This window comes from Epilithonimonas sp. (assembly GCF_056329745.1).
The window spans coordinates 1-57,671 of the sequence record NZ_JBWEYV010000012.1 but is presented as its reverse complement, the minus strand read 5'-3'; the positions used below and the strand labels follow the sequence as shown (position 1 = coordinate 57,671).

The following is a 57,671-nucleotide window of genomic DNA, read 5'->3' as shown; positions in this document are numbered from 1 at the left end:
CCGAATTTTTTGGTAAGCCCTGAAATTTTTAAAGACATCGGTTATATTTATAAATGATAAGTGATGAATGCTAATTGATCTACAAAAATATGAAAATTACAACATCTTTTTAATTGTAAATTACGCAAAGACGGTCTGTACTGATTGCAAGCACTTTATCTTCCTTAGAAATTCGATCAGTTAATATGGGAAAACTTCAATCATTTGAAAAACGGAGATTATAGGACAAATGTTTCGATCTGGCGAAGCGCGCCCCGGCAAAGGTGGAGCTCCTTTTGCGAGAGGCTATGCCGAGCAAAAGAGCGGGAACCGGAGACGGAAATGGCGCCCCAATAAAATCTAAAATAATTTTTTCTGTAACAAAAAAAGAAGATTTGAACAATAATATTTTGACCAATAAAAACTGTAAAAACCCAATTTTTATACAGCTAAAAATTTTTGTAAATTTGCATCTTTATGGGACAAATCCTCGCCATCGATTACGGAAAAGCAAGAACAGGCATCGCCGTTACAGATGATCTGCAAATTATCGCCAGCGGACTGACCACCGTGGAAACGCCAAAACTTATGGATTTCCTCAAGCAGTACTTTTCCGAAAATCAGGTGGATGAGATTGTCATTGGGCTTCCAACAGACCTCAAAGGTAATATGTCTGAAATCGAAACAGAAATTCAGAAGTTTATTGCGGGGTTCGAAAGGGATTTTCCCCATAAAAAAGTTAACCGCCTGGATGAGCGTTTTACCTCCAAAATGGCATCTTTTTTTATCAGCCAAAGTGGTAAAAACAAGAAACAACGCCAGGAAAAAGGGCTGATTGACAAAGTAAGTGCAACCATATTATTGCAAAATTTTTTAGAGCAAAAGAGATGATTTTACCCATTAGAGCATTCGGAGATTCCGTTTTAAGAAAGCATACCCACGACATCGACCAAGATTACCCGGAGTTACAAAAGTTAATAGACAACATGTTTGAAACCATGCATGGCGCCAATGGTATTGGCCTTGCAGCGCCGCAAATTGGCCTGGACATTAGGCTTTTCGTGATTGATGTGACCCCTTTAGCTGATGATGAGGATTATGAAGATATTGCCGAGGAACTTAAAACCTTCAAAAAAGTGTTTATCAATGCCAAAATACTGGAAGAATCTGGTGAAGAATGGAAATTTAACGAAGGTTGCCTAAGTATCCCTGAGGTTAGGGAAGATGTGAAAAGGAAAGCCAACATCAAAATCGAATATTATGATGAAAATTTTGTAAAACATGTGGATGATTTTTCTGACATCCGAGCCAGGGTAATCCAGCACGAGTATGACCATATCGAAGGGATCCTGTTTACCGATCACCTGAGTAATCTTAAGAAAAAAATAGTGAAAGGCAAACTTCAGAAAATTGCCAATGGCGATGTGCATGTTAATTACAAAATGAGATTTCCAAAATAATCTGTTGCAAACTATAAGAATCTGAAGCAAAAAGTATATTTTTGACCTCCAATAATTATAAAATCGATTAAAGAAAATATTATAAAAATGCAGTTAGAAAAAATCATTTCAATTTCCGGAAAACCAGGACTTTTCAAATTGGTTTCTCAACTTAAAAACGGATTCATTGTAGAAGACATTACCAGCAAGAAAAAGGCAAGTATCTCCAACTCCAGCCAGGTAAGCCTTCTTGATAATATCGCGATGTTTACTTTTGACAAAGAAGTACCTTTGTTTGAAGTTTTTGAAAATATTGCCAAAAAACACGATTACAAACCAACAATTAGCCACAAATCCCCAAGTGAGGAACTGAAAGCCTTTATGGCAGAATCACTTCCAAACTATGATGTGGAGCGTGTGTACGAGTCTGATATCAAAAAACTGGCGCAGTGGTACAACTTGCTACAGAAAGCGGGCTACATTACACCGGAAAGCTTTGTAAAGCCGGAAGCGGCAGCAGAAGAAACGGTGGAAGAAGCCAAAGTAGTGGAAGAAAAAGCGGAGAAAAAACCGGCTGCTAAAAAAACTCCTGCAAAGAAAGCGGCTGAAAAATCTGACGAAACCAAAGTTGAAAAGCCGGCTGCTAAAAAACCAGCTGCCAAAAAAGCAACTAAAAAAGAAGATTAATAATTAATCTTTTAAAATATGTAACTCTCTCAGAAATGTTTATTTTTGAGAGAGTTTTTTGTTTATGCGAGTCATTTCATTAGTTCCTTCGATTACTGAAACACTGTTTGATTTGGGTTTAACGCCCAATGAGATTGTTGGGCGGACAAAATTCTGTATTCATCCAAAAGATTACGTCATGAACGTTGATATTGTTGGAGGAACGAAAAACATCAACATCGATAAAATAAAATCCCTGAAACCTAACCTCATCATTGCCAATAAAGAGGAAAACGTTAAAGAACAGGTAGAAGAACTGATGAAAGATTTCAAAGTCATCATCACCAACATCGAAACGCTGGAAGATAATTATTATCTCATCAAACAATTGGGAAAGATCATCGGGAATGAAGATAGAGCTCAGCTTTTCAATCTCAAAACTCATGAAGCTTTTGATTTCCCTAAGCCTGATCAGAGGTTAAAAGTAGCTTATCTGATTTGGAAAAACCCTTATATGACAGTTGGTGTCGACACTTTTATTTCAAGGATTTTACAGGAACTCGGGTTTGAAAACCTTTTCAAAAACAAAAAAAGATACCCGGAAATTCAGTTGGAAGAATTAAAAGAAGCAGATTTGATTCTCTTATCCTCAGAACCTTTTCCATTTAAAGAACAACATATTCAAGAAATCCAGGAAGTTTGTAAAAATCAAAAAATAATAATTGTGGACGGCGAAGCTTTTTCCTGGTATGGGACACATCTGGCGAAGTGTGGAAATTACTATCGGGAGCTTAGAAACAAAATTTAAAAACCAATCATAGTGATTGGTTTTTTTATTATTTTTTGACACCTAACTTGCTCCAATTGTGCAAAATATAAACCACAATAATTCCTAATATGCCAGCTGATATAGAAAATATAAACTTGGTATTATCCTCATCAAAAAAACCTGAATTCCAATCGATTGCATATATATTAATACCAATTACAACAATAAAAAGGATAAGAAAAATTTTATAAAATGTCTTCATTACTTATGATTAAAAGTGAACGTAATTTTGAAATAGCTGTGCAAAGTTAGCTGTAAATAATTTAATAGAAATGGCCAACAAGATAATTCCGAAAACTTTCTGCAGAACCTGAAGAGATCCCTCTCCCATTTTTTTCTCTATCCACGGTGCCAGACGAAGTACCAAGTAGACCAAAATGGTATTGAGAATGATGCCACATATAATATTAATATCATGATATTCCGCCCTTAATGACAGCGTTGTAGTTAAAGTACCTGCGCCTGCAATAAGTGGAAATGCAATAGGAACAATGCTTGCAGCTTGAGTTTTGTTTCCTTTATGAATTTCGATGCCCAAAATCATTTCAATTGCGATGATGAAAATCACAAATGCTCCCGCTATGGCAAATGAATTGACATCCACTCCAATTAACTTAAGAATCTTGTCCCCAATAAACAAAAAAGAGATCATCAATAAACCAGCTACTATTGCTGCTTTTTCGGATTCAATACGCCCAAATTTTTGCCTTAATGAGACAATTACCGGAACCGATCCCAAAATATCAATAACAGCAAACAAAACCATAAATGCTGTTACTGTTTCTTTTATCGAGAAGTTTTCCAGAAATTCCATAGTTGTATTTTAAAGATTTCGCAAAACTATAAAATATTATTGACAAATTATCAAAGAACATCAAAGATTTCCCTGACTTCATCTAAAATATACTTTTGCTTTTCTTTAGAAGAAAAAGGTGCATATTTCTCTATATCAATCAGGCTTTGCAAATCAACATAGCGATTGTAAATATCAAGGTGGTTGGATCTCAGAAACTCTTCAAAATCCAAAGAAAAATGATCATGGCAATAGAGATTCGCCTCCGCCTTTAAATCTTCTAAAGCATAGAAAAACTTATCTGCGTCCGACTTATCAATCATTTTCTCTAGATAAACGTAATAGGCATTAACATCGGGCTTGTTATTTTTCCTAAGCAGCGCTTCGGTTTCAGCAATATTGACAATTGGTTTTTGAGACGTTTTACTTTTCTTATGTTCAGTTTTGCTTTTGCTGTATCGCCTGTATAAAACCATAAAAATGAGAGATATTACCACTACTATCAAAAGATTACCAACAATCCCCATCCAGTTAAAGCCTTTGTTTTTTTCGATCTTCAAACTATTGGTATTGATAACAGGCGAATTAACCGTCTCCAAAACATTGTTGGTATAATCATTAACTCTTTCCAAAGCAGTCCTAGAGTTTGCGATATCCTGCGCATTGACAGTTGCAAGCGTAAGTAAACCAGAACCAAGATCAACATATTTTTCGGTTTGTGGATCAAAATAGGAGAAATCCTCAGTTTCTACTTTTACGCCACCTCGCTTCTTAGGAATGACAATATACCGGGCTTCAATCTCGCCTTGTATGCCCTCTGGCGTTGCGATAGAATTATTAACAATCTTGGGTGGATAAATGTCATATTGTTGAGAAGGAATTATTTTTGGTAAAATTGCAGGAGACATATTACCTTGACCTTCAAGTTTTACAGCAATGTTAAAAGCCTTGTTAACTTCGAAATTCTCTTTCCCTTTATCCAGCAATTCTACGCTTAATCTATATTTGCCCACTGCATTTTTATAGCTTTTGGGTGCTCCTGCAGGCAATTTTTTAACATTAATTTTGACCTTATTAGAAACCAAAGTATTGCTATTATTAACAATAGGAACCTCCGCAGCTGGCATATCCACATAACCGGTAACTTTGGGAACCATTACAAACATTGCTACAATCTGAGAAGAAAAATCATTCTCCGAAGTTTCTATAGATTCATCAAAATCTGCCACGGACCTAATAGCAAAATTCTTGGAAGCCTCAAACCTGGCAGGCTCCAAATGCCTAAAACCTGAAAGATTTTTGGAAAAAGCTTTGATAACAGCCACAACAGGTTCGTTCTTGTAGACATCACGGTCCGACACCTGCATATTGAGATACATATTTCTTGTAGGGTGAGTTTTTGCCAGCGGTTTCTTCTCTGCATCCTTCACCACAATATCTATAGGCTCAGTCTTGTATATTTTACCATTTACTCTTACAAGAACAGAACCTATCTTGATATTCCCAGTCTGTTTGGGATCCAACGAAATTTCGCAAATCATTTGATTAATCCTGATTTTCTTTACCGGGTCTATCAAAGTATTTTGTTCTGAGGCGTAATCGAAATTAAATTTTGAGAAATCGGGAAGTTGGAGCGGGCTCTCCTGTACGAGGTCTTCACCCATGATTTCCAGCACTACGGTAAAAACCAAAGGGGAATTAACCCGAGCCTCTTTGCTGCTGATTTTTGAATACAGATTAACCTGAGCAAAAGAAATCACAGATGCCAAAAGGGATAATATGTATAAATTTTTCTTTATCATTTACCAATCCTTTTCGTTGCTTTGCGGCATCGAATTGGCGTTTTTGTTTAATATTTTTCTAGCAGTTTCTTTCTCCCTGTTTTCTATATCGCGCAAGATGGCTTTTTCTGCTTCTTCGGGGATTTTGTTTTCCTGCTTTTTAGGATTATTGGGTTTCCCTTGGCTTTCTCCTTTTTGCTGGTCACCCTGCCCGTTTTGTTGATTTTTGTTCTGGTCGCCTTTGCCGTCTTGGTCTTTATTCTTTTGATCTTTACCTTCGCCTTTGCCCTTATCTTTCTGTTGCTTTTGTTGCTGCTTTTTCTCTTTATCTTTCAGCATGGCAATCTCAAAATTTTTTCTAGTCGCCTCGTTGTAAGGATCCTGCTTTAGCGATTGTTTATAAAAATCTGCGGCTTTATCCGGATGATTGGTTTGCATGGCTACATTTCCCAAGTTGTGCAGCGCGGCCGCTTTCTCGTATTTACTCTTGGTATATTGCGTGGCTTTCTGATATTCGGCAGTAGCTTCTTCGTATTTTTTGCTTTTATAGAGGGCATTTCCAAGATTGTAGTGGGCTGTATAGCCTGATTTTTTTTCAGCAATTGCCTCCAGATATTTAGCAGATGCCGAATTGTATTCTTTAGCATCAAAACTTCTGTTACCTTCGTAAACAAGAGCATTATAACTTTTCTGCGCAAAAAGATATGGTGATGATAAAAATACAACGGAGCAAACCAGAATAAACCTCAATTCCATTAATGCAAAATTATCCGTTTTATTGTTAATATCAACACATTAAAAGTTAAAATTCGGTTAAAAATACATTATGAAATCCCCGATCAATGCGTTGTTTTGTAGATAAATATCTATCGGACATAAAAAAGTAAACCACCAGTTATCCTGATGGTTTAATTATGATCTATTAATTAGCTTGCAAACCAATTTGTATCTGTCATTTCAAAATACCTTTACCAGTCCTTTTTCTTTAGAATAAGATAACTACCTCCAATGAAAAATGCTGACCAAACGATACACGCAATCACGCTTTCTACAGGGTAATGAAACTTAAACTGCATCCCAAACATTTGTGCCATCTTGGTTCTTACCAGCGGATTCGGGATAAGGTTAGACATGCTGCCAAGTGGCAGATAATCTGATAAATAAATATGATTGGCAGATTCCAAAGCCTGTTTTTTGGGATCAATATTTTTGATAAACATGAACTTTTCTACGCCGGATAAAATCCCTTCCAAAAACCAAAACATAAAAAATCCAAGAAATACAAAAATGGATTTCCTGAAAAGTATGGATAAAAACATGAGGAACGTAAAGAATGTAAATAACTTCAAAAAGTAATTGAAAATAAAATAAATCTCTTTGAAAACCAAATCAGCCTCCTGCGTGGATGAATAACTTTTACCCAAAATCAATGCAATCACAAATACCAAAACAGTGGAGAATCCTGTAAAAACCAATATGGTAAGCAGTTTTGACATGATAAATTCTTCCCTGCTTAGGCCGTCTATAATATTCTGTTTAAACATCCGATTGCTAAACTCCTGACAGATAGAAAATACGATGATACAACCCAGAAATATCTTGAGAAGGCCAACAATGTATGTTGTGAAATTCCAGATGCCAGGAAAATCATACATGCCCTGCTCCTTCAGGTTAACATTAAGACCTGCCAAATCAAAATTGACAAGACCAACGAATAAGAGCAAAATAAGAACTATAAAATACAGCGCTGCAAATATCCGGAACGGATTATAATTGAAGTTTTTGAGATATTCTAATTTTAATAATCGTATCATGCGTTAGTTTGTTTTACAAGTTCCAAAAATTGACTCTCAAGGCTATCCCGTTTTTTCTGAAGCTGAGAAAGCACAATCCCTTTTTCAAACAGAATCCTGTTGAGATCCGTAGCAGAGATATCTTCCGCTATCTGAGCAATCAGCAGGTTATTTTTTTCTGTAACCGAAGAAAATAGCCCCAATGCTTCCAATGCTGTTTTAAGTTCAGAAAGATTATCCGACTTCAGCTCAAAAAAGCCTTTGGTATTGCTCATCCCATCAACCGTGCCGGAATAGATCGCCGTGCCGTGTTTTAATACAATAACATGGGAGCAGATTTTCTCGATCTCATCCAACAGGTGGCTGGCAATAATGATGGTAGTGCCGGATTTTGCAATGCTGCTGATGATCTCGCGGATCTGGATAATCCCTTCCGGATCCAAGCCATTTGTAGGCTCATCCAAAATCAAAACCTCGGGATTGGCAAGCAATGCAGAGGCGATAGCAAGGCGCTGCTTCATCCCAAGAGAATAGGTTTTGAAAGCATCTTGCTTACGGGATAAAAGATTAACCACAGCCAGCACTTCATCAATTCGGCTTTCTGCAACGCCCTTGATTTCCGCTACAATTCTCAGGTTTTTTTCCGCACTCAGGTAAGGGTAAAAATTGGGCTGTTCTATAATGGCACCTATTTTTTTGAGCGTATCGGTATCGGTACCCTCTTTCCCGAACCATTTCCACGATCCCGAAGTGGGATTAATAGTAGACAGCAGCATCCCAAATGTGGTGGACTTTCCGCTGCCGTTTGGCCCCAAAAGGCCGTAAACATTGCCTTTCTCCACATCAAAAGAGATATGGTTAACGGCGATCTGCTTAAATTTTTTGGTCAAATCCCTGACCTCCAGAATTTTTTCCATCTGATTATTTTATACAATAGTCTGCACTATCGGTTATTAGTTACATAACGATCTCGAAAAACGTAATAAGTAGATAAAAGAAAATAGATAAAAGACTTACAGCTAGACTGTTGATAAGCTGACAATATATCATTAAATCTTTTTCATTACTTCATTAGAATTTAATTAAAGAAATCCGGGATTTTGTCTGCTTGGGTTATGCGGTTCACCATCATCGATCTTTCTAGAAACTGCCATCGCTGCAACAAGGTCATTCAGCATGCTGCTTGCGGCAGTTGGCGTATTAGGAAGCAATACCAGGTTGGACCTGTTGTTAGCACCAATCGATTGCAACGTATCATAATGCTGTGTTACTACAATAAGGGCAGAGGCCTCATGCGGTTCTATCTGCACACTGTTTAGCATCTTTACAGATTCCTCCAGACCCTTTGCGATTTCTCGCCTTTGGTCTGCAATACCTTGCCCTTGTAATTTTTTGGACTCAGCCTCGGCTTTTGCAACCGCTACTATCCTTATGCGCTGTGCTTCGGATTCGTATTCTGCAGCAGTTTTCTCACGCTCAGCGGCGTTAATCCTGTTCATGGCATGTTTTACCTGCTCATCGGGATCTATATCCGTTACCAAAGCTTTGATAATATCATAACCATAGCTCTGCATCGCATCCTGAAGCTCGCCTTTTACAGCAATGGCAATATCGTCTTTTTTGACAAAGACATCATCCAGCTTCAGCTTTGGAACTTCTGCCCTTACTACATCGAAAACGTAGGAAGTAATCTGATCCTGAGGGTTCTCCAAACGGTAATAAGCATCGCCCACCTGAGTCCTGATAACCTGATATTGGACGGAAACTTTCATTTTGATAAAAACATTATCCAGCGTTTTGGTATCAATCATCACATCCAGCTGCTGGATACGGAGATTCATGCGTTTGGCGATCTGGTCTATAAAAGGAATTTTCAGCTGTAAACCGGCATGCCTGACGGAATGAAACTTACCCAAACGCTCAACCAATGCCGCGGTCTCTTGCTTGACTGTAAAAAATGATGCGAAAAGGACGATCAGTCCAAAAAATACGATAACTCCAATGAAATACATAAACTATTATTTTGCTTAAAGATATTTGTTTTTCCTAAGAACTGCAAGGAAATTTTGTCACATCATTAATATTTATCTCTATATTTCAAATGGTATAAAAAGACTAAATTTGAAAAAGCATTTTTTATGATCCGATATTGTTCATTTCTTCTACTTATCGTATTTTCTTGTACCACTCAGCATCTTTCTCAACCAGAATTTTCCGGCTATAAAAACCATAACCAAATCACTGTTAAAAAAGTGAATAATTTTCGTTTTTTGGGTGGAATAAAAAATACCAACGGCAAAATTTTACGCGACAGCCTGATCTACAGAAGCGGAAATCTCCACAATCTAAAGTTAGGATCTTTTAATAAGTTTGAACAATTAGGTTTTAAAAAAGTGATTGACTTGCGGACGAAACAAGAAATTGCCAAAGAACCGGATCATTTGCCTTCTGAGATTGATTATGAAAATTTCTCCGCCTTCGAAGATAAAAACGATGAAATGGCCAATGCCAAAAAACTGGCATTAAAAGGGAAAATTAATGAAAATGATGCGGATGCCAGGATGTTAAAATTTTACAAAGATTATGTTTCGGAAAACCCGCACATCATAAAAAGTATTATTACAGAAGTCCTGAACGCTGACAGCCCAATACTCTACCACTGCACCGCGGGAAAAGACAGAACTGGGATTATCACTGCTTTGATTCTCAAGATACTTAAATTTGATGATAAAATAATTTTTGAAGAATACCTGCAATCCAATAATCTCCGACAGCCCATTATTGAAAAAAGGCTAAAACTAGCCAACACATTTCATTTTATATATCCGAAACTGGACATTGCCGTGGTTGAAAAAACCAGCTGGGTAGAACGTAAATACCTTGAAGTTGCGTTTGAAGAAGTTAACGAAAAGTATGGATCAATGGATCGTTATATTCACGATATTTTGGGGATTAATGAATCCCAGCGCAATTATTACATCCAAAAATTTCTGAAATAATCAGTCTGCCAACGACCGTAAAATGACTTTCCCGGAAACAGATTGCGTGAAAATCAGGTAATGCTTTCCGCCATCGTTGAGTTTATATTTCTTCTTGATTTCCTCTGGCTTCAGAGGGTAATTTTTGGATATAATATTATACTTCTCAGCTTTTTTAAGTGACTTTGCCTCTATTTTTTCGACTCTCAAAACCCTTCCCGGGAAATGCTCAATTTCCTTCTCTGAAGTATAAAAATGGCTATTGGGATGAATTTTTTTCAGGTCAAAATGACGGGCAATACTGTTAAAACCTCCCGATTTCAAAACGGCATTATTCGGAATATACAGGTAATCCAGCACATCTGAAAATTCCGGTTTCGCCAGTTTTTCCTCATCAAAATTAAAAATAAATTCCGGCTCATCAGATTCTAAATTGATGCATTTTATCTTTGGATTTTGCTCCTGTTTTTCCATAATCATCAGCAATTCCTTAACCTCGTTTCGCACCGCAATGATTTGGATTTCGGTGATACTTTTGAGTTCATGAAGCAGGTAGGAAATATCAATCAACGGTGATAATTTGACCAAAATTTTGTCTGATAATGATCTTAATTTCTCTTCGATTTCCAATAGATTGGGAGACAGATCCTCCAACAAAAATTTCTTTTTGTTATGCTGGTCACGCCGCGCCGGGTCAAGGTAAATTAAATCAAATTGTTGCTGATTATGCTTCAGAAAATCCTCCAGGTTTTGATTGATAAAATTAGCGTTCCTATGCAGAATTTCCCAGTTATGCCCGACAATCGAAATCAAGTCAGGGTTTTGTTCAACCAAGGTCACTTCATCAAAATTTTTGGACAAAAAATAAGCATCAATCCCAAAGCCACAAGTTAAATCAAGGAAAGAATAACCTTTTAGGTTTTGGGCTTTATATTGGGCTGTTGTTTGTGAGGATGCCTGTTCCAGGTTGAGATTGGGCGGAAAAACAATCCCGTCCTTTAGCAGAAAAGGGAATTTTCTTTCCGCAGTTTTTTTCCCTTTGATCTGCTGCACCAGTTCTGACATGGAAACATCCGGAAAAGGTGACTTTTTCAGCAACAACTGATTGAGATCAGCACTGATATTTTGATTGATAAACGCCTGAATATTTGCAGAAAGTAGTTTTGAAAACTCCATTTACTTTAATTTATACAGATTTCATATTTTCTCCGTCTTTGGAATGCAATCTCCGGAAAACCAAACCTGAAAATATGGTAATAATCCCCATGATCAGAAAAGTGTATCGGTAAGCGTTATGAGTTTCATTATGAATCAGTTTTACATCGCCTTCAAAGAGCTTGAGAACGATAAGCCCAAACGATATCCCAAATCCAATTGCAAACTGCTGGTTAACAGCTACCAAAGAATTTCCGCTGCTGGTGTGGTATTTCCGAAGGTCGGCAATAGAAATAGTATTCATACTTGTAAACTGAATAGAGTTGAAAAAACCGAGCAGCAAAAGAATGGGCACATACCAATAAATAGAACTGTGAGCACCCGGAATGGCAAGCGAACATATCAAAACGCCAATGATAAAAGTATTGACCATCAACGTCTCGCGATAACCAAAACGGTTGAGAATCCTAATTACCGCAGACTTCCCAAACATAGACGTTAGTGCCATTGGAGCCACAATCCACCCAGAAACAAATGCAGATTGCCCGTATGAAATCTGAATCATCAATGGCACAAGCAACGGGATAGAACTGATACCCAGTCGTGTTGCCAGATTTCCTAAAATCCCTACCCGAAAGGTGCGAACCTGAAGAAGGTTAAGAGGAAAAATAGGATTGTTATCGCGCTGAGCGTGTCTGTAATAGAAGAACAACATCAAAAAACCAAGAAGGAACACCAAAAGCACGGGTGTGATATTTTTGGAATTACCGAGCCATTCCAAAGATACCGACAGCAGCAGCGAGGCCATGGCAAAAATCAGAAAACCTTTGAGATCAAAATCTATAACCGGTGATTTGTAATTTGGCATATACATTATACTCAGGATAATCCCCAATAAACCAATGGGAATATTGATGATAAAAATCCAGTGCCAAGATAGATAATCTACCAAGTAACCACCTACCAAAGGACCCAAAACCGGCCCAATTAGCGCAGGTACAATGGCATAATTCATGGCTTTCAGCAACTCGTTTTTATCAAAAGTCCGTATGAGAGCCAACTTGCCTACCGGCGTCATCAAGCTTCCGCCAACGCCCTGTATGACGCGGGAAACCACCAATTCGGTAAGGTTTTGTGACATCGAACAGAATAGCGAACCTAAAGAAAATAAAACTAGAGAAACAATGAAAACCCGCCTTGTACCAAATTTATCCGCCAAAAAACCACTTACCGGCATGAAGAGCGCCAAAGTCAAAACATAACTGATTATCGCATTTTGCATATTAAGCGGTGATTCGTGCAAATCCCTGGCAATAGACGGCAATGACGTATTAAGAATTGTAGAATCCAACATTTGCATAAAAATGGCAGTCCCCAATATAAAAGGCAAAGTCTTCTTAATAGTTGTTATATCTTTGTTTACAATCATCTTAACAAAAATATTAATTTTAATAATGAGAACGCTTCCATCCCTATTGTTTTTTCTGTTTTTTTATTCGGTTTCCGCACAAGACGATGTTTTTAAAGAAGCAGCTAAAACTGAAGTTTATAAACCCGTACCAAAATCTGTAGAAGCAAAACCAGCCTTTTTCGGTGCTCCTTCTGATGCTATTATTCTTTTCAACGGTAAAAACCTGGATGCCTGGATGGCTAAAAACCACACCGAAGCCCAATGGAATATCACTAATGGTATATTGACCGTCAACAAAAAATCCGGTGACATTATCACAAAAGAAAAATTTACAGATTACCAGCTTCACCTCGAATTTATGATTCCGGAAAATATCAGCGGCGAAGGGCAATTTCGCGGTAACAGCGGTATCTTTTTGGCTTACCTCGGTAACGAAAGCGATGGCTACGAACTGCAAATCCTAGACAGCTATCAAAACAAAACTTATGTGAACGGGCAAAGTGCCTCAATTTATAAACAAACTCCGCCGCTGGTAAATGCATCCAGAAAACCCGGGGAATGGCAAAGCTACGATATAAGCTGGACGGCACCGCGATTTGACAAACCAGGCAACCTTACGTCACCAGCTTATTTAACCGTATTTTTGAATGGCGTTTTGGTGCAAAACCATGTGGCTCTAAAAGGGCAAACATTATGGGTTGGCCAACCTTATTACAAAAAACACGGTGCCTCACCCATTATGCTGCAAGCTCATAATGACCCCAGTGAACCTATCCATTTTAGGAATATCTGGATCCGAAAGCTTTGAGGAGCTTTGATTTTAATTAAACCAAAGGCTCCTGCTGGCTGAGGCAATGGAAACTTCCCAATCCCCAGATAATATCGGTAGAATCTATGCCAACAACCTCCCTATCCGGAAAACATTTTTGAATAATTTCCAAAGCTACAGGATCTTTATCACATCTGTAAGTTGGTACGATGACAGACTTATTGGCGATGTAGAAGTTTGCGTAAGAAGCCGGTAAACGCTGTCCTTCGCAATACACCGCATCCGGCATTGGCAGTTTGATGATATTCAGTTTTTCACCATTCAGCAAAGTCATTTCTTCTAATTGGCGAAGATTGGTCTGAAGGATTTCGTAATTGTCATCTTCAGGATTATCTTCTATAACCGTAAGAACTGTATTTTCATTAACGAACCTGATGGTGTCATCCACATGACCATCTGTATCATCGCCCACAATCCCGTCATCTACCCAAAGAACCTGCTTTTGTCCGTAATATTTTTTCAAAAAATCTTCCACTTCTTCTTGGGAAAGATGCGGATTTCTGTTTTTATTAAGCAGACAAGATTTTGAAGTCAAAACTGTTCCTGCACCGTTAAATTCTACAGAGCCGCCTTCCATAATAATCCCGGGATAGAGAACCGGCAATCCTTTTTCCTCTGCAATTTTAGTTGGGATCACATCATCCTGTTCAAAAGGTGGATATTTACCTCCCCACGCATTGAAACCCCAATCCACAATAATTTTTTGTGGTTCGTCTCCCTTTTTGTTGATTAAAAAAGCTGGACCATGATCCCGGCACCAGGCATCGTTGGTCTCATTAAAATAAAACTCCACTTTGGAAATATCTGCACCCGCCTGAGAAATATACTCCATGGCAAACGCCTGCATTTCCTGATCTTTGACATTGATACACACAAATTCACCTTTCGTTAATTCAGCAATGAATTGTGCATAAGCAGGGTAAATCAAATCAATCCTATCTGGCCAGGAGTCTTCCTTATGAGGCCAAGAGAGCCAGGTTGCTTCATGCTCTTCCCATTCGGCTGGGAAAGTATAATTATGTAAGTCTAAGGCTGAAGATAGCAATTCAGAATTATTATTGTTGTTCATTATCTAATTTTTTGATGAGTAAAGGAATTAATCCTCATCTATAAACCTCTTTGTAATCGGCGAATAAGTTTCTATTCTTCTATCTCTCAAAAATGGCCAATGTTTTCTCATATAATCGGTTTGGGCAAGGTCCACTTCTGTAACAGCTACTTCTTCTTTATCATGAGAACCGAGATATAATAATTTTCCCTGAGCATTGGTCACAAAACTGCCACCCCAAAATTTCATGGCGCCATCCTGTTCAAACCCTACTCTATTCACCGAAACAACCGGAACGCCATTGGCCACAGAATGTGAACGCTGGATGGTTTGCCAAGCATTGTACTGGTCCTGATTGGTTTCCTCATCCTGATCCGTTGCCCAGCCAATAGCTGTTGGATAGAACATGATGTCGGCACCCATCAATGCGGTGATTCTGGAAGCTTCAGGATACCATTGGTCCCAGCAGATCAACACGCCTACTTTCCCAAATTTGGTTTTGAAAATTTTATAACCCAAATCGCCTGGCGTAAAATAGAATTTTTCATAAAAAGCAGGATCATCGGGTATGTGCATTTTTCTGTATTTGCCAAGATAAGTCCCGTCTGCGTCAATAACCGCAGTTGTATTATGGTAAAGTCCCTGGGCTCTTTTCTCGAATAACGACGCGATAATCACAACGCCCAATTCCTTGGCTACTGGTGATAAGGCATCAGTGGACGGTCCCGGGATAGGTTCTGCCAACTCAAAATTATCGTAATCCTCCACATCACAAAAATATAATGAAGTGAAAAGCTCCTGCAAACAAACAATCTGAGCGCCTTTTGCAGCAGCTTCTTTTATTTTTTCAATGGCCTTGTTCAGGTTTTCCTGCTTGTCTTTGACACAAGACATCTGAACAGTTCCTATTTTAACTTTTGACATTTTCTAAAATTTTTACAAAAATACTAAGATTATAACGAATCAAAAATCCCACCATTCAATTTCAGGATAAATTATGGAAAATTAATGTCATTATCCATATTTTCTATGAGATAGAACCGCCCAAATCCTATTATAATTTTACCTTTGCAACAAATTAAAATGCGACAGAATCATGATGAATTATCATACCAGAAAATGGATCAAACCGGAAGACCTCAACCCTAACCATTCACTTTTCGGAGGACGGCTTTTGCAGTGGATTGACGAAGAAGCGGCACTTTACGCCATCATACAGCTGGAAAACTCCAGAACGGTAACCAAATATATCTCCGAAATCAACTTTGTAAGTTCAGCAAAACAGGGCGATATTATAGAAATCGGGATCGAGGTGGCAGAATTTGGGAAATCTTCTTTAACCTTGCGCTGCGAGGTAAGGAACAAAATGACCCATCAGATCATCATCACCATAGACAAACTAGTTTTTGTGGGACTGGACGAAAATGGAAGTCCTAAACCACACGGCAAAACCAAAATAGAATATGTAGAAGACCGCCTGCATGTTAAAAACAATACGCCGGAGCAAGATTAATTATTCCTAAAATCAGCAACAGACACCTGATCTTAAAAATTTAATTAAATTCGTAAAATTTTAAAATTTTAGAATGAAAAAAATTCTCTTATCAGCTTTTGCCTTATCAGCTGTAATGACATTCGCCCAGCAATACGGCGGCATGTGGATACCAACAGAAGTGAATGAAAAAGAAATGAAAGAACTGGGAATGAAGATCTCTGCCAAAGATATTTTTGACCCCAACAAAGCGAGTATAAAAGATGCCGTGGTGCAATTTGACGGCGGCTGTACTGCAGAAGTTATTTCGCCAAAAGGCCTTTTATTAACCAATCACCATTGTGGTTATGACAATATCCAGTCGCACTCTACCGTAGAAAACGACTTGTTAACCAACGGTTTTTGGGCAAAAGACACAACCGGAGAATTACCCAACCCTGGCGTTACGGTAGATTTCATTACCGATATCCAAGAAGTTACCGGTAAAATCCTGTCCGGTACTCAGGGACTTTCCGGCAAAGAACTGGACGCTAAAATCAAACAAAACACCGAGGCTTACATTGCTTCTCAAAAAACCGAAAATTACCAGAAAATATCGGTAAAGCCAATGTATTACGGTAATAAATATTACGCTTATGTTATCGAAACTTACAAAGATATCCGTCTTGTAGGAGCACCACCTTCTGCTATTGGCAAATATGGTTCGGACACAGACAACTGGGTTTGGCCACGTCATACAGGCGATTTTTCGATGTTTAGGATTTATGCCGATAAAAACAATAAACCCGCTGAATATTCCAAAGACAACATCCCTTACACCCCTAAGCATTTCTTGCCAATCTCTATCAAGGATAAAAAAGAAGATGACTTCACTTTTGTATTCGGGTTTCCTGGGAGAACAACAGAATATCTACCTGCCGTAGCGGTAGAAAAAATCATGACAGAGATTGATCCGGCAATGATATCTGTGCGTGATGTAACTTTGAAAACTCTTGATGAGAAAATGAGAGTGGACAATGCAACAAGAATTAAATATGCTTCTAAATACGCCAGAATTTCCAATGCCTGGAAAAAATGGCAGGGCGAAATCGAAGGGTTGAAAAAATCCAATGCTGTTGGCAAAAAACAACAGTATGAGCAAATGCTGATTTCCAAAAATCCAGCCATCAAAACCACGGTGGACAACCTCAACAGGCTTTATCAGGAACAGGCTCCTTATGCACTGAACAGAGCGTATTACTCCGAGATGCCCAGAAATTCTGAAACCCTGGCTTTGGCAAGTCTTTTTGGGAGTTATGTAGAAGCTGTGGACAATGGGACTTCTTCTCAAAAATCTTTGGACAATCTAAAATCAAGGTTGGCAGAGATCTATAAAGATTACGAAAGCGGCCTTGACGCAAAAGTGACTGCTAAAGTCCTTGCTCTCTATGCCAACAAAACGCCACAGCAGTTTTTGCCTGCAGGCTTTGACCAATACAAAGATGCTAACAAAAACACAGCAACTTTGGAAAACTGGGCCAAAAATTCGGTAATCACAGGCGGCGGAATGGTGAATGGCGCTAACGTTTACACAGACATCAACAAAGTATTTGCTGACCAAAACGCTTTAGTTAAAGCCCTTAAGAATGACCCTTTGGTACAGCTTTATTCCAACATCAAGAATACTTACGTAAAAACCACGCATGATAAAGTAACGAGCTACCAGGCCGAGATTGATGCATTGCAAAAAACCTTCATGGCTCAGCAGATGGAGACCGACAAAGACCGAAAGTTTTTCCCGGATGCCAACTCTACGCTGCGTGTCACTTACGGAAAAGTAAAAGGTTCCAACCCAAGAGATGCGGTCACTTATGGCTACCAGACGCACCTTACCGGTGTTATGGAAAAATATATTCCGGGAGATTACGAGTTTAACCTGCCACAGAAGCTAATCAGTCTTTACAACACCAAGGATTACGGCATCTACAAAGATAAGTCTGGCGATGTTCCTGTTAACTTTACGGCAACCAATCATACCACTGGCGGAAACTCAGGAAGCCCGGCTCTGGATGCTTACGGAAATCTTATTGGGCTTAACTTTGACAGGCAATGGGAAGGTACGATGAGTGACATTAATTATGATCCAAAACTTTGCAGAAATATTATGGTAGATACCAAATATATCCTCTTTGTCATCGATAAATACGCCGATGCCAAATGGCTGCTCAACGAGATGAAAATCATTAAGTAAATATATTATCTATACAGATACTAACGTGAGTTCTATAAACAGGACTCACTTTTTTTTATTAATTCTGATGAATAATACCATTGCGGAATTTGACATCCTCCAAAACCCAGTTCAGGGTTTTATCGTCCTGCGTTTTCAGGTTATCAAAATCAGGGTCAACATAAAAATCTGGCATCACGCCTCGGCTTTTATTTTCAAAGGTGATATTGGGACGGATCAGGAAAAGTCCGATAGGCAAAGTCAACCTGGAGTTGGGAAGCGTTACGGTATTGTTAACACCTGCAACGGTGCCGTCATTTGCCCCGCCGGTTTCTTCGCCAATGATAAGTGCTCTTTTTTCAAATTTTAATTTGGCTGCGATGATAGACGAAGCCGAGAAACTACCACCATTGACCAATACATAAATAGAACCTGTAAACGCGTTGTTCTGAGGCTTTGTAGGTCTTGAATTAAAATCCCGGAAATAATAATGTTCGCCTTTTTTGGATGACAAAGCATAATTCCCGGCAAGAAAAAACGGATAGCCGGCAGCACTGAGGACTGATGAAAAAATACCCTGCCCGCGGAAATAGTTCTGGGACATCCCCGAAGTCCGGGAAGTCATCTCCGGTGACTTGATCAGGCTGAATTCTTTATCCGTAAGATAAGAATATAGCGTATTGATTTCGGACAGAGATCCACCTAAGTTATCCCTTATATCTAGGATCAACACACTGGATTTAGTATGTTTCATCTTATCAAACGAAGATTTATAAAACTTTTTGGCGTAACTGGAAGAAAACGATTTGATTTTGATATAGGCAATAGTACTGTCCGCATCCAGAAATTTCAAACTCCGGTTAAAAGTATTTGATTCCGGTTTATAATCCTGTACTTTTTGCATTTCCGTTAACTTTACCTTCTCATCATCTTTGTTAAGTTCCTGCTCAGATTTTTTGGTTCGCCTGATTTTTATTTCCGAGATGGCATTGTCCCTTTTTACTGTCAGCATCGCGCTGTCCTGATATCCTTTTTCAAGGGTATAAAAACTGAAAAACGTCAGGTTGATAAAATACTTTTGGAAGGTTTTATTTTTTCCGTCGGAACTGTACAGTTGATTGTATTTTTTGATAAGGTCTGCCGTATTTTCATTATTAATTTTCAGGATTTCGGTTCCTGGTTTTATATCTGCCACATTTTTTTTATTCTGGGTGACAAACAGCCGGTCGCCTAAAACCTTGTATTCCATCTGGGCAAACAGCGGGTTTTTAGTTTTGAGTTCTTTTTCCTCCGCTTTAGAATATTTTCTGGGATAAGCACGCAAGCGCAGATGACCTTCGCCTATACTCGCAATAACCGGTGCCAGGCGAAAGTAGAAAGCATTAGGCGTCATTGGTTGCTGGATCTGGGCTTTTAGGCTGTCAAATTTATAATCCAGATCTTCTTTGGAAATATACCAATACAGGTTAGGATGGTAACGTTTCAGTTTTTGGTAACCGAAGTCAACATCCTTCCGCAGTTTTTCTGCCGGAATAAGCTCCGTCATAAAACGGTTACTTTTCTTAACCGACTGGCAAGCCGTAAGAGAAACCACTAAAACAATAAATAAAATACGCTGCATATCTTATAAAAATAATATTTTCATCCTTAATAAATCATCAGTCATTAAAAATTTAACTAATTATAACAAAAATTGGTTCTGGTTTTGCAACTACCTTTCAAATTTTAAATTATGAAAAATATAATAGTAGCCGCTTCCGTATTCCTCTTTTCGCAGGTTGCGCTGGCACAGACTAAAGCCATTGGTGCTTTTACATCACTCAAAGTATTTGATAAAATCCCAGTAGAACTGGTATCCTCTTCATCGTACAAAGCTGAAGTTTCGGGAACCAAATCAGACGATATAGAATTTGTAAACTCAGGCAACGAACTGAAAATAAGAATGAAAACCCTTAAACTAATGCAGGGCGACGACGTAAAAGTGGTAATCTATTACAAAAACCTTAATAACGTGCAGGCCAGCCAAGGTTCTAGAATCTCTTCCAAAGATGTAATTAAAGCATCAAGATTGCAGGTAACATCCAACGAAGGTTCCCAGATTGACCTGAATGTAAATGCCAGCGTGGTGGACGGAAAGTCCAATACGGGAGGAATTATCAAATTGCAAGGTGAAGCAGATTCTCAGTCGGTGATTGTAAATACCGGTGGGCAATATGATGGACAAAACCTCAAAACAAAAATTACAAGTATCACAACCAATGCCGGCGGAGAAGCTTCTGTTAACGCATCCCGTTCTGTAGATGCTAAGACGAGAGCCGGTGGCGTGATTGATGTTTATGGTAATCCAAAAACCAGAAATGATAAAAAAGTAATCGGTGGAAAAATTAATTACCATTAATTCTAAACCGGATTTCAACGAGAAAACTTCCAATATCTGGAAGTTTTTTTTGTTTTTGATTGATGTTAATATTATTGCTCCAACTTTTTGATTACAGCCAGCATGTCAATGCCTTTGCCCAGGATAGGCTTGAAAAGGTCTCCTTTTTCTTGCAACCGTTCCTGTGCGTTGTGAATGTTAAAATCGGTGGGTTTTAGCCCGGCTTTCACTTCTGCCCATTCCAGCGGCATAGAAACGGGCGCACCTTTTTTCGGGCGAAGGCTGTAAACACTTGCAAGGGTTTGCCCTCGCCTATTCTGAAGGTAATCCAGATAAATTTTATTTTTGTCCCGCTTTTGCAGGCTTCTCTCCAGAGTGGTAAGTTTGGGAAGTTTTTGCTGAACCATTTGCATCAGCAGATGACCAAAATCTTTCACCTGATCATAATCATATTTGGCATTCATCGGGATATAGATGTGGATCCCCGTACTTCCGGAAGTTTTAGGAAAGCCATCAATTTTTGCTGAGTCCAATACTTCTTTCACGGCCTGTGCAGTTTCCACAACATCCCCAAACGTGTTTTTTTCTGATGGATCCAGATCCAGCACAAGATAATCGGGATGATCGGCTTTTTGCACTTTGCTCGTCCAAACATTTAGCTCTATGCAACCGAGATTATTAAGATAGGCCAATGTTTCTTTATTATTACAGATGATGTAATTGATATATTTATCACTGCTTTCCGAGAACACTTTCTGTATTTCTACCCAATCCGGTGTCTCTTCTGCGGCATCTTTTTGAAAAAAACTAAGACCTTCTATCCCATTCGGGTAACGGTTCATAGATTGCGGCCTGTCCTTAAGATGGGGCAGGATATATTTGGAAATACTTTGGTAATAATCAATAACATCTCCCTTTGACACGTCATCATCAGGAAAATAGATTTTGTTACGGTTGGTAAGTTTCAGTTCCTGCTTTCCAATTTTTTTGATGGTTTCGTCTTTCCCGGTTCTGTTTTTGGGTTCTGTTTTTTTCATGGTCTCTATTCTTGAAGATTGTGGAGTAAAACTTACCTCATCTGGTTCTATATCATCCCGAAGCCGAAGGAAAATCGGATGCCGGTAAATATGATCTTTCGTTAGTTCCGAAAATTTGATTTCCGCCACCAGTTGTGGTTTCAGCCAAGTGGCTTTGGTATTGGTTTTAGGGGTAATTTTAAACACTGATTGGTCTGTGATCAAAGGCTGCATTTTATTGAAAATATCTGCCAGCATTTTATCATTAAAACCACCGCCGGTGTGGCCAACAAAAACAATTTCACCATCCAAGTATTTACCGAGGATCAATGCTCCAAGCTTTTTCCTGGAACCTTTAGGCGCCGTAAATCCACAGATTACAGCTTCATCACTTTTGTGGATTTTAATCTTTAACCATTCCGAACTGCGGATATTTTCTTTATAAAAGCTGTCTGTTTTCTTGGCTACAATACCTTCCAGCCCCATGTCTTTTGCCGCTTGGAAAAACTCCGGCCCTTTCTCCAGAATATGATCGCTGTACTTGATAATTTCATTTTCCTGGAGTGCCTCTTTCAGTAATTCTTTACGCTGAAGATAACCCAAACTTTCCGTTGAATGGCCGTTCAGCCAAAGCAGGTCAAACACTTGAAATGTCAAGACCAGTTCCGGATTTTCGCCAATACCCTGCAACCACTGAAAATTGGGTTTTCCATGATTATCATAAGCAACAATTTCGCCATCCAATACCATTTTATGTTCTTGCAGCTGGAGCGCGTTGGTTACTTTTTTGAATTTCTTTGAAAAGTCAAGACCGTTTCTGGAATATAAGCGCAACTCATCTTTACTAAGATCGGCAATAGCACGATAACCGTCCCACTTGATTTCAAAAGCCCATTCTTTATCGTCAAAAGCTTTTTCAGAGATTTTACACAGCATGGGATGGATAAATTCCGGCAGTTTACGCTCCCCCGAAAGTGCTGGTGCATAATTTTTAAACTTCTTTATCCCTTCGGATTTGTTATTTTTTTTTTTACTTCCTTTCTCCTCGAGATAGGCGGTTACTTTGGAATTTTTATCGGTATGATCTTCTGCATTATAATCCTCATCCACAGCAAATTTATCTTTGTGTTTAATAAGCAGCCAGGCATTCTCTTCCTTCCAATTTTTTTTTTTGACGAGTTCAAATTCACCTTTTAGCCTTTTACCATGAAGGATAAACTTGAGTGATTCTTTGTGCAATTCGGCCCGCATAATGAGATCATCTGTTTTGCCTTTCACTTTTTCTATCGGTTCATAAGTCCCTTCGTCCCAAATCTCTACCTCGCCGGCACCATAATTCCCTTTGGGAATCGAACCTTCAAAAGTTCTGTAAGCAAACGGATGATCCTCCACCATCATCGCCAAACGCTTGTCTGCAGGATTGAGAGAAGGGCCTTTGGGAACCGCCCAGCTTTTGAGCACGCCATCCATCTCCAGGCGGAAATCATAATGCAAATGGGAAGCGGCGTGGCGCTGGATAACAAACCGAAGCGCTTTACCTCCACTTTCCACTTTGCCTGCCGGCTCGGAGGTTTCTTTAAAATTCCGTTTTTTGTTATAATCTTCGAGAGCCATGATTCTTAAATTTATTAATGAAGATGAAATGATAATAACGTACAAGCTATAGGCCTTAACCCACCTTTTTCTTACCTTTTTCCAAACTGGCTTTCAGCATAGCCATCAGGTCGGTTGCTTTGCCTTCGGGTTGTTTGGTTTCTGTAATCTTTATTTTTTTCCCTTTTGCTTTTTGCTTAATAATCTTGAGCAGGTCTGCGTTATAGGTATCTTTATATAATTTGGGATCAAAATCACTGGACAGGGATTTGATCAATTGCTCCGCCATTTTGAGTTCGGCAGGCTTCGATGTGTTGCCCGAAGGTATTTTGAGGTCTTTAAAACTTCGCATTTCTTCGGGGTAGCGCATTCGGTTGACCATCAAGATTTGGTTGTCATAAGGCCTAATCAGGCAAAGGATTTCGCGATCCCGTAAAACAAACGAGCCAATGCCAGCCATTTTGGTCTTGGTCAAAGCTTTTAATAATAACTGGTAGGCAGATTCGCCGTTCTTCTGTGGTTCCAGATAATAAGGGGTTTCAAAAAATGCAGGATCTACATCAGATTCTTTGACGAACTGGGAAATACTGAGAACCTTGGATTTTTCCGGGCTTGCCGCTTCAAAATCCTTGTCGTCCAAAACGATATAATGATCCTCTATTTTATAGCCTTTTACAATATTCTCCCAAACGACTTCTTTACCCGTTTTTTCATTGATTCTTTTGAACCTGATATTGCTCAAATCTTTGCCGTCCAGCATATCAAGATCCAAAGTGCTGGAATCTGTGGCAGAATATAACTTGATGGGGATATTGACAAGGCCAAAACCAATGGCACCGTTCCAGATTGCTCTCATATTTGATTATTTAATGCGGATTGTAAGTAAGCTATCTGCAATAAATATTCCATCGTGATATTAAGAAAACGATCATCATTATACGAATGGACTGAATATATAGCACATTATTTGTAACGCTAAAAATAATGATAACATCAAAACAAAATATTATGTCAACAAAAAACCTTACGAACCTAGAAGCGATTAAAAAAATCCAGGAACTCTCAGAAAAAGCCAGAATCTGTATGTTTTGCACCGAACTGGACCGCCTGCCGAGCAACAGCCGACCGATGACTTTACAGGAAACCGATGACGAGGGCAATCTCTGGTTCATCAGTAGCGAAACCAGCAACAAAAACTTTGAAATCAAAGAAGACAGGCGGGTACAACTTTACTTTATGAATAACAGCGATGCAGAATATCTTTCGGTATTTGGAGAAGCATCGGTTTACAAAGACAAATCTACCATAGAGGACAAATGGTCCCCCATGGCCAACGCCTGGTTTGATGGCAAAGAAGACCCTAACGTTTCCATCATTAGAATAGAACCAAAAGAAACCTACTATTGGGATACCAAAGCCGGCAAATTGGTAAGTCTTTTCAACTTTGTGGCAGCTGCAGTTACAGGCAACAAAACTAATAATTCTGATGGCATCGAAGGCCATGCTATAGTTTAATCGTCTTTATAACTAAAATATAATCTCCGGAAATAATTTTTTTTCGGAGATTATTTATTGTTTCCAAGCAAAATCTAGTAATTAATTTAATTATAAATATTGTTCCTTTGCAAAACAAACCGATCAGTATTTTAATGAAAAAATCTCAAGAAACTCGTCTTAATATTCTTCAGAAAGCTTTTGATTTGATTTACAAAAAAGGCTATCAGACAACTAGTGTTGATGAAATAATTGCGACGACCCAAGTCACAAAAGGGGCATTTTATTATCACTTTAAAACTAAAGATGAAATGGGTTTGGCAATTATCAACGAACTTTTAATTCCAAACTTCCAAAATACTTTTATTCATCCTTTTCAAAACAAAGAAAATCCATTTGAAACGATTTACAATCTGATGTATTATTTACTCATCGAAAATGATACTTTAAAAGTTGAGTATGGCTGTCCAGCCTCCAATTTCACTCAGGAAATGGCACCTTGGAATATTGATTTCACAAAAGCATTAAATCAACTCTCTTTGCATTGGGAGAATACAATGATTAACGCTTTAGAAGAGGGAAAAAAGGAAGGATTTGTAAAACCTGAAGTTAGTGCAAAAGAAATTGCGATTTTTGTAATTTCAGGTTATTGGGGAATCCGAAATTTAGGCAAACTTGAAAATTCAAAAGCTGTATATTTTACTTATTTAAAAGGACTTAAAACATATTTTAAAAACTTACAATAATTTTTTAATCAAAAACATACTAATTAGTATGTTTTTCATTTATCTTTGTGGTAGATTATTATTATCGAACATGTATCAGGCATTAACATTTGTACACTCCACTTTTCGGTGGTTGGTTTTATTAAGTTTATTTTACTCTATTTTTAGGGCATATAAAGGCTACTTCTCCAAGATATCATTTTCAAAAACTGATGATTCAGTAAGGCATTGGACAGCAACAATCGCCCACATCCAACTGGTTTTAGGAATTACATTATATACTCAAAGTCCAATTATCAAATATTTTTGGAAGAATTTTTCCGAAGCTAAAGAATCGTTTGATCTTCTATTCTTTGGGTTAATACACATCTTTCTGATGCTGCTTTCAATTATCTTAATTACAATAGGCTCTTCTATTGCCAAAAGAAAAACAAGTGATAGAGGCAAATTTAAAATTATGCTCATCTATTTCACTATTGCATTGATTATCATTTTTATAGCCATTCCTTGGCCCTTTTCACCACTTGCAAACAGACCATACTTCAGATAATTATGATAGACCTATTTAAAACTAAAATTGGAAGATTAAGAGTGATTGCCATACTTGAGGGGATTTCACTTTTAATCTTAATATTCATCGCAGTTCCGCTAAAATATGGCGCGAACAATCCTCAATTAGTGAAAATGATGGGACCAATACACGGCTCATTATTTCTGTTATTTCTATTTAATACACTAAGCGTGGGTGTTGAGCAGAATTGGAAATTCAAAGAAACAACTTGGAAAGTGCTGCTAGCCTGCATCATTCCGTTTGGGACATTTTATATCGATAGAAAAATTTTAAGTAAACTATGAAAAAACTGCTGATCATCCTCGGGATTATTTTTGTTTCCTATCTTGTCTACCGAATTTATAAATATTATACTTTAGACGAAGGTTTAGATAGGCTGATAAAAAATGGTGCAATCATTCTTGATGTAAGAACCGAAAAAGAATACAAAACCGGCCATATTGCAGGTTCGCAGAACATTTCTCTAGGCGAAATAAGGCACAGGTTTGTTGAATTGGATAAAAACAAGACCTATATCACGGTTTGTTCACATGGTCTAAGGAGCGTGAAAGTTGAATCTATTCTAAAAGAAAAAGGCTTCAAAAATGTGCATAATGGCGGCGCTTGGAGCGATTTACAGAAAAATTTGCATTTAAAATAATTTGGTTAAGTTTTTGAATATGCAAAAGCATATTAATCATCAAACTTTTGAAACTGATCAAATTCACAAACAAAGGTATTTTCTGCCCACAGGGAAAATTTTATATTGACCCGTGGCGACCTGTTGATTTGGCGGTCATTACCCATGGCCATGCCGACCATGCCCGTTGGGGAATGAAAAAGTACCTCTGTCATCATTTTACAAAACCGATCCTAAAAAAAAGAATTGCCGAAGATATCGATTGCCAGAGTGTGGACTATGGCGAAGTCATTAATATCAACGGTGTTAAGGTTTCGCTCCATCCGGCAGGTCATATTATTGGCTCTGCGCAGATCCGCCTGGAGTACAAGGGTTATGTAAGCGTGATTTCTGGAGATTACAAAATTCAGAATGACGGCCTTAGCACACCATTTGAGTTGGTAAAATGCAATGAATTTGTAACCGAAAGTACCTTTGGGCTCCCTATTTACAACTGGCTCGAAGTCCCGGATCTGAACCAGAAGCTGCAAAATTGGGTATTGCAAAATCAGGAAAATCAAAAAACGTCAGTATTCATCGGTTATTCCCTCGGGAAAGCACAACGCATTATGAAAGCGGTAGAAGGCATGGGCAAAATCCATGTCCACTACTCGATTGGTAAATTGAACCAAGCTTTTGAAGAAGTGGGAATTACTCTACCGGACTACGACATCCCAGATTTTCGGGAAAGCATAAAACACGTGAAAGGTGATATTGTGATAGTGCCGCCAGCTTTGTTGGACAGCAATGTGATTAAGAAAATACCAGATGCTGCCACTGCTATCTGCTCCGGCTGGATGCAGGTTCGCGGGGCAAGGCGATGGCGAAGTGCTGATGCCGGTTTTGCCATGAGTGACCATGCCGACTGGAAAGGCCTGCTGGAAGCAGTGAAAGCTACCGAGGCAGAAATTTTACATGTGACGCACGGCCAGACCGAAGTTTTCTCGAAATACCTCAACGAAATAGGAATTAAATCGGACGTGGTGGAAACACTATATGGCGATGATGATGAGGAAGAAAAAGAGGAGGAAAGCATCGACAAATAAACTAATCAATCAATAATAGTGTTAAAAACAGAGAATAGCATGCAGCCCGGCTTGAATGGAGCTCTTTTTGTGAAGAGGTACGATGAACAAAAAAGCGGGAGTGGAAGACGGAAAAGCTGCCCAAAATAATCATATAATGAAACATTTCGCAGAACTCATCAACGCACTCGAAAGCACCAATAAAACCAATGCTAAAATTGATGCGATCAACGATTATCTGGAACGTGCCCCAGATGAGGATAAAGTGTGGTTTATTGCCCTGTTCACTGGCAAAAGGCCTAAACGGAATGTGAACACCAATTATATGAAGGAATGGGCTCTGGAGATTACGCAGCTCCCTTTTTGGCTGTTTCAGGAGAGCTATTCTGCCGTTGGGGATTTGGGCGAAACCTTATCCTTGATTTTACCGCCACCGACTGATAAAATTGACCGCACATTGTCCCAATGGATGCGTGATATTAACAATCTCAAAGACCAATCTGAAGCTGACAAAAAAGCTTTTGTCCTGCAATCATGGAATGGTTTGGATTACACAGAACGTTTGATTTTCAATAAATTACTGGGCGGAAGTTTCCGGATTGGGGTTTCGGGTAAAACCTTAATCAATTCACTTACCAAATTTTCTGGGCAGGAATCCAGCACGCTTACCCACAGTCTGATGGGAAAATGGCAGCCTTGGGAAGTGACTTTTAAAGAACTGATTTTGGCAGAAAATGTAAACCCAGACAACTCAAAGCCATATCCATTTTGCTTGGCCTACCCGTTGGAAAAGGAGTTGGAAGAACTTGGCAAACCCGATGAATGGTTGGTAGAATACAAATGGGACGGAATCCGGGGACAGATTATTAGACGGAATGACGAAGTTTTCATCTGGTCGCGTGGTGAAGAATTGGTGACAGAACAGTTCCCCGAAATACAAGAAGTTGTGCAAAATATGACAGGTAATTTTGTGATTGATGGCGAAATATTGGCTGTAAAGGATGACAAAGTTTTAAACTTTAACGAACTGCAAAAACGACTTAATAGAAAGAATTTAACCAAGAAAATGCTTTCCGAAATACCAATTCAGGTTTTTGTTTATGACTTGTTGGAGCTGGAAGGTCATGACCTTCGGGAAAAACCCATTGCTGCCAGACGCGCCATGTTAGAAGAATTATTACTGAATGAACAACCAGAGCGCATCAGAATTTCTCAATCCATCGATTTTGAAAACTGGGGAGAACTCAATGAAATCCGGGAAAAATCCCGTGACATCAATAGCGAAGGACTGATGCTGAAACAGAAAAATTCGCACTACCATTCGGGTAGGAAAAAAGGCGATTGGTGGAAGTGGAAAATCAATCCTTTGACCATAGATGCGGTACTCATCTATGCGCAAAAAGGCAGTGGCAGGCGCAGCGCCTATTACACCGATTATACTTTTGCCGTGAAAAACGGAGACAAACTGGTGACGATTGCCAAAGCTTATTCCGGCCTTACAGATAAAGAAATTATGGAGGTGAGCAAGTTTGTGAACAAAAATGCATTAGAAAAATTTGGCCCTGTAAGAACGGTAAAAGCAGAACTTGTTTTTGAAATTGCTTTTGAAGGTATTGGATTCAGCAATCGGCATAAAAGCGGCGTTGCCCTGCGCTTTCCCAGAATTTTGCGTTGGCGTAGAGATAAAAAGGTAGACGAAATTGATGATCTCGAAGAAATTAAAAAATTGATACAATAAAACAGACTTCTAAATTCTTATATCCTTATCGGCTAAAATAAAACACATCTGAAATTTGACAACATTCCACCATACCGACGGCTACAAAATCATCCAGAACTGGATGGGCGAAAAAGGCATCTCCCCATTCATGTTCCAAGTGGATACCTGGCAAAAGTTCGGCAACGGTTATAGCGGAATGGTGGTTGCGCCAACAGGTTTTGGGAAAACGTACTCTGTATTTTTGGCTTTGGTTACAGATTTTCTCAATCACCCCGATCTGTATAAAAAAGGGTTGAAAATGATCTGGATTACACCGCTGCGTTCGCTTTCCAAAGATATTGCCAAAGCCATGCAAGAAGCTATAGACGAGATTGGTCTGGACTGGGCTGTAGGTGTAAGAAATGGCGATACCGACCCAAAAGTCCGTCAACAGCAGGTTAAGAATATGCCAGATATCCTGGTCGCAACACCGGAAAGTTTACATCTATTATTGGGACAAAAAAATCACAAACGGTTTTTCCCACATTTGCAAACTATTGTGATTGATGAATGGCATGAACTGCTGGGTTCCAAACGCGGTGTAATGATAGAATTAGGCATCTGCCAACTCAGGAACTATGTACCCCAACTTAAGATCTGGGGCATTACGGCAACCATCGGAAACCTGGACGAAGCTATGGAAGTCCTCATCCCCTATCCCATCAAAAAAACCAAAATAACAGCAAAAGAGAAAAAGAAAATCGACATCATATCTGTGTTTCCGGATGAAGTCGAGATCCTTCCCTGGGCAGGACATCTTGGACATAAACTGGCAAACAAAGTTGTACCTATAATCCTTGAATCCAATTCAACTATTGTTTTTACCAACACCAGGAGCCAGAGTGAAATGTGGTATCAGCTTTTGCTGGATGCCTATCCTGATTTTGCCGGACAAATCGCTATCCACCACAGTTCTATTGACGGCCATTTGCGCATTTGGATCGAAGAAAACCTCAGCAGCGGAAAATTGAAAGCCGTTGTTTCAACATCATCATTAGATTTGGGAATTGATTTCAAACCTGTGGACACCGTTATACAGATTGGCTCTGCCAAAGGTGTTGCGCGGTTTTTGCAACGCGCTGGGCGAAGTGGGCATTCGCCTTTTGAGTCTTCAAAAATATATTGTGTCCCCACCCATTCTCTGGAACTGATAGAGGTGGCTGCTTTAAAAGAAGCCGTCAAACAAAACGTTATAGAGCCGCGCGACCCACAGGTATTGTGCTTCGATGTCCTCGTGCAGTTCCTGATGACTTTGGCCATCGGGGACGGATTTTATCCTCATGAGATTTACCCTAAAATCAAGGAAACTTTCGCTTTCAGGGAAATGACGGAAGATGAATGGAACAACATTTTGGACTTTCTAACGATTGGTGGCAAAGCTCTTAAAAATTATGAAGAGTTCCATAAAATAGAGATTCAGGAAGACGGACTTTTCAAAGTTACCTCACGCAGGATTGCCATGCTCCACCGTATGAATATGGGTGTAATTGTGAGCGATGCAATGCTGAAAGTGAAATTTATCTCCGGCGGATACATTGGTATGGTGGAAGAATATTTTATCTCAAGACTCAAAAGAGATGAGAAATTTATTTTGGCCGGACGTGTGCTGGAAGTGGCCATGATAAAGGATATGACGGTTTATGTGCGTGCTTCCAAAGGCAAAGCTTTTGCACCAAGTTATCTTGGAGGCAGGTTACCTCTAAGCTCGAATCTTGGGCATTTTTTAAGGGAAAAATTATCCGGTGCCCTGAATCCAAAAGCTTCGGAAAAGGAATTGCGCTTCCTGCATCCTTTGCTCAAAAACCAGGAAGAACGTTCCCACATTCCGCGGGAAGATGAATTTTTGGTAGAGATGATCAAAAACCGGGAAGGCTACCATCTTTTCATGTATCCTTTTGAAGGACGGCTTGTGCACGAGGTGATGGCTGCTTTGATAGCTTACCGGATTTCCAAGCTTGCACCTATTTCTTTTTCGATGGCGATGAATGATTATGGTTTTGAACTTTTTAGTGATAAAGAAATCCCAGTTACCGAGGACAATCTACAAAAACTTCTCAGCCGCGACAATCTTATGAATGATGTGGTTGCCAGCATTAATGCGGCGGAAATGGCCATGCGGAAATTCCGTGATATTGCGGTGATTTCCGGAATGGTGATCCAGAACTTTCCGGGAAAACAGCGCTCCAATAAATCTTTGCAAAGTTCATCGGGATTAATTTTTAAGGTATTGGAAGAATACGACCCAGATCATTTTCTGGTTAGGCAGTCTTATACCGAAGTTTTTAACGCACAGCTACAAGAACAGCGATTGATAGAAGCCTTCAAAAGGATTGACAAATCAAAAATAATACTGAAATTGGCCAACACATTTACACCGCTCAGCTTCCCGATTAAAGTGGATAGTCTGCGGCAAACTTTGACCAGCGAAACCTTGGATGCACGCATTCAAAAACTGATTCAGCAGGCTCGGAAAAGCAAATAATACCTGTTTTTCAGATTTTTATAAAAATAATTAATTCAAACTGTCAATTTAAGATCTCAAATTTATGTTTGAGTAAAAACAATGAAAATAGCTACTAAAAATATAACCGTAGAAAACGAAATTTTTACATTAACAAACCAGCGTGCACTCTTCTGGAAAAGTGAAAAAGCCTTAGTCTTATCAGATCTTCATATCGGTAAAACGGCGCATTTCCGTAAAAATGGCATTGCCTTGTCCAGTCAAATCTTCGAAAGTGACCTGAGACGGCTATCGGTTTTGATAGAATATTTCTTGCCGGAAAAATTTATCATCGTTGGCGACTTGCTACATGCTGGCAACAACACCGATGTTGACCGATTTTGCGAATGGCAGCGCAATTATCCCAACATCAAATTTTGTTTGATAGAAGGCAATCATGACCGCATCTCAAAATTATTGGAACAAAAAATGGGCCTTAATTATCGAAGCTCTTTTTTAAAAAAGGATTCAATCTGCTTTATTCATGACTATGATCCATCAATTTTGGATTTCCAGATTACAGGGCACATCCATCCGGGCATTGCGATTAATTCAGCCATAAAAAAAATCAAATTACCATGTTTTGCGTTGTCTGAAAGGCAACTTCTTTTGCCTGCCTTCAGTGAGTTTACTGGCTTGGACACCAAAAATCTCCCTAAAAAAGGAAGATTTTTCGCTTTTACGGATTCTGATATTTATGAAATTTAAATCTATCAATTAAAAAACCGTCCAACAAAATTTTATAATTTAGCATCATGAGGATGATTTTGTATATTTTTTTTGGTGGTGGTGCCGGAAGTGTATTACGATATTTGATATCAAATTACACTCAAAAGCTTTGGAATTTTAACAACTTCCCATTGGGAACTTTTGTTGTTAACATCACCGGCTGCTTTTTGATTGGTATTCTTTCGTCCAGTTTCTTAAAACTTGATAATTCTTCAAAATTCCTTTTGATTACAGGATTTTGTGGCGGCTATACAACTTTCTCAACTTTTTCTGTGGAAAGCTACTCACTTTGGCAAAATAATCATTTTTCAATCTTGTGTTTATATATCATTTCAAGTATTGTTTTAGGCTTTTTATCAGTCGCTCTCGGGTTCTACCTAACCAAGAACTAAATTTTTCCTTTTGAAAACTAGCCAATTAGTTGATTTTTTAAAAAAATACTTGTCCATTATAGAAAAGCTAATTATATTTGCACCACTGAAAACGAGAGATCGTGAGAAGTAAGGAGAGTTGGCAGAGTGGTCGATTGCGGCAGTCTTGAAAACTGTTGACTGTAACAGGTCCGGGGGTTCGAATCCCTCACTCTCCGCAAAAAACCCTATAAACGTTATGTTTATAGGGTTTTTGATTTATATGTACTCTATTACAAAAATTAGAATTGGTGACTCTGAAAAAAAGTTTGAAAATTATAATTTGTTAATATTCCATTCCAAATCATATCATTCAATCTTCTTGAAATCCCCCGCTTTCTAAAAATTAAAGCATGTATTTAATAGCAAATAGATGATCTATCACAAAATATTTACATAAAAATCCAAATTCAAATCAGCTGCCTAAATTGATGGAACAGTTAACTTCTCTCTATTCAAAATATTTCTCAAAATCCAGTTTAATATAAATAGATTCTGCTATTTCTACAATGCTATTGTTAACTTCTGCAAGTTCTATAACATAGTCATCAATGTTTATCTTTCTTTCATTGGAAACATTCAAGCCAAAAAAGGCTTTTTGTATCTCGAAAGAAAAAAATCAATAAATATTATTTAACAATCAAATCAATAATCACCAAGTTTATCTGACTATCTTTGGTGTAAACTTCATACAAGGTAGCTGAATTTTTTTTATCAAATTTACTCCAGAAGCATTAATTTCAGTACCGTAATACTAAGACAGATATGTATATACTTCTAATTTGAATCCTTTTGAAACAACGCTACAAAGTCATCTTCATTTTCAGAAAAAGTACGTTTGGCTTCATCGTAACCAATTTTAAAAATCTCTTCCAACCGCTGTGGCTTACGTTCAAAAGTACCATATTTAGATAATTTTTTGGAGGTGATAAACCAATCACAAAAAGCGAATTTGTAAATCTCTGTCCTGTGTGAAAGCAACTCATAAGCGCGCGTGGTAACAGAACGGATACTTTTAAGATCACTCTGCTCCACATCCTGAGGTGGCGTTACATACACGCCAATCATTTTATCGCATTCGTTATGGATTACATCCGCAGGAAAATTATTGAGAACGCCACCATCGCTGTACATCTCAGAACCTATAAAATAAGGCGTCGAAATCCCAGGAATACAAGATGAAGCAATAATGGCATCCACCACTTTGTAATTTTTCTCAAAAACCTTTTGTTGCCCTGTTACCAGCTCGGTTGCCACAATCCTCACATCTTTATCGAGATCGCCAATTGTAATGTCTTCAAAAATAGGAATGAGATAATTGAGAAATATGGACGAAGAAACTAAACCTGGCTGATTAAACGTAAAATGTTTCCAGTTAAAAAAATAAATAGACTGGAAAAAATCCAAAATCTGCTCCGGCGTCTTTCCCAAGGCATACAGGGAGCCAACAATAGATCCCGCGCTGCAACATGAGAGGATATCGGGATCTATATTTTTTTCTTCCAGAAACTGGAGTACACCTGCATGCGCCAAACCCCTTGTCCCGCCACCAGAAAGAACCAAGCCTAATTTTGAATTTTTCATTACGTAAAATTAAAAAAACCACAGAACAATCTGTGGTTTTAGTTGATGAATATTATGTTATTTTCCTTAAATATGAATTACCTCGCCATAAGCTGCAGCAACTGCTTCCATCACTGCTTCGGAAATAGTTGGGTGCGGGTGGATAGATTTTAGGATTTCATGGCCTGTAGTTTCCAACTTTCTGGCTACAACAGCTTCTGCAATCATATCGGTAACGCCGTCGCCCACCATGTGAGCACCAAGCCATTCACCGTATTTGGCATCAAAAATAACTTTGATAAAACCATCTACATCACCATTTGCCGTTGCTTTTCCTGAGGCTGAAAAAGGGAATTTACCTACCTTAATCTCATAACCTTTTTCTTTTGCCTGCTTTTCTGTTAATCCTACAGATGCGATCTCCGGATGACAGTATGTACATCCCGGGATATTACCGTAATCAATCTTTTCTGTATGGATGCCTTTGATTTTTTCTACGCAAGTAATACCTTCTGCAGAGGCAACGTGCGCCAAAGCCTGAGTTGGGATAATATCACCAATCGCATAATAACCCGGAACCGAAGTCTGATACCATTCATTAACCAAAACACGGCCTTTATCGGTTTTGATGCCTACTTCTTCCAAGCCAATCCCTTCGATATTAGCAGAAATACCTACTGCTGAAAGAAGAATATCAGCTTCTAGCGTAATTTCCCCGGTAGCTGTTTTCACTTTTGCTTTAACGCCCTCGCCACTGGTATCTACAGATTCTACAGAAGCATTGGTCATAATGTCGATCCCTGATTTTTTCAGAGATTTCTCAACATGTTTAGAAACTTCTTCATCTTCCAAAGGAACGATGTTGGGTAAAAATTCTACCACAGTTACTTTGGTTCCCATTGTATTATAAAAATCAGCAAACTCGATCCCGATAGCACCAGAACCTACAACAATCATAGATTTTGGTTGCTCTGGCAAAGACAAAGCCTGTCTGTAACCAATTACTTTTTTACCATCCTGAGGAAGATTTGGCAATTCTCTAGAACGTGCTCCGGTAGCAATAATAATATTTTGCGCCGCATACTCTGTAGTTTTGCCCTCTGCATCTGTTACAGAAACCTTTTTGCCCGCTTTTACTTTGGCGGTTCCTAGGATAACGTCAATTTTATTTTTTTTCATCAGGAATTGGATTCCGCCACTCATTTTGGAGGCTACACCTCTACTTCTCTGAATAACTTTGGTGAAATCAAAACCCGGATTATCTACCTTGTTAAGGCCATATTCTTCTGCATGTTTGAGATAATTGAAAACATGAGCAGATTTAAGAAGAGCTTTGGTTGGGATACATCCCCAGTTAAGACAAATACCCCCAAGATTTTCTTTTTCTATAATTGCGGTTTTGAAACCTAACTGAGCAGCCCTAATAGCAGTTACATAACCACCAGGCCCACTACCAATAACAATGATATCGTAGTTCATCTGATTAAAATTTTATGCGAATTTACGGAAAATTATTTGATGGCAACATTCTTAAGCAGACAGTATTTAGGTAGGAAACCTTAGTTTTTGCAATTTGCAACGCGAAAGTTGATTAATTAAATTTTTAATTTGAGTAAAAACAATAACTAATATGATTAAAAGAATTGTACACTACTTTATACTTTCATAATAAAGGTCTAGTTACAATAAAGAGTTAATCCCTCAAGTCATATTATAACAAGTCAATTTCTTATTAAATCAATTTCTTATTGCAATTCACTTGTAAAATTATGTTTACTGGTTTGGCAGATTGGCGAAGTTCTTTTTTAGAAGCTTTATTCCCCTTATGCCAAACCTCCTGACTTTGCGAAAATAACCACACTTTATAAAAAGTCTTTCAAAGCCACTCCTTACCCTTTTCATTAAAAAATGATTGCGGGCAATAGATTTTGCCGCCCATGCGTATGGCGGGGATTTGCTGTGTTTTGCGCAGCCGGTATAGGGTACTGTCGCTAATGTTTAGCAGGCGTTTGACATCGGCGCTGTCCAGGTAAGTTTCTGGCCGCGCCGGGGCACTGTAGGCACTGATATGATCCAAGATGGCGCTAAGTAATAAGATGATTTTTTCGCTGTCATAAGACAGTGGTGTGTAGTTTTTCTTTTTCATGCTTATGTTTTTAATAATCACTAAGTTAACATTTTTTTGACATATACAATATTTTTAAAGTAAAAATTATCTTTTTTACAAAAAGCCTTTTTAAAAAGCCTTTAAAAAGACTATAATGACTTAAAATTAAAATAGGTCTTATGCTTATTTATTACAAGTCAGTTACAAACCTATTAATTGTTCTTAATCCATAGCTTTTCTCCATTGGTCTCCTCCCAGTCTTCTCCTAGTCTCCTCCCAGTCTTGTTTGGAAAAACCGGGTTTTACCAAAAGAAAGTGGGTTAATTACCGAAGGATTACCGAACAAATCCCAAACTATACCATCAGGTAGATGCAAGATAGGTCAAAGCCGGTCAAAACCAGTCAGGGTATTGGTGCGGCTACTTTTGCGTATTACCTTCGTACCATTAACCAACAAAAACAAATATTATGGCTACAATTAGCAAAGGGATCCTGGGAGGATTTTCGGGAAAAGTGGGTACAGTGGTGGGTGTCAGCTGGCGTGGAAAAGACATCATCCGCAGCCGCCCCAAAGTGACACAGCGCACTCCCACAGACAACCAACTGTTGCAACAGATGAAATTTACACTAGTAATACGCTTTCTGCAACCGCTGAAAACCATACAAACCAAATACTTTGGGGTTAAAAATGGGGCAAGGTCCCGGGCCAATATGGCGGCCTCCTACAACCTGCAAGAAGCCATTACTGTCAATAGAAATATTCCTGAACTGGTCTTTAATAGGGTATTAATTACCAAAGGTGACCTTACCGGTTTCCAGAATATTACGATTACGCCACAGGCGGGCAGGATTCTGCACATGACATGGGGCGACAACAGTACGCAGGGCAACGCGGCAGACACAGATCTGGTAACACTGGTTTGCTATTGCAGCAGCCTCGGATCCTTTGATGTACAAGAAAACCTAGCGGTGCGGTCTGACCTTACCATCAATGCCGTACTGCCGGCGCTCTATGCCGGCAAAGAGGTACAAACCTGGGCTTACCTGCACAACGAGAAGCAGACTGTGGCCTGCAACAGCTCCTACCTGGGCGCCCATACCTTAATCTAACAGATAACATTCCATCTCCTAAAGATGGAATTTTTGTTGGGGTAACGGCAAGTCGGTACCCAATCAGGACATGCGATATGGTAAAAAAATTCAGCATCGCTTTTGTCATTCCATAGGAATCTACATTGCTTATTGTCTATCTACAGAGATTCTCTCACAATAACAAACTGCATGCTGAACGAATTCTTTAGGCAGCACAACCAACAGACACAAAAAAACAGGCTTTAACCAGAAGGAATACCCTCTCTTGGCTAAAGCCTGCTTTATTTATCAATACTGCTGTGCTGGCTGCTCCCCCTTTTCAACTTCTATTAACTTGATTCTATGTCAGGACAGCTTAATTACCCTTATCCTAGGACAGCAGGAAGTCTCTTACCGCAGCGTTGAAATCTGTTGGGTTGTTGGCCTGCACCCAGTGGGCGGCATTCTTGATAGTGATAATGCGGGAGTCCGGGAACTGCTGCTTGATCAAGAAAGCATCCTGTGGCAAAATGTAGTTGGACTTTTCACCGGCTATAAACAATGTAGGCCCATTAAATACACCATAGCGGATGGCATTAGCAACAAACTCGGTGTATTTGTCGGCCAGCGTAGGGAGGTTAAAACGCCATGCCAGCTTTTTATCATCTGTCCAATAAAGATTTTTCATCAGAAACTGGATTACAAATTTCTCGGGAATGTAATTTTCCAGCACTTTCTCCACATCCTGACGGCTTTCTACCTGTGCAAAGTTCACAGACTGGAGAGCTTTGATAATACCCTGATGATGCGGTGGGTAAGCCTTGGGAGCTATATCTACCACAATCAATTTCTCTACCCGATCGGGAAAATTGATGGCAAACTGCATTACGGCTTTGCCCCCTAGGGAATGGCCAAGCAGGTTGGCCTTGGTCATGTTATGCGCATCCATATAGTGAAGGATGTCATTGGCCAGGTCATCATGCGTCATCGAATCTGAATGGAAGCTCCTGCCATGGTTGCGGAGATCCAGCAAGTGAGTAGGCATCAGCTCCCCAAATTCTTTCCCGAAACTGCCCCAGTTGTCTAGCATGCCAAATAGGCCATGCAATACTAGCAGTGGCGTTTCTGTGCGCTCTTGGCCGTATATTTTTGAGTGTAATAGGTCCATATTGTGTGGGATTAAATATTAGGGCTTACCATTTTGCCAATCTTTTCAGGTAGGCCTGTATCGTGTTTTCCAGTCCCATATAGAGGGCTTCGGAGATCAGGGCGTGGCCGATGGATACCTCCAAAAGGTTTGGGATGGTGTCTGCAAAGTATTTCAGGTTATCCAAAGAGAGGTCGTGCCCGGCATTGATGCCCAAGTTATAGTTAGTCGCCTCTACGGCGGTATCGTAATAGGCTTTGATGGCCTGCTCTTTATCTTTGGGATATTGGGTGGCATAGGCCTCTGTGTAGAGTTCTATGCGGTCTGTACCGGTTTGCGCAGCAAACTTTACCATATCGGGGTTAGGGTCTAGAAAGACAGAAGTCCTGATCCCGGCTTCGCGGAACTCGGCAATCACGTCGGTAAGGAAACCTAGGTGCTTCTCACAGTCCCAGCCGGCATTAGAGGTGACGGCGTCGTCTGCATCGGGAACTAGGGTTACCTGCTCTGGTTTTACATCCAGCACCATATCGATAAAAGGGCGGTGCGGGTTGCCTTCTATATTATACTCGGTGGTTACAAGCGGCTTCAGGTCATAGACATCCTTCCTGGTAATGTGGCGCTCATCGGGGCGCGGGTGGATGGTGATGCCCTGGGCACCAAACCTCTGGGCATCCACGGCTATCTGGGTAACACTGGGCACATCGCCGCCCCTGGCGTTCCGTAGAGTAGCAATCTTGTTGATATTGACACTTAGTTTTGTCATAATGATAATGGATAAATAATATTTGATTGTTTAGATCTTAGATGATAGATAATAGACTTAAAGATGATAGATAATAGACGGATAGATAATAGATGGTTAGATAATAGACAGATAAAACATAGATGACAGTTAGCTCCTGGGTTTTATAAACTGTTTAAGTGCTTTCTGTCATGGTTTGATAACTCATCATTAAGCCTTTTGTACCACTTCTAGCTCAAACTCTTTGGCGGCAGACAAGAGGTGGTCAAAGATGTCTGACTGGATGGCCTCGTACTTGGTGGTGTCTGCCTCTGTGGCAAAACAGTAGATTTCCAACGGAAGGCCTTCTGGCGAACTTTGCAGTTGCCGCACGAGGATCAGCTCTTTCTGGTCTATTTTGCTGCTATTTTTAAGATAATTCTGTACATATTTCCGGAAGACGCCTATGTTAGTCAATTGATTGCCATTGATGATTTCATCGGGGTTGGCCATGGCAGCTCTTTCTTTTTTGATTTCTATTTCGCGGCTGTTAAGATAGGTTTGTATTAGATTGATCTTTTTCAATTTTGCCATCAGCTCATCATCTACAAAGTTGAGTGACTTCATATTAAACACAATCGACTTCTTGATCCTACGGGTGTTCTCATCGGATATCACCTGGTAGTTCCGTATTTCGGTACTCAAGAGGTCATAAGTAGGGATGGTGGATATGGTTTTGTCAAAATTCTTTATCTTGGTGGTTAGCAGTCCTATATCCTCTATATACCCTTCTATAGTGTATTTGGGGATTGCAATCCAGTCGCCCACCTTCATATTTCGGGAGGTGGCCACATTAAGGCCTGTTACAAAACCCAAGATGGTATCCCGGAAAACCAAGACCATAATGGCCGTAATAGCACCCAAACTACCGATAATGGTGGTACTGTTGATCCCAAATATAACGCAAATACCAATGACGGAAAAGATAAAGATGCCAACGATCTTAACCGTTTCTGACACCGTTCTAATGGCAAAATTCTTATAATAATCCTTTTTAAGAAGGCTATAGTAGCCAAAAGCTTTGAGTGACCGAAAAGCAAGCCCGGCGATAACCAGCACCATCGCAAAGTTGATCATCCTTTCGGAAAAAAGCGTGGTCTTTTTGAGGTATCCCAGGAATATGGATGTTTGTACAGATCCTGCAATCAAAAGCGAGAAAAGATGGGCAAACGAGTTGGTGATCTTGCCATGTTGTATAGACTTCATGATAGGGTAACGATCCTCACTGCGAAACAGGCTGAATATAGAATTGATCCCGATCTTAAATATGAAGTTGAAGACCAGATAGACCATCAAGATAAGGAGGATCTTGGTAGCCACCTGGCAAAAAAGGCTGAGCCCATCGGGAAAATGGTCGCCTATATAATAAAACAGCCCCTCTGTAATATCCTGAATAAAATCTTTGGTATCTTTTAACTGATCATTCATCATGACAAAATTATGAAATGAATTTTTTATATCTTTAAAAAATCAATGTTTTATTCCAAAGATATGGATTCTGTTTTTATCAATATCATCGTGCTGGCTTTGCTTGTTATAGGCTTGCTGGGTACTTTTCTGCCAGTTTTGCCCGGCCTGCTGCTAAGCATCTGTGGGGTGCTGATCTATAAATTTGGTACAGATAACCAGATGCCGATGCTGTATGTATGGATTTTTGCACTGCTAACCATTGTATCCACAGTAATTAATTACGTAATCCCGGCTAGGACCAATAAAAAATATGGCGGCACGCGCTACGGCAGCATCGGTTCTTTTGTAGGAACCTTGCTCGGCCTGATATTTATCCCGATACCATTTGGCTTCCTGATTGGGATGCTGCTGGGAGTGTTTGTAGGCGAACTGCTGCATGACATCAACGACCGCAAAAAAGCTTTCAACTCTATGAAGGGAGCTTTTATAGGATTTGTTTATGGCACGGGCTTCAACTTTATGGCTGGCCTGGCCATGCTGCTGGTAGTGGGTTACTATATCTTTTTTTAACAGAAAGGCTTCTTTTAAGTTAATGACTAAAAAGACTTTTACCCCCAGACTATTTCTTTCTTACCATGGCTTTTCAGATAATCGTTAATCTTTGAGAAGGGTTTACTGCCGTAGAAACCCCTGTAAACAGAAAACGGCGAAGGGTGCGCCGACTGGATGATCAGGTGTTTTTGTGAGTCTATGAGTGTGGATTTTTTTTGGGCAAATGCACCCCACAGTACAAAAACCACATGGCTTTTCTCCTTAGAAATCTCTGCGATAATATAATCTGTAAACCTTTCCCATCCTAGGTCTTTGTGAGAGTTGGGTTGATGGGCCTGTACCGTTAACGTGGCGTTTAACAACAATACACCCTGTTTTGCCCAGTCCTGCAAGTCTTTATTATGACGGTCTATACCGATATCCGTCTTTAGTTCTGCAAAAATATTCTTGAGGGACGGCGGCGCAGTCACCTGCTCAGACACCGAAAAGCAGAGCCCGTTGGCCTGGCCATCGTTATGATAAGGATCCTGGCCAATAATCACCACTTCTATATCCTCGAAGGGCGTCAGCTCCAGCGCACGAAAAATCTCGTCTTTGGGTGGGAAACACTTGGTGGTGTTGTATTGCTGCTTCACGTTATCCCAAAGTTGTTTAAAATAATCACTTTCTTTGATGGGCTGCAGGACTTCTTTCCAGGTCATTATTATAATTTTTACAAAGTTAAGGCAATGCCATTGGTCTGCAAAACCTGTTTCTGTTTCAGTAAAAATGAATATTTTGACGATTAAAAATAATGTACTTTGGTTACAATGATGAGGTAAAAGCAATATCCGCTAGATCTTATGATTTTTTCGGGATACATCTGTCTTATTCTTATCTTTGTTGATGATAATGATTGGGAGTTTGTATTTTTAAATTATACAATAAATCTCATTGTACAACTTTTCTAACATCAAAACTAACTATGAAAAAGCTGCTTTTACTTGCTGTGATGCTATCTAACTTGGCTAATGCTCAGTTTTTTGACACACCAGAAACGTTTACCAAAACAGATTCTTTAAAAGGATCGAATACAAAATTCCGTAACTTTTGGGATGTTAAAAAATACAATATTATTGTAGAGCCAGACTTCACGACCAAGAGCATCAAAGGCAGTAACAAGATTACATTAACCATAGAAAAACAGGTGAGGAACCCAACCTTCCAGATAGACCTGCAACAACCGATGAATGCAGACCAGATCAAGGCCAGCTTCCCGATTGCAGAGAAAAAAACAGACGGTGATTTTATCTTCATTACTGCTAAAAAGACATTTAAAAAAGGTGAAAAGCATACGATAGACATCAGCTTCTCCGGCCATCCTGTAATTGCCAAAAATGCCCCTTGGGACGGTGGCTGGGTTTTTACCAAAGACAAAAATGGCAACCCGTGGATGACTGCTGCAGACGAGGGTATTGGCGCCAGCATCTGGCTTCCTGTAAAAGATATCTGGAGTGATGAGCCAGACCATGGTATTACGTTTAAGATCATAACGCCGCAGGATCTTACCGGAGTGGCCAACGGAAGGTTGATTAAACAGGAAAACCTGGGCCACAAAAAATCTTGGCTTTGGGAAGTAAAAAACCCGATTAATGCCTACTCTATCATTCCGTCTATTGGGAAATATGTTAATTTTAAAGAAAGCTTTAACGGCGAAAAAGGAAAACTGGATCTGGATTATTGGGTGTTGGACTACAACCTGGACAAAGCCAAAAAACAGTTTGAGCAGGTAAAACCCATGCTAAAATCCTTTGAATACTGGTTTGGACCCTACCCTTTTTACGAAGATTCTTACAAACTGGTAGAGTCGCCGCACCTTGGGATGGAGCACCAGAGCAATGTGGCTTATGGTAACCGCTATATGAATGGTTATCTTGGCAATGACTTATCAGAAACTGGTGTCGGTCTTAAGTGGGATTACATCATTATCCACGAATCCGGTCATGAATGGTTTGCCAACAATATTACCGCCAAAGACCAAGCCGATATGTGGATTCACGAGGCTTTTACAGATTATTCTGAAACCTTGTACACAGAAAGCATGTGGGGCAAAGCAGATGCCGACCGCTATGTGCAGGGGCTCCGGAACAAAATTCAAAATGATAAACCGATTATTGGCAAGTACGGCGTGAGGAACGAAGGAAGTGGCGACATGTATTACAAAGGTGCTAATATGATCCATACCATCCGGCAGATTATTAACAATGATGAAAAGTTCCGTCAAATACTGAGAGGCCTTAACAAGGATTTTTATCACCAGACCGTAACCACTCAACAGGTTGAAAACTATTTTACAAAGAAATCTGGGATTGATCTTTCATCTGTATTTAACCAGTACCTGAGAAGCATCAAAATCCCTACATTGGAGTATAAACAAACCGGCAACCAACTGTCTTACAGATGGACAAATGTTATCCCCCTCCTTAAATTACCAATACGCCTCACCGATGGCACAACGCTGAAACCTACCGAAGAATGGCAAACAACAAGTTTAAACTCTTCCTCGGAAGCTAAAGTTGATCCCAACTACTACATTTTAACCAAAAAAGTAGATTAGTCCATCGTTGTAAACCTTATTATTATAATAGCAAACGCCTGCAAAAATGCAGGCGTTTGTTTGTAATTAATTATTCATCATTTGAGATTAAATCATATTTCCATTTTAGTTTTTAATGAATTTAAATTCGTTGACGGCTCCTGATTGGGAATTTACCTGATAAATATAATTGCCTGATTTCAGATCACTAAGGTTAATTTTTTCGGTGAATACACCGGATTTGATAAGGCTTCCCGCTAGATTGTAAATCCTGTAAGAAACCCCTTTGATCCCTGAAACGGTCAATATATCTTTGACAGGGTTAGGGAAAAAATGGATTTTCCCTGCATTGCTATCCAAAACCGCAAGGGTGCTGGTATGAACATCCCCCGTCATTGTAGAGTTGGATTCTGTAAGGCTTCCACCGCACTTCCCTTCAGTTACCGCTGTATTTTCTACCCAAACACCCACATTGGCAGCCGGTGGATTAGCAGCAGTTACGTTCCCCCCCGAATTGTAGAAAATAAGGTAAGGGTTAGCAAAATCACCATTCCCGCTATCAGCAAGAAACTCCCAACGGTTCTGGGCAGCGTTAAACTGTATTTTGAACTCGCATGTTCCCAAACCACCACAAGGCTGATCGCCATCTACCGGAGAAGTAATATATACACCTTTACCATTAACATCTTTAGGATCTTTGGTCAAAATAAACTGTTGGTCATCAAACAAGGGCGTACATCCTTTGAAATTGATGGACTGTGCTGATGTGCCTATCGCGGCAATCATGCACAGTACTAAAACATATGTTTTTCCCATAGCATTATGGTCTTGATGGATAGATCCCTTCTGTAGCAATAATGCACTTAAGAGTTAGGTAAGGCTGCATATTTTCATGTGCCTGGTTTCCTCCTGAGGGAGAAATTATTGTAGGACTCATAGATATCATAGTTGCAGGGGAGCTTCCGTTTACTGCTTTTGTGTTATCATAATATTCCTTATCCAAAGCTTTGGTATTAGCAGGCATAGCATTGGTCGGGAGATTTGTATTTCCTTCTTCGGTAGTTCCAGTAATTAAATGAGTATGAATAGGCATCTCATTCTGCGTGAGTCTTACACTTTCTGCCCCTCCTTGTTGTCCAAGGATTTTTAAAGGAAGTCCAGATCCTTGTCCATCTCCTACCGGTACTCTGCCCTGCATGTTTGGAAGTGCGAAGTTAGTAGTTCCATTGCCACCGTAGGTTGTGCCCAGCAATGAAAATAATGCTTGATTTTGATTGATAGTAAGCAGTTGTCCCTTACATTCTGCCCAGCCTCTTGGAGCAAAATTAAATGCAACAAAAGCAATCTGCCCAAGAAAAGGGTCAGACGCTTGTGCTTGTGTTTTGGAAAAAACAGTGGTTGCCAATACAGAAAAAATGAATAGATACTTTTTCATTAGATTAAATTTTAGTTAGTAAAATATTTAAATAACAAAGCTACAGGCATATTAGTTAACCAAGTAAAAAAAGAGGGGGACAAATGGGGGACAAATTATTTTACAAAAAACAGATACTGATAAACAATACTTTATGAAAATGTTGATTTTTTTTTAAATATCATTACTTTATATAATAGATCCGAAATTAGGAAAGATTATAACAAAAAAATCCGGGAATTTTATAACTCCCGGACTTATCATTTTTCTTAATTTTATTCCCATTCTATGGTTGCAGGTGGTTTTGAACTGATGTCATAAGCCACCCTGTTAATTCCTCTAACTTCATTGATGATTCTGCTGGAAACAGTGTCCAAAAACTCATAAGGCAGTCGGCTCCATGTGGCTGTCATAAAGTCTATGGTATTAGCAGAACGTACCACTGCTGTGTATTCATAAGTCCTCTCGTCTCCCATAACGCCAACAGATTTAACAGGCAAAAGCACAACAAATGCCTGAGAAACCTTTTCATAAAGATCATTTTTGTACAATTCTTCTATAAAAATATCGTCGGCCTCCTGCAGGATTTTCACTTTTTCTGCATCTACAGCACCCAAAATACGGATACCTAATCCGGGACCAGGAAACGGATGCCTGTAAACCAAATGATGCGGAATACCGAGTTCCTCTCCTACTTTTCTCACTTCGTCTTTAAAAAGTTCCCTTAGAGGTTCCAGCAGCTGGAACGCCATTTCCTCGGGGAGGCCTCCTACATTGTGATGCGACTTGATGACTGCGGAAGGCCCGTTAACAGACTGTGACTCGATAACATCGGGATAGATGGTACCTTGAGCCAGGAAAGTAGCACCCTCGATTTTGTGAGACTCTTCATCAAAAACGTGAACAAACTCATTTCCGATGATTTTACGCTTCTGCTCGGGGTCATCAATGCCGGCCAGCTTAGAAAGAAAACGTTCTGAAGCATCAATCAGTTTGATATTAAGATGGAAATGCTCGCCATAATTCTCCATTACTTTTTGAGCTTCATCTTTTCTTAACAGCCCGGTATCCACAAAAATACAGGTTAGCTGATCGCCAATTGCTTTATGAATCAGTACAGCCGCTACGGAAGAATCTACACCTCCGGAAAGCCCCAATATCACTTTTTGAATACCCACTTTCTCTCTAATTTCGGCTACTGTTTTGTCGATATAATTGGTTAGTTTCCAGTTTTTATCTGCTTCACAAATCCCGAAAACGAAATTTTCCAACATTTTACCGCCTTCTTCGGTATGAGAAACTTCTGGATGAAACTGAACACAGTATATTTTTTTGTCTGGATTGGAAATGGAAGCAATCACACCGGATTTGGCGTTCAGTTCAAAACCTTGAGGCAACTCAGCCACTTCATCAAAATGGCTCATCCACACGATTGAGTTTTGGTAAACACCTTTCAACAACTCATTTTCTTTGATAATCTCCAGATGCGCTTTACCATACTCGCCTTTTTCGCCTTTAGACACTTTACCACCCAAAAGATGGGCTGTCAACTGCATGCCGTAGCAGATTCCCAACACAGGGATGCCTTGTTCATACAATTCTTTTTCTACAAGATGTGCATTCTCTGCATTGACGGAGCTTGGCCCGCCGGAAAGGATAATCCCTTTTGGTTTTTTGGCCAATATATCTGCCAGTGGCGTGTTGAATGGCAATATCTCTGAGTAGACTTCCATCTCGCGGATCCTACGACCGATTAACTGGTTGTACTGCGAACCAAAGTCTAATATAATAATTCCGTTGTTCATTTTTTATAATTGATAAATGATGATTGATAAATGATAGCAAAGTTAATTTTTAATCCTGAAACCGTCTATATATTGCCAACTAGCCCCGATGGAAGCGGCATCCTTTAGCTTGGGCGCGAGGCGGCGGAGCGAAGCGGAGCCGACCGAGTGGCCAAGCCAAAGATACAGCGGACAGCGGGAAAAAGCTCCTATAATATAGCTTTGCTTAAAATAAAAAAGACGCTGGTTTCCCAACATCTTTTTTTATTTAGAATTTTGCAATATCGTCGCGGTAAAAGGCATAGTCAAAATCTACAGGTACTGCGTCCTCGTAAACTTTTTTCCGGGCCTCTTCAAAAGTGTCTCCTAGGGCTACCAAATTCAGGACACGGCCACCACTGGTGACAATCTTATCCCCTTGGTAATCCGCTCCTGCATACAACAAGGTGCTGTTTTTAACTTTTTCTGCACCGGTGATCTCAAAACCGATCTCATGATTTTTGGGATAACCACCAGAGCAAACCACCAGGCAAACTGCTTTTTTGTTTCTAAATTTCAAAGAAACTTCGCGACCATTCATGCAGTCTTCAATCACATCCAGAAGGTTATTTTCCAGAAGCGGTAATAAAACCTGCGTCTCAGGATCTCCCAATCTCATATTATACTCCAAAAGGTAAGTACCATTTTTGGTTACCATTAATCCAAAAAATATAAATCCCTTGAAGTTGAGACCTTCTTTCTTAAGCCCTTCAACCGTCGGGTTCATAATATTCTGAACAAAATCCTTGTAATTATCGTCTGAAAACTCAGGACTTGGTGCTGCAGATCCCATGCCGCCAGTGTTTGGCCCCTTATCTCCATTACCTGCTTTTTTGTAATCTTTGACAGGGATGCATGGGAAAAGTTTTTCGCCATTGGAGAAAGCAATAACAGAAGCCTCAAAACCATGCAGGAATTCTTCGATTACAACCTTGATCCCTGCATCACCAAAGATTCTTCTGATCATAAAATCATGAATTGTGCTTTCTGCTTCTTCCTTATTTTCGGCGATCACCACACCCTTTCCGCCAGCAAGTCCACTGGCTTTTATTACCACAGGATAATTATGGTGCTGCAAGTGATCTTTAGCTTCTTCATAAGAATCAAAAACAATCGCTTTAGCTGTTTTGATGTTATTATCCAACATAAATTTTTTGGAAAATGCCTTGCTGCCCTCCAGCGAAGCAGCTTTTTTGCTAGGCCCAAAAACTTTGAGGTCTACTTTCTTGAACTCGTCTACAATACCTTCTACCAACGTAGCCTCTGGGCCTACAATGGTAAGGTCGATTTTGTTTTTTAGCGCAAACTCTTTAAGTGATATAATGTCTGTCTCACTGATGTTTTCTCCCAGTTTTTCTGTAGTGGCATTACCAGGTGCAAAAAACATTTTTGTCACTCTGTTGTCTTCACTCAATTTTGTTGCTAAAGCCGATGCACGGCCGCCATTTCCAACAATAAGTAGTCTCATTTGTTAATATTTAAAATTTTATCTCCTTGCCTTTTAATGGTTTAATTGATAATCTATAAAGGCTTAATATAACTATATTGGTTTTAAAGTTTCAAATTTAAGTTTTTTTAGGGAGAAATCTAATACCAGTTTTACTCATTTTTCTTAAAAATATTATAAAAATTGAGCTCAAGATGGCAAATCCATAGGAACTTCCATCAGCAGGATTTCTGATCTTTTCAAGGCTTCCAGCACAAAAACATTACTCTCCCAAATGCCCAATCCGTCGCGCTCATCCAAAACATGATCACCAATTTTAGCTTTTCCTTTTATCACAAAAACATAAACACCGTTCCCAGATTTGTGCATCTTATATTCTTTGGAAAAACCTTTGTCAAACTTTGCCAGGTTAAACCCCAATAATTTAAGCCAACAATCAAATAAATATTTTTATTAACGACTCTGATTGTTTCACGTACTTTGAAAACAATGCCATTCATTCAAAAGTTGAGATATAAATCTTCAAGTTTTCGGTTTTGCCAATTCAAGACAATGGCTTTGGTGATATAACATGCTAGAAGTAGAAACCTCAAAGTCATAAATCTTTCTAACTTGCTCTTCAATATGAATAATACTAAATCCTTAGGAGTAAGATGAGATAATAATATTCTTCAGACCATCAATTGATTTATCATATTTTGAACTAAGGAAGGTTTAAACTCTTTTTGAAACTATAATAATAATTTCTATAAATAAAAATTGATAACCATTGGCTATCAATTTTTATTGTGGTCAATTACAAAATCACAGTTATTACCTTGCAGTTTGCAATGTCATGAAACAACTTTTTTTTTCCACTTTGCAATAGTATTCCGGCTTATCTTAAAGTGGTTAGCTAACTGCAAATTATTCAAATTATTAATTTTTTGATAATGTAAAATCTCAAAAATATCGGACGGAGAATATGAACGAAGTTTCTGATTCAATATACTTGTTTCTTTATTAGTCCCAAATATTTTATCATTCAAATCAACGATGTCAATTGCTGAAAGATTTGCCTTTAGCAATAGATAATTACAATCATTCACTTTCTCAGGATATTTTTTATTTATTATATCGGCGTAGATACTTTTATAATCCGGGATCATAAGTTTTATGGTTTTTGATAAATTCTACAGCATCTTGAAATTTCCTAATTTTTCTCTTCGAAAGCAGACCAAGTTTGTAATAACAGGTTTTTGTTCCATCTCTAGTATCAATACTTACAGCTAAGAAATAATTAATAAAATACCTTTTGATATTACAAGAGACAATTTTTTGAAGAGGAACTTCAAGCTCCGGCATTCTAATTTTATTAATTAAAAAAAAATTTTTATAACTTATGGAGATGACATGCTCAGTTACCTCCATAAAAATTGATCTCGTTCTTGACAATTTAAATAAAAGAGCAAAAAAAATTATCAGGATTACGATTATGAGCCAACTTTGCAAATGAACTATATTTAAAAATAGGGACACAAAAAAAATAAAAAGTAACACTAAAACAATGATTATGAAGTTGCTTGTTATATTAGTATAATTTTCATTACTTATTTTCATACTTATTAATCCATTTATAAAGCGTTGTTTTTGGAATTTTATATTTTTTCATCACATCAATTTTTGTCATTTCTCCTGTGGATACTTGCTCAAGAATGAAACTAATAACTTCTTTGGTGTAAATATTTTTCCGAAACTGTGGAAGAGTTGTCTTCTCATTCTTTTGTCCCTTCTCTCTCGACGATGGTGGGGCATAAAAAATAAGATGCTGAGAGTATAAGCGAAAAAAATCATATTCCAGTAATTTGCTCCATTTCAATAAAACATCAGTGTACAGATGTTGTTGGAGATACATCTCATTAATTTCTTTTTCAGTACATTTCATAAAATTACAGATACGGGACATTTCTATCCCGCTTTCTGTAACTGACATTTTAAGCATTTGTCCTATATGGATTTCCTTAAAATTCATTTGCTATGGTCTCCAAAAAGTCCAAACATTACCGTTAAAAACAGCTAATTGGTGAGCGTTAGTGTCATACACCATCATTCCACTTGCTGGTTTTACAATGTTGAGATGCGGGCTTGCTACTTTTGGCAAAATCATGGCTTTATTAGTATCAGAAAGTACCAGAATACCTGGTGTTTGGTCAGTACTTCCATTAGATCCAATAACTGCCTTGGCAGATGTTTGCTCTGTTTTTGAACTTTGTAATGATAGGTCAACAATTCCTGTAGAATCAAGTGTTAAATCTACCCAATCATTATTGGATCTTAGTTTGACTTTTTTATCCGACGAGTCGAATATTAAAGTTCCATCCACAACCCCTGCTGCTGCTACATCATCTTTTGAGGTAACCCATGGTAGAACAATACCTTTGTTCCCTTGTCCAAATTCAAGAGAAACAGATGGTGAACTGATTGAAGAATCCCCGATATTTATTTGTGCATCTACACAACAAAAGGTGCAAAATACAGCAAAAACGATATAATATTTTTTCATATGATTGATTTTGAAATTAATCGAGCACTTTTGAGAGAGGTTTTATTACAACCCCTCTCTAAGGCTCATCATTTAGCATTTTTTTTATTCAGGACAAGCTTGAGTATTCAAACATTTCCATGCGAATGTAACTCCATTGTCTGTGGTAGTATATAATTTAAGACATTTAATGGTAACATCATATACCATCATCCCTTCTACTAGATTCGTAATTGGAATTGCTGCAATTTGATCAGTTGTTAATCTATTTATAGCAAATCCTTTAGTTTTTGATTCCAATACTGTCCATGCTCCTTTTCTTACCATCGGCCAGTTATCACCATTTGAGCCAGCTCTTCCTAAAGAAGTTATACCATGTTTTGAATCTAACCCAATGCCATTGGTATTTGCAGGCCTAAAACATAATGATTTAACAACCAAAACAATGGGCGCACAAACATCAGAAATTGTTGGATTAGAATCAATCACAAAAAGATAGTTTTGTACATTTCCCGCATAAGATCCTGCTAGTACTCCACTCATTGTTACAGATGGCAGAATGGCGGAGTCAGTGTATTGCGTATCTAATAATTGCTCCCCTGCATCTACTACACCATTATTATTCGCATCATTATATAACATCAATTTTAACTGCGATTTTACCTCATATGTTGAATTAGTGTTTGTAATAGAGTAATTAATTGTGTAGTTTGTGTTAGCACCAGCTGCAATAAAGCTTGTGTTTCCAAGAGTTGCTGTAATAGTAGGTTTAACGGTATTTAGGGTAACTTCTTGGGTAATACCAGTTGCATGCTCAAGATTACAAGATTCACCATTAAGTGCACAAGTAAGTGTCGCACCTACATAAGTGTTCATAGTAGCCAGAGAGCTAAATGTACAAGCTAATGTTGTGGGTTGAGTAACTTTAACTTTGAAGTTATATTCTATTACTTTTCCTAATGTCATTCCTGTAGGTAAAGACCAGACTAGTACTCTTTTCCCTGTGGGATCAATATATGAATTAGGATCTGCAGTTGTCATTCCTGCAAAAGTATTGCCAGATTGAATTACTGTTGAATTAGCAGCATAATCATAGCTTCCATCCAAGAAAATTTTTATTGATTCTAAACCACTAGATGTATCCCCTTGATTAATAATTTTCACATTCATTTCCTTAACATCATCAATATGGTGGTTACCAATAGAAGTATTACTTTCTAAAGTTTTTAATGTGTTCACATAACTTTTACTAGTATTGGAATCGCCAATGTTTATTGCTTGCGAAGTGATGCTACTTTTACCATTCACTAAAGGAATATCTTGTTGACATCCAGATTGATAATTAACATCATAAGAGATTCTAGATCCTGAAATGTAATTACCTACACCTGTAGCAGAACAAATTGTTTGAACCTTATATTTTATTATAAATGTTTTAGGATCAATAGAATTACTTGTACCTGCTAAACCAGGTACAACAAATGGTAGATTATTGTTTGACGAAATATCTAACTTATAAATTGTTCCAGATACTAAAGTTGGATCCGAAATTGGATAATCTACACCATTATAGTTTATAACAAAACTACCTGGCACAAAAGTCATCCCGGTTGGGAAAGTAACATGTGGCGTGATTTTGTATGCATAACCATTTGCACCATTAGTTATGGTCAAAGATTCGTCAATAGGAATACAAATATCATATCTTGTTGTGCCAGTACTATTAACTGATGAAACTGCTGCTAGCGATGGAACTTGTGTGGTTAAACTCATGTCCATCATTTTATTCGCTGCAATGGCTAGAGGAACCCTATTTCCTTCCAGTGGGTATCCTAAGTCTGGACTATCTGGATATTCGGTGCAATCAAATGCTACTTTTACCTTAAAGGTATCTGTTCCGCAAACTGTAAAATTGTTTGATTTTAAAGTAAATATTTTTGAACCAGCAGGAATGCTTCCTACCTTCGCCCAATATTTTCCTGTTCCATAATTGATCATTTGAATTTGTGTAGCTCCATCCCACAATGTTGGAACAATGTTATTATTAGGAATTTCTACGGCAATCCAAGTGTTAGGAAGCGGATTGGAATTAGAATTCGTGTTATTAATACTAATTGGCCAAGACGCTGTATTAGTAGCAGTTGAAACATTGGCACCCGCTGATGTGACATTGTAAGTATATAAGCTTACAGTTTTTCCTACCGCAATACCAGTATCATTATGTATTGTTCTTGGCACAGTGTCAAAGTTTAATGAATAATTACCATCTACTATATTTACAATTGTTTTGAAAGTAGGCGAATCTGTATTATATTTCGTAATAAATGAGTTAGGTGTAAACTTAATTGTAAATGTTTGCTGATCAAATGTTGAAGTTGCGTCCACAAAAGGCCAATCATTATTAGAGTTTACAAAAATTAATTTATTATACAATCCTTGAGGATTCGCAGATCCATCAGCATTGAATCCATAAGCAAGACTAATATTTGAAACATTTACATTCCCTGCTTTAGCAGTGCCAGGAACATAAGTTAAACCAATAGGGATTAACCATTCAAAACGATTGATTTTAGCATTTTGGCGAATTTCTTTGGGAAACAAATCCTGCCATGTACTATTACTCGAAAATTGAAAAATAAGATTCAAATCATTTTGATTACATTGAATAATACTTACTGGATTACTACTACTATGCTGTTCAGTAATATAATATCCAAATACAATTGCTTTATCAGCTTTATCATTTCCTTTGATGATAGTGTTATCAGTTTTGGTAACTGTTGCATAAGTATTAATACCCGTTGCGTTATAGCCATTTACTACATTTGGTTGCACACCTGTTGTGCTATTAGATGCATATACATCTTGATTAACAATTAAATTTGCATTCAAATTAATCTTCGCATTAGCAGATAAAGTAACACCTACAGACTGCAAAATCTTATACACATCAAATACATAACCTGATTTACCGTTATCTGCAAAAGTATCGGTATAAGTATAATAGTTTGATAAAGTGGCTCCTCTGATATTGAAAGGTGTTGTAATACCACCAGCAATATAAGTACCTGTGATACTTTGTAAGCCACTAGCTGTACCATTCACTTTAAACCAATCAAACTTGTCATACTCGAACCTAAGGTTTGCAGCAGTAATATTTGGGTCAACCAATGTCATTTGGTACGCAGCAACTGCTTTATCTCCATTTAGATAATGGTTAAGGTCAATTGCAGTTAGTTGATTCTCCGTTGCCTGAACATTTGTAGTCCCAAATAGACCGAATGTTTGTCTTTTTAGATCAAAGTTATCAACATTTATACCTACAGGAGCTGCACAGTTCAAAGAAAAGTTAGGCGAGGTTACACAAGAAATCTTTGGAGCAAATACTGTTGTTGCATTTTGATATAAAGCAGCAGAGAACTTCAAATTGTAAACTCCACTAGTATTACAACCTGCTGAAACAGTTAAAGGGAAAATAATTTTTCCAGATGCCATTAAATTCCCATCACTTGATGCAGTTGGTTTCAAATCATAGTAATATATATTACCCGTATTACCAAAAAGAGTGATACTGTTTCCTGTATTGCCTGAAAGTGTTGGCAGCAAACTTGGATTTGGAATCACACCAGCAGGCACTTCAACAGAAATTCTCCAGAAAGCATTCTGCCCATCCACTGTTTTCGTAGTATTAAAGCTTGTTCCATTGCTAAAACTGTATTCCGCAGTAAAAGTACTTCCCGATGTGAAATTAACATTATCATTAGGAGCAACAATATCACCCACAGCTCTATAAGATCCTATAGTAAATGGACTGTTTGTACTATTTCCTGCGCCATTTTCAGTTACTGCTGCGTTACAAGCATTCTTTTTATACGTAAAAGACCAACCTATCTGATCAATCCCAGAAGTACCTGCCCCTGTATTATAATAACCAACATAACAAGAATTGCTTGTGTTGATCATTTGCCTCAACATCGCATCAATATTAACAGTAGCACCTGGAAGTAAATCATTATAAAAACCATCACCGTCCAAGTCTTCAAAACCTACACCTGAACCATCTGGATCTGATGTAAACTTGAAATCAACATAATCTTGCTTTGTAGTACTTTCTGCTATTGTTACTCCATTTACTTTGAAGTCGTAATAATCAAAATACGGTTTTGCTGAGCCTCCATTTCCATTGGTCGTTGTTCCAAACTGAATACCAACAGCGTAAGCGGGACCAGCACCTGTATTGGTTAATGTAAACTTGGCAGAATCTCCATTAGAAGTTTGGAAACCAGGCCAAGGCTGCTTAGTAAGCGTCATAGACAGACTTGAGTTCTGTACAGAAGTAGCATTCAAACCAACGTTGGTGATATTACCTGTTGCACATGCGTTTGAGGTACCACATCCATAAGCCGCTTGAAGTTTAATTGTCTCTCCTGCGGTACACCCTTTAAGAGTAGCCTTAATAGAAATAGTAACACTCTCATTGGGATCAAAATGGTTATCAGTTCCTCCTGTTAACGTTTTTATATCATTACCAACTATTTCTAGTACATCAGTTTGTGTGCCTCCACTAGGAGTTCCTGCTGTTAATGTACCAATTGTAGAGGCAATCCCCACATTAGTAGAGTGAGTAATTAATACCTTAATATTAGTACTATATACACCAGATGCAGCACTTTGTCTAATCGTTAAAGAATAATTTTGCGAACCATATATCGGAACTGTAGCACCCATTGGTGTAACTGTAGTAACTTCCAATTGAGAATATCCAATTGTTGGATAATTAATAATCTTACTAGTTGCCCCAGGCATTGCATAAGTAATAGTTGGATTATTTGGTAGCGCAGTACAAGGTGTATTTAATAAGTATTGAATTTGTATTCTGTCTGTATTCGACGCGAGTGCTGATGTAATCGTAAATGTTATAACGTTTGCAGCAGAGGTAGCTGTTATTCCTGGCGACGAGACAAGGGAATTAAATGTAACTCCAGTAGGCAAAGTTGCTGTTACTTTGGTTCCAGCAGCTACTGGACCAAAAACGGTAAACTTGAAAGTACCGGGGTCTCCGCAAGCCACGACATTGGTGGGGGTATCGGTAGGGTTTACTGTAATATTTTGAGCAAATAAAGATATACTTGCACAAAAAACCAACAGAAAACTAAGAATAGTTTTTTTTATCATAGTTATTTTATTATTTATTGAAGATATGATACCTTTATTTTCTTAATTTATTATATTAAAAGTATCATGTAAAATATTTAGCGTAAGTATCAAGTAATAGGCGGTGGTCGTATAGAAAAATGGTCTACATCTGTTTTATTACCATCTCCATTTTTAATGAAGTTGATAACAGTCATTTTGAAAACTATTTTGTTAAAGTGGAGATATGAATTCTTTGATAAAACAGCCTTTGTATGTGAACTAGCGTTTAAAACCGTACTTTTCACTATTACAAAACCCATTTGGGAAATTGAATTTGATATATCAGAAGCAATATTAAAATCACATTTTTTGATAGGTTCGGAAACTATTTCTGACTTTACTATCTTTAGATTAGGAATACTTATAGAATTTTTCCTTGTTATGACATTTTTTTTACAAGATTCTATCAAAACAACCTGTGGCAACAGATCATTATCAACTGTGTAAACTATTGTATTTTTTGAAATATAGATCTTGTCCCTATTACTTTCTATCTTACTGTCACTTTTTTCTTTATTAATATCAGAAATTGATGCTCCTTCCGATAAATCAATAATACAATGGTTAGTTTGATAAATTTGAGCTGGAAAAAAAATGTAAACACAAAGAAAAAAGATGACAAGAGAATTCCTTCTTCTTAAAGAAAGAAAATCGCACGTCATCTTTGAATTAAAAATCATCATTTGTGTCCTAAAATAGTACTGGACAAAAAAACTAGATTTTTTTTTAATTTAAAAGTAAATGGATTTGTAATCTTCCCCAAAAACAAGAACATTTAAAAATATAGTTTTTAAATTTGGAA

General features: G+C 38.5%; 53 protein-coding genes and 1 tRNA gene (1 of these 54 running past the window's edge). 22 read left to right on the top strand and 32 right to left on the bottom strand.

The genetic code is table 11. From position 1 onward, the window contains the following. Positions 1 to 38 carry the start of an ABC transporter ATP-binding protein gene (locus AC00Y6_RS09940; RefSeq protein ID WP_474490466.1) on the bottom strand. The gene continues 658 nt to the left of window position 1, outside the view, so only the first 38 of its 696 coding nucleotides appear in the window; its start codon is at positions 36 to 38; its stop codon lies off the left edge, out of view. A gap of 418 nt (positions 39 to 456) precedes the next feature. Between AC00Y6_RS09940 and ruvX the strand changes: the two genes are divergently transcribed. The 4 genes from ruvX (at position 457) to AC00Y6_RS09920 (ending at position 2,892) form a co-directional block, all read left to right on the top strand. Next, positions 457 to 870: a Holliday junction resolvase RuvX gene (gene ruvX / locus AC00Y6_RS09935; RefSeq protein WP_474490465.1), complete on the top strand. Its 414-nt coding sequence runs from the start codon at positions 457 to 459 to the stop codon at positions 868 to 870. Next, the gene (def, locus tag AC00Y6_RS09930) at positions 867 to 1,439 is read left to right on the top strand and encodes a peptide deformylase (protein WP_474490464.1); all 573 of its coding nucleotides are present in this window, start codon (positions 867 to 869) and stop codon (positions 1,437 to 1,439) included. Before ruvX ends, def begins: the two co-directional genes overlap by 4 nt. Before the next feature lie 87 nt (positions 1,440 to 1,526). Next, the gene (locus AC00Y6_RS09925) at positions 1,527 to 2,105 is read left to right on the top strand and encodes a DUF5606 family protein (protein WP_474490463.1); all 579 of its coding nucleotides are present in this window, start codon (positions 1,527 to 1,529) and stop codon (positions 2,103 to 2,105) included. A 64-nt stretch (positions 2,106 to 2,169) separates the two neighbouring features. Beyond that, positions 2,170 to 2,892 carry an ABC transporter substrate-binding protein gene (locus tag AC00Y6_RS09920; RefSeq protein WP_474490462.1) on the top strand — a complete coding sequence of 241 codons (723 nt, stop codon included), beginning with the start codon at positions 2,170 to 2,172 and terminating at the stop codon, positions 2,890 to 2,892. A gap of 28 nt (positions 2,893 to 2,920) precedes the next feature. Here the strand turns inward: AC00Y6_RS09920 and AC00Y6_RS09915 are convergent, their stop codons facing one another. From AC00Y6_RS09915 to AC00Y6_RS09885, 7 genes are all read right to left on the bottom strand, one after another. Next, positions 2,921 to 3,115 (bottom strand): hypothetical protein, encoded by a 195-nt coding sequence (locus tag AC00Y6_RS09915; RefSeq protein WP_474490461.1) that lies wholly within the window; start codon positions 3,113 to 3,115, stop codon positions 2,921 to 2,923. 9 nt (positions 3,116 to 3,124) lie between these two features. Continuing rightward, entirely contained in the window at positions 3,125 to 3,727 is a 603-nt protein-coding gene (locus AC00Y6_RS09910) for a MarC family protein (protein WP_474490460.1), read from the bottom strand. Between the two features lie 50 nt (positions 3,728 to 3,777). Next, a complete protein-coding gene (locus AC00Y6_RS09905; protein ID WP_474490459.1) occupies positions 3,778 to 5,508 on the bottom strand; it encodes a BatD family protein in 1,731 nt (576 codons plus the stop codon). Continuing rightward, entirely contained in the window at positions 5,509 to 6,243 is a 735-nt protein-coding gene (locus tag AC00Y6_RS09900) for a tetratricopeptide repeat protein (protein ID WP_474490458.1), read from the bottom strand. Between the two features lie 212 nt (positions 6,244 to 6,455). Then, entirely contained in the window at positions 6,456 to 7,301 is an 846-nt protein-coding gene (locus tag AC00Y6_RS09895) for an ABC transporter permease (protein WP_474490457.1), read from the bottom strand. After that, positions 7,298 to 8,197 (bottom strand): ABC transporter ATP-binding protein, encoded by a 900-nt coding sequence (locus AC00Y6_RS09890; RefSeq protein WP_474490456.1) that lies wholly within the window; start codon positions 8,195 to 8,197, stop codon positions 7,298 to 7,300. Before AC00Y6_RS09890 ends, AC00Y6_RS09895 begins: the two co-directional genes overlap by 4 nt. A 165-nt stretch (positions 8,198 to 8,362) precedes the next feature. Then, positions 8,363 to 9,292: an SPFH domain-containing protein gene (locus AC00Y6_RS09885; RefSeq protein ID WP_474490455.1), complete on the bottom strand. Its 930-nt coding sequence runs from the start codon at positions 9,290 to 9,292 to the stop codon at positions 8,363 to 8,365. 126 nt (positions 9,293 to 9,418) lie between these two features. On the opposite strand from AC00Y6_RS09885, the gene AC00Y6_RS09880 reads away from it, so the two are divergent. Continuing rightward, entirely contained in the window at positions 9,419 to 10,279 is an 861-nt protein-coding gene (locus AC00Y6_RS09880) for a tyrosine-protein phosphatase (protein WP_474490454.1), read from the top strand. Here AC00Y6_RS09880 and AC00Y6_RS09875 read toward each other — a convergent pair whose 3' ends face one another. After that, the gene (locus AC00Y6_RS09875; protein WP_474490453.1) at positions 10,280 to 11,434 is read right to left on the bottom strand and encodes a class I SAM-dependent methyltransferase; all 1,155 of its coding nucleotides are present in this window, start codon (positions 11,432 to 11,434) and stop codon (positions 10,280 to 10,282) included. Between the two features lie 10 nt (positions 11,435 to 11,444). Beyond that, the gene (locus AC00Y6_RS09870; protein WP_474490452.1) at positions 11,445 to 12,842 is read right to left on the bottom strand and encodes an MFS transporter; all 1,398 of its coding nucleotides are present in this window, start codon (positions 12,840 to 12,842) and stop codon (positions 11,445 to 11,447) included. Positions 12,843 to 12,867: 25 nt separating this feature from the next. Between AC00Y6_RS09870 and AC00Y6_RS09865 the strand changes: the two genes are divergently transcribed. After that, positions 12,868 to 13,632 carry a 3-keto-disaccharide hydrolase gene (locus tag AC00Y6_RS09865; protein ID WP_474490451.1) on the top strand — a complete coding sequence of 255 codons (765 nt, stop codon included), beginning with the start codon at positions 12,868 to 12,870 and terminating at the stop codon, positions 13,630 to 13,632. Between the two features lie 16 nt (positions 13,633 to 13,648). Here AC00Y6_RS09865 and AC00Y6_RS09860 read toward each other — a convergent pair whose 3' ends face one another. Together AC00Y6_RS09860 and AC00Y6_RS09855 are read right to left on the bottom strand one after the other, a co-directional pair. Beyond that, positions 13,649 to 14,722 carry an agmatine deiminase family protein gene (locus AC00Y6_RS09860; RefSeq protein WP_474490450.1) on the bottom strand — a complete coding sequence of 358 codons (1,074 nt, stop codon included), beginning with the start codon at positions 14,720 to 14,722 and terminating at the stop codon, positions 13,649 to 13,651. A gap of 27 nt (positions 14,723 to 14,749) precedes the next feature. Continuing rightward, positions 14,750 to 15,625 (bottom strand): carbon-nitrogen hydrolase, encoded by an 876-nt coding sequence (locus AC00Y6_RS09855; protein ID WP_474490449.1) that lies wholly within the window; start codon positions 15,623 to 15,625, stop codon positions 14,750 to 14,752. 175 nt (positions 15,626 to 15,800) lie between these two features. Here AC00Y6_RS09855 and AC00Y6_RS09850 point away from each other — a divergent pair, with 175 nt between their 5' ends. Beyond that, positions 15,801 to 16,214 (top strand): acyl-CoA thioesterase, encoded by a 414-nt coding sequence (locus AC00Y6_RS09850; RefSeq protein ID WP_474490511.1) that lies wholly within the window; start codon positions 15,801 to 15,803, stop codon positions 16,212 to 16,214. A 73-nt stretch (positions 16,215 to 16,287) separates the two neighbouring features. Then, positions 16,288 to 18,423, top strand: a complete 2,136-nt coding sequence (locus AC00Y6_RS09845; protein ID WP_474490448.1) for a S46 family peptidase — start codon at positions 16,288 to 16,290, stop codon at positions 18,421 to 18,423. Positions 18,424 to 18,481: 58 nt separating this feature from the next. Here AC00Y6_RS09845 and AC00Y6_RS09840 read toward each other — a convergent pair whose 3' ends face one another. Then, on the bottom strand, positions 18,482 to 20,023 hold the full coding sequence (locus AC00Y6_RS09840) for a S41 family peptidase (protein ID WP_474490447.1): 1,542 nt from the start codon (positions 20,021 to 20,023) through the stop codon (positions 18,482 to 18,484). Between the two features lie 111 nt (positions 20,024 to 20,134). On the opposite strand from AC00Y6_RS09840, the gene AC00Y6_RS09835 reads away from it, so the two are divergent. Then, positions 20,135 to 20,800, top strand: coding sequence for a head GIN domain-containing protein (locus tag AC00Y6_RS09835; protein WP_474490446.1), 666 nt, complete (start codon positions 20,135 to 20,137; stop codon positions 20,798 to 20,800). Positions 20,801 to 20,871: 71 nt separating this feature from the next. Here the strand turns inward: AC00Y6_RS09835 and ligD are convergent, their stop codons facing one another. Both ligD and ku read right to left on the bottom strand, forming a co-directional pair. After that, entirely contained in the window at positions 20,872 to 23,409 is a 2,538-nt protein-coding gene (gene ligD / locus AC00Y6_RS09830; protein WP_474490445.1) for a DNA ligase D, read from the bottom strand. A gap of 55 nt (positions 23,410 to 23,464) precedes the next feature. Then, positions 23,465 to 24,244 carry a non-homologous end joining protein Ku gene (ku, locus tag AC00Y6_RS09825; protein WP_474490444.1) on the bottom strand — a complete coding sequence of 260 codons (780 nt, stop codon included), beginning with the start codon at positions 24,242 to 24,244 and terminating at the stop codon, positions 23,465 to 23,467. A 152-nt stretch (positions 24,245 to 24,396) separates the two neighbouring features. Here ku and AC00Y6_RS09820 point away from each other — a divergent pair, with 152 nt between their 5' ends. From AC00Y6_RS09820 to AC00Y6_RS09775, 10 genes are all read left to right on the top strand, one after another. Beyond that, on the top strand, positions 24,397 to 24,903 hold the full coding sequence (locus AC00Y6_RS09820; protein ID WP_474490443.1) for a pyridoxamine 5'-phosphate oxidase family protein: 507 nt from the start codon (positions 24,397 to 24,399) through the stop codon (positions 24,901 to 24,903). A 134-nt stretch (positions 24,904 to 25,037) separates the two neighbouring features. Next, positions 25,038 to 25,628 carry a TetR/AcrR family transcriptional regulator gene (locus AC00Y6_RS09815; RefSeq protein WP_474490442.1) on the top strand — a complete coding sequence of 197 codons (591 nt, stop codon included), beginning with the start codon at positions 25,038 to 25,040 and terminating at the stop codon, positions 25,626 to 25,628. Between the two features lie 531 nt (positions 25,629 to 26,159). Beyond that, a complete protein-coding gene (locus tag AC00Y6_RS09810) occupies positions 26,160 to 26,462 on the top strand; it encodes a DUF3817 domain-containing protein (protein ID WP_474490441.1) in 303 nt (100 codons plus the stop codon). Beyond that, positions 26,459 to 26,818 (top strand): rhodanese-like domain-containing protein, encoded by a 360-nt coding sequence (locus AC00Y6_RS09805; protein ID WP_474490440.1) that lies wholly within the window; start codon positions 26,459 to 26,461, stop codon positions 26,816 to 26,818. Before AC00Y6_RS09810 ends, AC00Y6_RS09805 begins: the two co-directional genes overlap by 4 nt. 47 nt (positions 26,819 to 26,865) lie before the next feature. Beyond that, positions 26,866 to 27,882: a ligase-associated DNA damage response exonuclease gene (locus AC00Y6_RS09800; protein ID WP_474490439.1), complete on the top strand. Its 1,017-nt coding sequence runs from the start codon at positions 26,866 to 26,868 to the stop codon at positions 27,880 to 27,882. A gap of 136 nt (positions 27,883 to 28,018) precedes the next feature. Next, positions 28,019 to 29,599, top strand: coding sequence for an ATP-dependent DNA ligase (locus tag AC00Y6_RS09795; protein WP_474490510.1), 1,581 nt, complete (start codon positions 28,019 to 28,021; stop codon positions 29,597 to 29,599). Between the two features lie 55 nt (positions 29,600 to 29,654). Next, positions 29,655 to 32,102: a ligase-associated DNA damage response DEXH box helicase gene (locus AC00Y6_RS09790; protein WP_474490438.1), complete on the top strand. Its 2,448-nt coding sequence runs from the start codon at positions 29,655 to 29,657 to the stop codon at positions 32,100 to 32,102. Between the two features lie 81 nt (positions 32,103 to 32,183). Further along, complete coding sequence (pdeM, locus tag AC00Y6_RS09785; protein WP_474490437.1) at positions 32,184 to 32,828, top strand: ligase-associated DNA damage response endonuclease PdeM; 645 nt, start codon at positions 32,184 to 32,186, stop codon at positions 32,826 to 32,828. Positions 32,829 to 32,881: 53 nt separating this feature from the next. Then, positions 32,882 to 33,241 (top strand): fluoride efflux transporter CrcB, encoded by a 360-nt coding sequence (gene crcB, locus AC00Y6_RS09780; protein ID WP_474490436.1) that lies wholly within the window; start codon positions 32,882 to 32,884, stop codon positions 33,239 to 33,241. A 112-nt stretch (positions 33,242 to 33,353) separates the two neighbouring features. Then, positions 33,354 to 33,438: transfer RNA gene (locus AC00Y6_RS09775), tRNA-Ser, on the top strand. Between the two features lie 598 nt (positions 33,439 to 34,036). On the opposite strand, the gene AC00Y6_RS09770 is transcribed toward AC00Y6_RS09775, so the two are convergent. From AC00Y6_RS09770 to AC00Y6_RS09760, 3 genes are all read right to left on the bottom strand, one after another. Next, complete coding sequence (locus AC00Y6_RS09770) at positions 34,037 to 34,843, bottom strand: patatin-like phospholipase family protein (protein ID WP_474490435.1); 807 nt, start codon at positions 34,841 to 34,843, stop codon at positions 34,037 to 34,039. A 66-nt stretch (positions 34,844 to 34,909) separates the two neighbouring features. Beyond that, positions 34,910 to 36,301, bottom strand: a complete 1,392-nt coding sequence (lpdA, locus tag AC00Y6_RS09765; protein ID WP_474490434.1) for a dihydrolipoyl dehydrogenase — start codon at positions 36,299 to 36,301, stop codon at positions 34,910 to 34,912. Positions 36,302 to 36,698: 397 nt separating this feature from the next. Then, positions 36,699 to 36,968 (bottom strand): helix-turn-helix domain-containing protein, encoded by a 270-nt coding sequence (locus AC00Y6_RS09760; RefSeq protein ID WP_474490433.1) that lies wholly within the window; start codon positions 36,966 to 36,968, stop codon positions 36,699 to 36,701. Positions 36,969 to 37,397: 429 nt separating this feature from the next. Between AC00Y6_RS09760 and AC00Y6_RS09755 the strand changes: the two genes are divergently transcribed. After that, the gene (locus tag AC00Y6_RS09755; RefSeq protein WP_474490432.1) at positions 37,398 to 38,039 is read left to right on the top strand and encodes a DUF6266 family protein; all 642 of its coding nucleotides are present in this window, start codon (positions 37,398 to 37,400) and stop codon (positions 38,037 to 38,039) included. 352 nt (positions 38,040 to 38,391) lie between these two features. On the opposite strand, the gene AC00Y6_RS09750 is transcribed toward AC00Y6_RS09755, so the two are convergent. The 3 genes from AC00Y6_RS09750 to AC00Y6_RS09740 form a co-directional block, all read right to left on the bottom strand. After that, positions 38,392 to 39,168, bottom strand: a complete 777-nt coding sequence (locus AC00Y6_RS09750) for an alpha/beta fold hydrolase (protein WP_474490431.1) — start codon at positions 39,166 to 39,168, stop codon at positions 38,392 to 38,394. 25 nt (positions 39,169 to 39,193) lie between these two features. Continuing rightward, on the bottom strand, positions 39,194 to 39,913 hold the full coding sequence (locus AC00Y6_RS09745) for a pyridoxine 5'-phosphate synthase (RefSeq protein ID WP_474490430.1): 720 nt from the start codon (positions 39,911 to 39,913) through the stop codon (positions 39,194 to 39,196). A 189-nt stretch (positions 39,914 to 40,102) separates the two neighbouring features. Further along, the gene (locus tag AC00Y6_RS09740) at positions 40,103 to 41,359 is read right to left on the bottom strand and encodes a mechanosensitive ion channel family protein (RefSeq protein WP_474490429.1); all 1,257 of its coding nucleotides are present in this window, start codon (positions 41,357 to 41,359) and stop codon (positions 40,103 to 40,105) included. A gap of 63 nt (positions 41,360 to 41,422) precedes the next feature. On the opposite strand from AC00Y6_RS09740, the gene AC00Y6_RS09735 reads away from it, so the two are divergent. Continuing rightward, positions 41,423 to 41,911 (top strand): DUF456 domain-containing protein, encoded by a 489-nt coding sequence (locus AC00Y6_RS09735; protein ID WP_474490509.1) that lies wholly within the window; start codon positions 41,423 to 41,425, stop codon positions 41,909 to 41,911. 38 nt (positions 41,912 to 41,949) lie between these two features. Here AC00Y6_RS09735 and AC00Y6_RS09730 read toward each other — a convergent pair whose 3' ends face one another. After that, the gene (locus AC00Y6_RS09730; protein WP_474490428.1) at positions 41,950 to 42,594 is read right to left on the bottom strand and encodes a uracil-DNA glycosylase; all 645 of its coding nucleotides are present in this window, start codon (positions 42,592 to 42,594) and stop codon (positions 41,950 to 41,952) included. Positions 42,595 to 42,857: 263 nt separating this feature from the next. On the opposite strand from AC00Y6_RS09730, the gene AC00Y6_RS09725 reads away from it, so the two are divergent. After that, on the top strand, positions 42,858 to 44,489 hold the full coding sequence (locus AC00Y6_RS09725) for a M1 family metallopeptidase (protein WP_474490427.1): 1,632 nt from the start codon (positions 42,858 to 42,860) through the stop codon (positions 44,487 to 44,489). Between the two features lie 105 nt (positions 44,490 to 44,594). On the opposite strand, the gene AC00Y6_RS09720 is transcribed toward AC00Y6_RS09725, so the two are convergent. The 10 genes from AC00Y6_RS09720 to AC00Y6_RS09675 form a co-directional block, all read right to left on the bottom strand. Beyond that, positions 44,595 to 45,284, bottom strand: a complete 690-nt coding sequence (locus AC00Y6_RS09720) for a T9SS type A sorting domain-containing protein (RefSeq protein WP_474490426.1) — start codon at positions 45,282 to 45,284, stop codon at positions 44,595 to 44,597. A gap of 4 nt (positions 45,285 to 45,288) precedes the next feature. Then, entirely contained in the window at positions 45,289 to 45,903 is a 615-nt protein-coding gene (locus tag AC00Y6_RS09715) for a phage tail protein (RefSeq protein WP_474490425.1), read from the bottom strand. Positions 45,904 to 46,157: 254 nt separating this feature from the next. Next, the gene (gene guaA, locus AC00Y6_RS09710) at positions 46,158 to 47,687 is read right to left on the bottom strand and encodes a glutamine-hydrolyzing GMP synthase (RefSeq protein ID WP_474490424.1); all 1,530 of its coding nucleotides are present in this window, start codon (positions 47,685 to 47,687) and stop codon (positions 46,158 to 46,160) included. A 247-nt stretch (positions 47,688 to 47,934) separates the two neighbouring features. After that, positions 47,935 to 49,173 carry a phosphoribosylamine--glycine ligase gene (gene purD, locus AC00Y6_RS09705; protein ID WP_474490423.1) on the bottom strand — a complete coding sequence of 413 codons (1,239 nt, stop codon included), beginning with the start codon at positions 49,171 to 49,173 and terminating at the stop codon, positions 47,935 to 47,937. Positions 49,174 to 49,341: 168 nt separating this feature from the next. Then, positions 49,342 to 49,572, bottom strand: coding sequence for a pirin family protein (locus AC00Y6_RS09700; protein ID WP_474490422.1), 231 nt, complete (start codon positions 49,570 to 49,572; stop codon positions 49,342 to 49,344). Positions 49,573 to 50,283: 711 nt separating this feature from the next. Beyond that, the gene (locus AC00Y6_RS09695) at positions 50,284 to 50,562 is read right to left on the bottom strand and encodes a hypothetical protein (protein ID WP_474490421.1); all 279 of its coding nucleotides are present in this window, start codon (positions 50,560 to 50,562) and stop codon (positions 50,284 to 50,286) included. A 175-nt stretch (positions 50,563 to 50,737) separates the two neighbouring features. Further along, complete coding sequence (locus tag AC00Y6_RS09690; RefSeq protein ID WP_474490420.1) at positions 50,738 to 51,163, bottom strand: transposase; 426 nt, start codon at positions 51,161 to 51,163, stop codon at positions 50,738 to 50,740. 3 nt (positions 51,164 to 51,166) lie between these two features. Further along, complete coding sequence (locus AC00Y6_RS09685) at positions 51,167 to 51,694, bottom strand: hypothetical protein (RefSeq protein ID WP_474490419.1); 528 nt, start codon at positions 51,692 to 51,694, stop codon at positions 51,167 to 51,169. A gap of 84 nt (positions 51,695 to 51,778) precedes the next feature. Continuing rightward, positions 51,779 to 56,848 (bottom strand): hypothetical protein, encoded by a 5,070-nt coding sequence (locus tag AC00Y6_RS09680; protein ID WP_474490418.1) that lies wholly within the window; start codon positions 56,846 to 56,848, stop codon positions 51,779 to 51,781. 89 nt (positions 56,849 to 56,937) lie between these two features. After that, the gene (locus AC00Y6_RS09675; RefSeq protein ID WP_474490417.1) at positions 56,938 to 57,552 is read right to left on the bottom strand and encodes a hypothetical protein; all 615 of its coding nucleotides are present in this window, start codon (positions 57,550 to 57,552) and stop codon (positions 56,938 to 56,940) included. Between the last annotated feature and the right edge of the window lie 119 nt (positions 57,553 to 57,671).

What these genes read in the sequence shown, in the direction of transcription:
- pdeM (WP_474490437.1), top strand. Translation starts at nt 32,184, where the DNA reads ATGAAAATAGCTACTAAAAATATAACCGTAGAAAACGAAATTTTTACA.
- ruvX (WP_474490465.1), top strand. Translation starts at nt 457, where the DNA reads ATGGGACAAATCCTCGCCATCGATTACGGAAAAGCAAGAACAGGCATC.
- AC00Y6_RS09815 (WP_474490442.1), top strand. Translation starts at nt 25,038, where the DNA reads ATGAAAAAATCTCAAGAAACTCGTCTTAATATTCTTCAGAAAGCTTTT.
- def (WP_474490464.1), top strand. Translation starts at nt 867, where the DNA reads ATGATTTTACCCATTAGAGCATTCGGAGATTCCGTTTTAAGAAAGCAT.
- AC00Y6_RS09740 (WP_474490429.1), bottom strand. Translation starts at nt 41,359, where the DNA reads ATGAATGATCAGTTAAAAGATACCAAAGATTTTATTCAGGATATTACA.
- AC00Y6_RS09725 (WP_474490427.1), top strand. Translation starts at nt 42,858, where the DNA reads ATGAAAAAGCTGCTTTTACTTGCTGTGATGCTATCTAACTTGGCTAAT.
- AC00Y6_RS09750 (WP_474490431.1), bottom strand. Translation starts at nt 39,168, where the DNA reads ATGGACCTATTACACTCAAAAATATACGGCCAAGAGCGCACAGAAACG.
- AC00Y6_RS09900 (WP_474490458.1), bottom strand. Translation starts at nt 6,243, where the DNA reads ATGGAATTGAGGTTTATTCTGGTTTGCTCCGTTGTATTTTTATCATCA.
- AC00Y6_RS09870 (WP_474490452.1), bottom strand. Translation starts at nt 12,842, where the DNA reads ATGATTGTAAACAAAGATATAACAACTATTAAGAAGACTTTGCCTTTT.
- purD (WP_474490423.1), bottom strand. Translation starts at nt 49,173, where the DNA reads ATGAGACTACTTATTGTTGGAAATGGCGGCCGTGCATCGGCTTTAGCA.
- AC00Y6_RS09925 (WP_474490463.1), top strand. Translation starts at nt 1,527, where the DNA reads ATGCAGTTAGAAAAAATCATTTCAATTTCCGGAAAACCAGGACTTTTC.
- AC00Y6_RS09715 (WP_474490425.1), bottom strand. Translation starts at nt 45,903, where the DNA reads ATGAAAAAGTATCTATTCATTTTTTCTGTATTGGCAACCACTGTTTTT.
- AC00Y6_RS09885 (WP_474490455.1), bottom strand. Translation starts at nt 9,292, where the DNA reads ATGTATTTCATTGGAGTTATCGTATTTTTTGGACTGATCGTCCTTTTC.
- AC00Y6_RS09910 (WP_474490460.1), bottom strand. Translation starts at nt 3,727, where the DNA reads ATGGAATTTCTGGAAAACTTCTCGATAAAAGAAACAGTAACAGCATTT.
- AC00Y6_RS09865 (WP_474490451.1), top strand. Translation starts at nt 12,868, where the DNA reads ATGAGAACGCTTCCATCCCTATTGTTTTTTCTGTTTTTTTATTCGGTT.
- AC00Y6_RS09675 (WP_474490417.1), bottom strand. Translation starts at nt 57,552, where the DNA reads ATGATGATTTTTAATTCAAAGATGACGTGCGATTTTCTTTCTTTAAGA.
- AC00Y6_RS09760 (WP_474490433.1), bottom strand. Translation starts at nt 36,968, where the DNA reads ATGAAAAAGAAAAACTACACACCACTGTCTTATGACAGCGAAAAAATC.
- AC00Y6_RS09905 (WP_474490459.1), bottom strand. Translation starts at nt 5,508, where the DNA reads ATGATAAAGAAAAATTTATACATATTATCCCTTTTGGCATCTGTGATT.
- AC00Y6_RS09680 (WP_474490418.1), bottom strand. Translation starts at nt 56,848, where the DNA reads ATGATAAAAAAAACTATTCTTAGTTTTCTGTTGGTTTTTTGTGCAAGT.
- AC00Y6_RS09840 (WP_474490447.1), bottom strand. Translation starts at nt 20,023, where the DNA reads ATGCAGCGTATTTTATTTATTGTTTTAGTGGTTTCTCTTACGGCTTGC.
- AC00Y6_RS09695 (WP_474490421.1), bottom strand. Translation starts at nt 50,562, where the DNA reads ATGGAGGTAACTGAGCATGTCATCTCCATAAGTTATAAAAATTTTTTT.
- AC00Y6_RS09690 (WP_474490420.1), bottom strand. Translation starts at nt 51,163, where the DNA reads ATGAATTTTAAGGAAATCCATATAGGACAAATGCTTAAAATGTCAGTT.
- AC00Y6_RS09795 (WP_474490510.1), top strand. Translation starts at nt 28,019, where the DNA reads ATGAAACATTTCGCAGAACTCATCAACGCACTCGAAAGCACCAATAAA.
- AC00Y6_RS09745 (WP_474490430.1), bottom strand. Translation starts at nt 39,913, where the DNA reads ATGACAAAACTAAGTGTCAATATCAACAAGATTGCTACTCTACGGAAC.
- AC00Y6_RS09845 (WP_474490448.1), top strand. Translation starts at nt 16,288, where the DNA reads ATGAAAAAAATTCTCTTATCAGCTTTTGCCTTATCAGCTGTAATGACA.
- AC00Y6_RS09835 (WP_474490446.1), top strand. Translation starts at nt 20,135, where the DNA reads ATGAAAAATATAATAGTAGCCGCTTCCGTATTCCTCTTTTCGCAGGTT.
- AC00Y6_RS09895 (WP_474490457.1), bottom strand. Translation starts at nt 7,301, where the DNA reads ATGATACGATTATTAAAATTAGAATATCTCAAAAACTTCAATTATAAT.
- AC00Y6_RS09770 (WP_474490435.1), bottom strand. Translation starts at nt 34,843, where the DNA reads ATGAAAAATTCAAAATTAGGCTTGGTTCTTTCTGGTGGCGGGACAAGG.
- AC00Y6_RS09685 (WP_474490419.1), bottom strand. Translation starts at nt 51,694, where the DNA reads ATGAAAAAATATTATATCGTTTTTGCTGTATTTTGCACCTTTTGTTGT.
- AC00Y6_RS09735 (WP_474490509.1), top strand. Translation starts at nt 41,423, where the DNA reads ATGGATTCTGTTTTTATCAATATCATCGTGCTGGCTTTGCTTGTTATA.
- AC00Y6_RS09755 (WP_474490432.1), top strand. Translation starts at nt 37,398, where the DNA reads ATGGCTACAATTAGCAAAGGGATCCTGGGAGGATTTTCGGGAAAAGTG.
- crcB (WP_474490436.1), top strand. Translation starts at nt 32,882, where the DNA reads ATGATTTTGTATATTTTTTTTGGTGGTGGTGCCGGAAGTGTATTACGA.
- AC00Y6_RS09810 (WP_474490441.1), top strand. Translation starts at nt 26,160, where the DNA reads ATGATAGACCTATTTAAAACTAAAATTGGAAGATTAAGAGTGATTGCC.
- AC00Y6_RS09920 (WP_474490462.1), top strand. Translation starts at nt 2,170, where the DNA reads ATGCGAGTCATTTCATTAGTTCCTTCGATTACTGAAACACTGTTTGAT.
- AC00Y6_RS09730 (WP_474490428.1), bottom strand. Translation starts at nt 42,594, where the DNA reads ATGACCTGGAAAGAAGTCCTGCAGCCCATCAAAGAAAGTGATTATTTT.
- ku (WP_474490444.1), bottom strand. Translation starts at nt 24,244, where the DNA reads ATGAGAGCAATCTGGAACGGTGCCATTGGTTTTGGCCTTGTCAATATC.
- AC00Y6_RS09915 (WP_474490461.1), bottom strand. Translation starts at nt 3,115, where the DNA reads ATGAAGACATTTTATAAAATTTTTCTTATCCTTTTTATTGTTGTAATT.
- AC00Y6_RS09880 (WP_474490454.1), top strand. Translation starts at nt 9,419, where the DNA reads ATGATCCGATATTGTTCATTTCTTCTACTTATCGTATTTTCTTGTACC.
- AC00Y6_RS09805 (WP_474490440.1), top strand. Translation starts at nt 26,459, where the DNA reads ATGAAAAAACTGCTGATCATCCTCGGGATTATTTTTGTTTCCTATCTT.
- AC00Y6_RS09875 (WP_474490453.1), bottom strand. Translation starts at nt 11,434, where the DNA reads ATGGAGTTTTCAAAACTACTTTCTGCAAATATTCAGGCGTTTATCAAT.
- AC00Y6_RS09860 (WP_474490450.1), bottom strand. Translation starts at nt 14,722, where the DNA reads ATGAACAACAATAATAATTCTGAATTGCTATCTTCAGCCTTAGACTTA.
- AC00Y6_RS09820 (WP_474490443.1), top strand. Translation starts at nt 24,397, where the DNA reads ATGTCAACAAAAAACCTTACGAACCTAGAAGCGATTAAAAAAATCCAG.
- guaA (WP_474490424.1), bottom strand. Translation starts at nt 47,687, where the DNA reads ATGAACAACGGAATTATTATATTAGACTTTGGTTCGCAGTACAACCAG.
- AC00Y6_RS09855 (WP_474490449.1), bottom strand. Translation starts at nt 15,625, where the DNA reads ATGTCAAAAGTTAAAATAGGAACTGTTCAGATGTCTTGTGTCAAAGAC.
- AC00Y6_RS09850 (WP_474490511.1), top strand. Translation starts at nt 15,801, where the DNA reads ATGAATTATCATACCAGAAAATGGATCAAACCGGAAGACCTCAACCCT.
- ligD (WP_474490445.1), bottom strand. Translation starts at nt 23,409, where the DNA reads ATGGCTCTCGAAGATTATAACAAAAAACGGAATTTTAAAGAAACCTCC.
- AC00Y6_RS09890 (WP_474490456.1), bottom strand. Translation starts at nt 8,197, where the DNA reads ATGGAAAAAATTCTGGAGGTCAGGGATTTGACCAAAAAATTTAAGCAG.
- AC00Y6_RS09720 (WP_474490426.1), bottom strand. Translation starts at nt 45,284, where the DNA reads ATGGGAAAAACATATGTTTTAGTACTGTGCATGATTGCCGCGATAGGC.
- lpdA (WP_474490434.1), bottom strand. Translation starts at nt 36,301, where the DNA reads ATGAACTACGATATCATTGTTATTGGTAGTGGGCCTGGTGGTTATGTA.